The organism is Staphylococcus sp. MI 10-1553 (genome assembly GCF_010365305.1).
Classification (GTDB): Bacteria; Bacillota; Bacilli; order Staphylococcales; family Staphylococcaceae; genus Staphylococcus.
The window spans coordinates 634,385-692,055 of the sequence record NZ_CP048279.1; the positions used below are offsets into that span (position 1 = coordinate 634,385).

Annotated in this window: 48 protein-coding genes (2 of these 48 running past the window's edge); 38 read left to right on the forward strand and 10 right to left on the reverse strand. The window is 37.9% G+C overall.

The window, feature by feature from the left end; all coding sequences use genetic code 11:
- The 12 genes from opp4A (GZH82_RS02740) to GZH82_RS02795 form a co-directional block, all read left to right on the forward strand.
- Nucleotides 1-1,268 carry the 3' portion of an oligopeptide ABC transporter substrate-binding protein gene (gene opp4A, locus GZH82_RS02740; protein WP_162681203.1) on the forward strand. It extends 457 nt beyond the left edge of the window, so 1,268 of the gene's 1,725 nt are visible here — the last part of the coding sequence; its start codon lies beyond the left edge, outside the window; it ends in the stop codon at nt 1,266-1,268.
- A gap of 122 nt (nt 1,269-1,390) precedes the next feature.
- Nucleotides 1,391-2,398 carry an ABC transporter ATP-binding protein gene (locus GZH82_RS02745; RefSeq protein ID WP_162681204.1) on the forward strand — a complete coding sequence of 336 codons (1,008 nt, stop codon included), beginning with the start codon at nt 1,391-1,393 and terminating at the stop codon, nt 2,396-2,398.
- Complete coding sequence (locus GZH82_RS02750; RefSeq protein ID WP_162681205.1) at nt 2,395-3,384, forward strand: ABC transporter ATP-binding protein; 990 nt, start codon at nt 2,395-2,397, stop codon at nt 3,382-3,384. The genes GZH82_RS02745 and GZH82_RS02750 overlap by 4 nt, the downstream gene beginning before the upstream one ends.
- On the forward strand, nt 3,381-4,343 hold the full coding sequence (gene opp4B / locus GZH82_RS02755) for an oligopeptide ABC transporter permease (protein WP_162681206.1): 963 nt from the start codon (nt 3,381-3,383) through the stop codon (nt 4,341-4,343). The genes GZH82_RS02750 and opp4B (GZH82_RS02755) overlap by 4 nt, the downstream gene beginning before the upstream one ends.
- 11 nt (nt 4,344-4,354) lie before the next feature.
- A complete protein-coding gene (gene opp4C, locus GZH82_RS02760) occupies nt 4,355-5,248 on the forward strand; it encodes an oligopeptide ABC transporter permease (RefSeq protein ID WP_162681207.1) in 894 nt (297 codons plus the stop codon).
- A gap of 235 nt (nt 5,249-5,483) precedes the next feature.
- Nucleotides 5,484-7,202 (forward strand): oligopeptide ABC transporter substrate-binding protein, encoded by a 1,719-nt coding sequence (gene opp4A / locus GZH82_RS02765; RefSeq protein WP_162681208.1) that lies wholly within the window; start codon nt 5,484-5,486, stop codon nt 7,200-7,202.
- Nucleotides 7,203-7,324: 122 nt separating this feature from the next.
- Entirely contained in the window at nt 7,325-8,335 is a 1,011-nt protein-coding gene (locus GZH82_RS02770) for an ABC transporter ATP-binding protein (protein WP_162681209.1), read from the forward strand.
- Nucleotides 8,328-9,314 carry an ABC transporter ATP-binding protein gene (locus GZH82_RS02775; RefSeq protein ID WP_162681210.1) on the forward strand — a complete coding sequence of 329 codons (987 nt, stop codon included), beginning with the start codon at nt 8,328-8,330 and terminating at the stop codon, nt 9,312-9,314. The genes GZH82_RS02770 and GZH82_RS02775 overlap by 8 nt, the downstream gene beginning before the upstream one ends.
- Complete coding sequence (gene opp4B / locus GZH82_RS02780; protein ID WP_162681211.1) at nt 9,311-10,273, forward strand: oligopeptide ABC transporter permease; 963 nt, start codon at nt 9,311-9,313, stop codon at nt 10,271-10,273. The genes GZH82_RS02775 and opp4B (GZH82_RS02780) overlap by 4 nt, the downstream gene beginning before the upstream one ends.
- 11 nt (nt 10,274-10,284) lie before the next feature.
- The gene (gene opp4C, locus GZH82_RS02785; protein WP_162681212.1) at nt 10,285-11,178 is read left to right on the forward strand and encodes an oligopeptide ABC transporter permease; all 894 of its coding nucleotides are present in this window, start codon (nt 10,285-10,287) and stop codon (nt 11,176-11,178) included.
- 117 nt (nt 11,179-11,295) lie between these two features.
- Nucleotides 11,296-12,462, forward strand: coding sequence for a hypothetical protein (locus GZH82_RS02790; protein WP_162681213.1), 1,167 nt, complete (start codon nt 11,296-11,298; stop codon nt 12,460-12,462).
- 79 nt (nt 12,463-12,541) lie between these two features.
- Complete coding sequence (locus GZH82_RS02795; RefSeq protein WP_162681214.1) at nt 12,542-12,799, forward strand: hypothetical protein; 258 nt, start codon at nt 12,542-12,544, stop codon at nt 12,797-12,799.
- Nucleotides 12,800-13,143: 344 nt separating this feature from the next.
- On the opposite strand, the gene sdaAA is transcribed toward GZH82_RS02795, so the two are convergent.
- Genes sdaAA through GZH82_RS02810 form a run of 3 tightly spaced genes read right to left on the reverse strand, consistent with a single transcriptional unit; the run spans nt 13,144 to nt 15,782 of the window.
- Nucleotides 13,144-14,043 carry an L-serine ammonia-lyase, iron-sulfur-dependent, subunit alpha gene (gene sdaAA / locus GZH82_RS02800; protein ID WP_162681215.1) on the reverse strand — a complete coding sequence of 300 codons (900 nt, stop codon included), beginning with the start codon at nt 14,041-14,043 and terminating at the stop codon, nt 13,144-13,146.
- Between the two features lie 15 nt (nt 14,044-14,058).
- Complete coding sequence (gene sdaAB / locus GZH82_RS02805; RefSeq protein ID WP_162681216.1) at nt 14,059-14,736, reverse strand: L-serine ammonia-lyase, iron-sulfur-dependent subunit beta; 678 nt, start codon at nt 14,734-14,736, stop codon at nt 14,059-14,061.
- Nucleotides 14,737-14,750: 14 nt separating this feature from the next.
- Complete coding sequence (locus GZH82_RS02810) at nt 14,751-15,782, reverse strand: PTS sugar transporter subunit IIC (RefSeq protein WP_162681217.1); 1,032 nt, start codon at nt 15,780-15,782, stop codon at nt 14,751-14,753.
- Between the two features lie 559 nt (nt 15,783-16,341).
- Here GZH82_RS02810 and GZH82_RS02815 point away from each other — a divergent pair.
- From GZH82_RS02815 to GZH82_RS02880, 14 genes are all read left to right on the forward strand, one after another.
- Nucleotides 16,342-16,521 carry a hypothetical protein gene (locus tag GZH82_RS02815; RefSeq protein WP_162681218.1) on the forward strand — a complete coding sequence of 60 codons (180 nt, stop codon included), beginning with the start codon at nt 16,342-16,344 and terminating at the stop codon, nt 16,519-16,521.
- A gap of 470 nt (nt 16,522-16,991) precedes the next feature.
- A complete protein-coding gene (locus GZH82_RS02820; protein WP_162681219.1) occupies nt 16,992-17,156 on the forward strand; it encodes a hypothetical protein in 165 nt (54 codons plus the stop codon).
- Nucleotides 17,157-17,444: 288 nt separating this feature from the next.
- Nucleotides 17,445-18,266, forward strand: coding sequence for a metallophosphoesterase (locus tag GZH82_RS02825; protein ID WP_162681220.1), 822 nt, complete (start codon nt 17,445-17,447; stop codon nt 18,264-18,266).
- 778 nt (nt 18,267-19,044) lie between these two features.
- Nucleotides 19,045-20,535: an aldehyde dehydrogenase family protein gene (locus GZH82_RS02830; RefSeq protein WP_162681221.1), complete on the forward strand. Its 1,491-nt coding sequence runs from the start codon at nt 19,045-19,047 to the stop codon at nt 20,533-20,535.
- A gap of 744 nt (nt 20,536-21,279) precedes the next feature.
- A complete protein-coding gene (locus GZH82_RS02835; protein WP_162681222.1) occupies nt 21,280-22,287 on the forward strand; it encodes a PTS sugar transporter subunit IIC in 1,008 nt (335 codons plus the stop codon).
- A gap of 97 nt (nt 22,288-22,384) precedes the next feature.
- Nucleotides 22,385-23,917 carry an SLC13 family permease gene (locus tag GZH82_RS02840; RefSeq protein WP_162681223.1) on the forward strand — a complete coding sequence of 511 codons (1,533 nt, stop codon included), beginning with the start codon at nt 22,385-22,387 and terminating at the stop codon, nt 23,915-23,917.
- A gap of 228 nt (nt 23,918-24,145) precedes the next feature.
- The gene (locus tag GZH82_RS02845) at nt 24,146-24,970 is read left to right on the forward strand and encodes a formate/nitrite transporter family protein (protein WP_162681224.1); all 825 of its coding nucleotides are present in this window, start codon (nt 24,146-24,148) and stop codon (nt 24,968-24,970) included.
- Between the two features lie 239 nt (nt 24,971-25,209).
- The gene (locus GZH82_RS02850) at nt 25,210-25,794 is read left to right on the forward strand and encodes a GNAT family N-acetyltransferase (RefSeq protein ID WP_162681225.1); all 585 of its coding nucleotides are present in this window, start codon (nt 25,210-25,212) and stop codon (nt 25,792-25,794) included.
- 140 nt (nt 25,795-25,934) lie between these two features.
- The gene (locus GZH82_RS02855) at nt 25,935-26,678 is read left to right on the forward strand and encodes a sirohydrochlorin chelatase (RefSeq protein WP_238989625.1); all 744 of its coding nucleotides are present in this window, start codon (nt 25,935-25,937) and stop codon (nt 26,676-26,678) included.
- Complete coding sequence (locus GZH82_RS02860; RefSeq protein WP_162681227.1) at nt 26,660-27,121, forward strand: precorrin-2 dehydrogenase/sirohydrochlorin ferrochelatase family protein; 462 nt, start codon at nt 26,660-26,662, stop codon at nt 27,119-27,121. Before GZH82_RS02855 ends, GZH82_RS02860 begins: the two co-directional genes overlap by 19 nt.
- On the forward strand, nt 27,114-29,519 hold the full coding sequence (nirB, locus tag GZH82_RS02865; protein ID WP_162681228.1) for a nitrite reductase large subunit NirB: 2,406 nt from the start codon (nt 27,114-27,116) through the stop codon (nt 29,517-29,519). Before GZH82_RS02860 ends, nirB begins: the two co-directional genes overlap by 8 nt.
- Nucleotides 29,520-29,523: 4 nt before the next feature.
- Nucleotides 29,524-29,838, forward strand: coding sequence for a nitrite reductase small subunit NirD (gene nirD, locus GZH82_RS02870; protein WP_162681229.1), 315 nt, complete (start codon nt 29,524-29,526; stop codon nt 29,836-29,838).
- Nucleotides 29,826-30,773, forward strand: coding sequence for a uroporphyrinogen-III C-methyltransferase (gene cobA / locus GZH82_RS02875; protein WP_162681230.1), 948 nt, complete (start codon nt 29,826-29,828; stop codon nt 30,771-30,773). The genes nirD and cobA overlap by 13 nt, the downstream gene beginning before the upstream one ends.
- Nucleotides 30,774-30,996: 223 nt before the next feature.
- On the forward strand, nt 30,997-33,339 hold the full coding sequence (locus GZH82_RS02880) for a 5'-nucleotidase C-terminal domain-containing protein (protein WP_162681231.1): 2,343 nt from the start codon (nt 30,997-30,999) through the stop codon (nt 33,337-33,339).
- Between the two features lie 210 nt (nt 33,340-33,549).
- On the opposite strand, the gene GZH82_RS02885 is transcribed toward GZH82_RS02880, so the two are convergent.
- The 5 genes from GZH82_RS02885 to GZH82_RS02905 all read right to left on the reverse strand — a co-directional run bounded on the left by GZH82_RS02885 (nt 33,550) and on the right by GZH82_RS02905 (nt 39,871).
- On the reverse strand, nt 33,550-35,226 hold the full coding sequence (locus tag GZH82_RS02885) for an IS1182 family transposase (RefSeq protein WP_457853095.1): 1,677 nt from the start codon (nt 35,224-35,226) through the stop codon (nt 33,550-33,552).
- Nucleotides 35,227-35,405: 179 nt separating this feature from the next.
- Nucleotides 35,406-36,851, reverse strand: coding sequence for a YcaO-like family protein (locus GZH82_RS02890; RefSeq protein ID WP_162681232.1), 1,446 nt, complete (start codon nt 36,849-36,851; stop codon nt 35,406-35,408).
- 4 nt (nt 36,852-36,855) lie between these two features.
- On the reverse strand, nt 36,856-37,725 hold the full coding sequence (locus GZH82_RS02895) for a nitroreductase family protein (RefSeq protein WP_162681233.1): 870 nt from the start codon (nt 37,723-37,725) through the stop codon (nt 36,856-36,858).
- Between the two features lie 5 nt (nt 37,726-37,730).
- Nucleotides 37,731-38,798 carry a SagB/ThcOx family dehydrogenase gene (locus GZH82_RS02900; protein ID WP_162681234.1) on the reverse strand — a complete coding sequence of 356 codons (1,068 nt, stop codon included), beginning with the start codon at nt 38,796-38,798 and terminating at the stop codon, nt 37,731-37,733.
- A 17-nt stretch (nt 38,799-38,815) separates the two neighbouring features.
- Nucleotides 38,816-39,871, reverse strand: a complete 1,056-nt coding sequence (locus tag GZH82_RS02905; RefSeq protein WP_162681235.1) for a SagB/ThcOx family dehydrogenase — start codon at nt 39,869-39,871, stop codon at nt 38,816-38,818.
- A 301-nt stretch (nt 39,872-40,172) separates the two neighbouring features.
- Between GZH82_RS02905 and argS the strand changes: the two genes are divergently transcribed.
- The 11 genes from argS to GZH82_RS02960 all read left to right on the forward strand — a co-directional run bounded on the left by argS (nt 40,173) and on the right by GZH82_RS02960 (nt 54,487).
- Nucleotides 40,173-41,837: an arginine--tRNA ligase gene (gene argS, locus GZH82_RS02910; RefSeq protein ID WP_162681236.1), complete on the forward strand. Its 1,665-nt coding sequence runs from the start codon at nt 40,173-40,175 to the stop codon at nt 41,835-41,837.
- A 231-nt stretch (nt 41,838-42,068) separates the two neighbouring features.
- Nucleotides 42,069-42,194, forward strand: a complete 126-nt coding sequence (locus GZH82_RS02915; protein ID WP_238989688.1) for an ADP-ribosyltransferase — start codon at nt 42,069-42,071, stop codon at nt 42,192-42,194.
- 662 nt (nt 42,195-42,856) lie between these two features.
- Nucleotides 42,857-46,528 carry a nitrate reductase subunit alpha gene (locus tag GZH82_RS02920; RefSeq protein WP_162681238.1) on the forward strand — a complete coding sequence of 1,224 codons (3,672 nt, stop codon included), beginning with the start codon at nt 42,857-42,859 and terminating at the stop codon, nt 46,526-46,528.
- Entirely contained in the window at nt 46,518-48,074 is a 1,557-nt protein-coding gene (narH, locus tag GZH82_RS02925; RefSeq protein ID WP_162681239.1) for a nitrate reductase subunit beta, read from the forward strand. The genes GZH82_RS02920 and narH overlap by 11 nt, the downstream gene beginning before the upstream one ends.
- Nucleotides 48,067-48,642 (forward strand): nitrate reductase molybdenum cofactor assembly chaperone, encoded by a 576-nt coding sequence (narJ, locus tag GZH82_RS02930; RefSeq protein ID WP_162681240.1) that lies wholly within the window; start codon nt 48,067-48,069, stop codon nt 48,640-48,642. Before narH ends, narJ begins: the two co-directional genes overlap by 8 nt.
- Entirely contained in the window at nt 48,635-49,312 is a 678-nt protein-coding gene (narI, locus tag GZH82_RS02935; protein WP_162681241.1) for a respiratory nitrate reductase subunit gamma, read from the forward strand. The genes narJ and narI overlap by 8 nt, the downstream gene beginning before the upstream one ends.
- A 15-nt stretch (nt 49,313-49,327) precedes the next feature.
- The gene (nreA, locus tag GZH82_RS02940; protein ID WP_162681242.1) at nt 49,328-49,789 is read left to right on the forward strand and encodes a nitrate respiration regulation accessory nitrate sensor NreA; all 462 of its coding nucleotides are present in this window, start codon (nt 49,328-49,330) and stop codon (nt 49,787-49,789) included.
- On the forward strand, nt 49,789-50,829 hold the full coding sequence (locus GZH82_RS02945; RefSeq protein WP_162681243.1) for a sensor histidine kinase: 1,041 nt from the start codon (nt 49,789-49,791) through the stop codon (nt 50,827-50,829). Before nreA ends, GZH82_RS02945 begins: the two co-directional genes overlap by 1 nt.
- A 12-nt stretch (nt 50,830-50,841) precedes the next feature.
- Nucleotides 50,842-51,492 (forward strand): nitrate respiration regulation response regulator NreC, encoded by a 651-nt coding sequence (gene nreC, locus GZH82_RS02950; RefSeq protein ID WP_014613059.1) that lies wholly within the window; start codon nt 50,842-50,844, stop codon nt 51,490-51,492.
- A 603-nt stretch (nt 51,493-52,095) separates the two neighbouring features.
- On the forward strand, nt 52,096-52,413 hold the full coding sequence (locus GZH82_RS14580) for a zeta toxin family protein (protein ID WP_238989689.1): 318 nt from the start codon (nt 52,096-52,098) through the stop codon (nt 52,411-52,413).
- 895 nt (nt 52,414-53,308) lie between these two features.
- Nucleotides 53,309-54,487, forward strand: coding sequence for a nitrate/nitrite transporter (locus GZH82_RS02960; protein WP_162681244.1), 1,179 nt, complete (start codon nt 53,309-53,311; stop codon nt 54,485-54,487).
- A gap of 124 nt (nt 54,488-54,611) precedes the next feature.
- On the opposite strand, the gene GZH82_RS02965 is transcribed toward GZH82_RS02960, so the two are convergent.
- Nucleotides 54,612-56,207, reverse strand: coding sequence for a M20 family metallopeptidase (locus GZH82_RS02965; protein ID WP_162681245.1), 1,596 nt, complete (start codon nt 56,205-56,207; stop codon nt 54,612-54,614).
- A 182-nt stretch (nt 56,208-56,389) separates the two neighbouring features.
- On the opposite strand from GZH82_RS02965, the gene GZH82_RS02970 reads away from it, so the two are divergent.
- Nucleotides 56,390-56,746: a DUF3139 domain-containing protein gene (locus tag GZH82_RS02970; protein ID WP_162681246.1), complete on the forward strand. Its 357-nt coding sequence runs from the start codon at nt 56,390-56,392 to the stop codon at nt 56,744-56,746.
- A 526-nt stretch (nt 56,747-57,272) separates the two neighbouring features.
- Here GZH82_RS02970 and GZH82_RS02975 read toward each other — a convergent pair.
- Nucleotides 57,273-57,671, reverse strand: partial view of a lactate/malate family dehydrogenase gene (locus GZH82_RS02975; protein ID WP_162681247.1) — the final stretch only. 549 nt of this gene lie beyond the right edge of the window; the window shows 399 of its 948 coding nt (coding positions 550-948); its start codon lies off the right edge, out of view; it ends in the stop codon at nt 57,273-57,275.

The window sequence follows — 57,671 nt, forward strand, 5'->3', positions numbered from 1 at the left end:
CAGAAGAAAAACATAAAGGTGAAGCGAAAACAATTAGTGGTCTTAAAAAGATTGATGATTATACAGCTGAATTGACTTTTAAAGAAGAGAAAGCGAACAACTTAATGGTGTTATGGACGTCATCAGTCGTGAGTGAAAAAATCTTCAAAGACATTCCAGTGAAAGATATGGCAAAATCTGATGCGGTACGTAAACATCCGATCGGTATCGGACCATTTATCGTGAAAAACATTGTCGATGGTGAATCTGTAGAGCTTGTGAAAAACAAAGACTACTGGCAAGGTGAACCAAACATCGATAAAGTGAATTTACGTGTGATTGAACAAACAGCATTAGCACAAGCGCTTGAAAAAGGTGAAGTCGATATAGCTGATGTTACTGGAGCAATTGCTAAAGAGATTAAAGACGATAAAGCTGAAAATGTGAAAATTTTAGAAGCACCATCAACAGTTTATGGAATTATTGGTTTCATATTAAATGATTACGATAAAAAAGCTGAAAAAATTGGTGCACCACGTCCTAAATATCAAGACAAACGCTTACGTCAAGCGATGGCATACGCAATCAACCGTAAAGAATGGATTGACGCTTTCTTCTATGGTTATGCGAAACCACTGTACGGTTTAATTCCTTCTGAACATTGGAGCGGTGCGAAAAAAGGTGAAGTAAAAGAATATGACTATAATGTCGAAAAAGCGAAAAAGTTATTAGACGAAGCAGGTTATAAAGATAAAGACGGCGATGGTTTCCGTGAAGACCCGAAAGGTAAACCATTTGTAGTAACATTAAAACATTATTCAGGTACGAATCCAACATTCGAACCACGTACAGCAGCACTTAAAGGTTATTGGGAAAAAGTCGGTCTTAAAACGAAAGTTGAAATGGAAGAGTTCGGAAAATATGGAGAAGATTTAGAAAATGCGTCGAAAGATATTGAAGTTTACTTCCGTAGTTGGCAACAAGGTTCAGACCCTGATCCATCAGATTTATACAGATCTACAGCATTATGGAATGAATCACGTTACAACAATCCGAAAGCTGACAAATTGTTAGACGAAGCCGTAGATAGCAAAATTGTAGGCGATGATAACGATAAACGCCGTAAGAAATATATTGAATGGCAAAAAATTATGGCTGATGATGTACCGGTAATACCGATATTTGAATCAATTAGCACGATAGCTGTTAGCAACAAAGTGAAAAACTATGAAGTATCATTGAAAGGTGCAAACCCAATTTATCAATGGTCAGTTGAAGATAAAAAATAATAGCACATATAATGGAGAAAGGGAATGATGACGCACTGTCTCTTCCCTTTTTCTTAATTTACATATAAAAGTGTAAGGTAAGTGGAGATCCAGAACGGGTGAACTTGAAGAGGGGGGCGCTTATGAAAACGAGCAAATTATTAGAAATCAATCATTTAACAACAACGTTTGATATTGAAGGACAGCATTACGCAGCGATTTCCAATGTTGATTTAACGGTGAATAAAGGTGAAGTGATGGGCATTGTAGGTGAGTCAGGGTCAGGGAAATCCGTACTCAGCCTGTCGATATTAAAATTATTGCCAGAAAAAATTTCAAATATTGCATCTGGCGAAGTGATTTACGAAGGCAAACGTATTGATCAGTACGACGTAGAACAAATGAATCAAATGAGAGGAAAAGAGATTGGAATGATTTTCCAAGAGCCAATGACATCGCTCAATCCAGTGTTTACGATTGGTAATCAACTGATGGAAATGTTGATGCTTCATTTGAAATTGTCAAAAGGTGACGCAAAAGCGAAAGCAATCTCTCTATTAAAACAAGTCGGTATTCCACGAGCTGAAAAAGTGGTTGACGAATATCCACATCAATTGTCAGGTGGAATGCGCCAACGTGTCATGATAGCGATGGCGATTTCATGTTCACCTCAATTGTTGATTGCTGACGAACCAACGACTGCACTTGATGTCACTGTTCAAGCACAAATTCTCGACTTGTTGAAACGGATTCAAGAAGATACCCAAATGAGCGTCATTTTTATTTCACACGATTTAGGAGTGATTTCCGAAATTTGTGACCATGTCGCTGTTATGTATGCGGGTGAAGTGGTTGAGACTGCAAGTGTTGAAGATATTTTCAGTCAACCGAAGCATCCTTACACACAATTACTGTTAAAAGCCATTCCACGCCTTGATGTGAAACAAGAGAAATTAGAGACGATTCGTGGTTCAGTACCGAGTTTAGATGAGCTGCCGAAAGTCGGCTGTCGTTTTGCGAATCGCTGTCCACATGCGATGACGATTTGTACGTTGAAAGATATTGAACCTTATCAATTCGAGCGGGAACATGAAGTGAAATGCCATTTATACACACAAGATACGGCATTGAAGGAGGCGAACGAGTCATGAGTGAATCATATGTGTTAGAAGTGAAAAATTTAAAACAATATTATCCGATTAAGGCAGGGGTCTTCCAAAGAAAAGTAGGCGAAGTGAAAGCGGTGGATAATATTTCCTTTAAAATCAAAAAAGGACAAACAGTTGGCCTTGTAGGTGAATCAGGTTGTGGCAAATCCTCAGCAGGACGTACAATTTTATGCTTACAAAAAGCGACAGAGGGCGAGATTTTATTTTGTGGGCAAGATTTAACGAAATTAAAAGGCAAAGCGTTACGAGAAGCACGTAAAGGTTTTCAAATGGTGTTCCAAGATCCGTATGCGTCACTTAACCCAATGCAAATGATTGGTGACATAGTCGGAGAGCCGATTCGTAATTATTACAACAAAAAGCAAAAAGACATTGAAGATGAAGTGAAAGACTTATTGAAGCGTGTCGGTTTGAACGAACGCGATTACTATAAATATGCGCATGAGTTTTCAGGTGGTCAACGTCAACGTGTTGGGATTGCGCGTGCATTAGCGCTCAAACCGAAACTCATCATTGCGGATGAACCGGTCAGTGCGTTAGATGTATCCGTCCAATCACAAGTGTTGAATATTATGGACGAGTTACAAGAAGAAATGGGGTTAAGTTACTTATTTATTGCGCATGATTTGAGCGTTGTGAAACATGTGAGTGACTATATTTGTGTGATGTATTTGGGGCACATTTTAGAACAAGGGCCTGCTGATGCGATTTATGAAAATCCACAACATCCGTATACACAATCACTTATTTCAGCGATTCCAGATATTAATCCGACACAGCGCAAGAAACGAATTTTATTGGAGGGCGACTTGCCATCTCCGAGTAACCCACCAGTGGGGTGTCCATTCCATACGCGTTGTCCGGTCGCTGAGGCGCGCTGTGCACAACAAAAACCACAAGCGATTGAGGTTGGCAAAGAACATTATGCATCATGCTTATTACTTGAAGAGGGAGAGGTGAAACTATGATCACATTAATCATTCGTCGTTTTTTACTGATGATACCGATGTTGTTATTAATGTCTGTCGTGATTTTTACGATTGCGAAATTGCAACCTGGTGATGCTTTTACAGGCAATATGGACCCAAAACTTGGGGCAAAATATTATGAAGAGCAACGTGAAAAACTCGGTTTGAACGATCCGATTCCAATGCAGTATATGAAGTGGGGCGGTCGTGTGCTTCACGGTGAGTTAGGAGAATCCATCCGTTATAAACGTCCAGTGATGGATTTGATTGAAGAACGGATGCCGAACACGGTTTTATTAGGTACAGTGAGCTTGATTATTACGTATTTACTCGCTTTTCCACTTGGGATTCTCGCGGGGAGAAAGCCGTATAGTTTGTATGATTATAGTATTCAGCTGCTCAATTATTTAATGCTAGCGATTCCGTCGTTCGTTGCGGGTGTATTTGCGATTTACGTCTTTGCTTTCCAATTTGGCATTTTCCCGTTTTCAGGCTCAGTGGAAATAGGGCTTGAACCGGGTACATTTGAATATTATGTCAGCAAATTGTATCACGTGATTTTACCTGGTACGGTGCTAGGCTTACTTTCGACAGCAGGTTATATTCAATTTTTACGTAACGATATTATCGAAAATGCGCGTAAAGATTACATTCGTACAGCACGTGCTAAAGGATTATCTGAATCTAAAATTTATAATAAGCACATTTTACGAAATTCTATCATTCCAATCGTGACTTTTTTCGGTGCAGACGTATTATCGGTATTCGGCGGTGCAGTCATTACAGAAAGCATTTTTTCATTCCCTGGTATCGGTAAGCTACTCATTGATTCCATTATGGGTAAGGACTATCCGTTAATGATGGCATTACTACTCTTCTTTTCATTCTTAGGGTTACTCGCGAATCTCATTTCGGATATTACGTACAGTATTGTAGACCCAAGAATTAAGAGTAACTAGGAGGGGCCATTATGGAAAATACACAATTTAAAAAGAGTAAATCACCGTTACAAATTGCGCGCAAGAAATTTATGAAAAACAAATCCGCAATGGCTGCGACAATCGTACTCGGCGTGATTGTGATCATTTCGTTTTTGGCACCATTCATTGCGCCTCATGATCCAAACGTTCAAAATTTAGTGTTAATCAAGGGCGATATGTCACCTGAACATTGGTTAGGGACAGACTCGGGCGGTCGCGATATTTTCAGTCGTATATTATATTCTGGTCGCGTGTCACTCACATTTGGATTGTTCACGTCGATTGGCTTAATGTTGATTGGTATCGTCGTCGGCATGATTTCAGGCTATTATGGCGGATTAGTCGATACAATCTTAATGCGTATTACGGAATTCGTTATGTTGTTCCCGTTTATTCCATTTGCAGTCGTATTAAATGCAACATTCAGTCACGATATTGAAAGTCAATACGGCTCAGCGATTGTTTTAGGTACGGTGCTCGTCTTACTGTCATGGGTCGGCATCGCGCGTATCGTCCGAGGTAAGGTCATGCAGGAAAAAGAAAATGAATACTTTTTAGCCGCACAATCGATTGGGACACCGGTATATAAAATATTATTGAAACATTTATTGCCAAATATTTTAAGTGTCATTATTGTACAAGCGACACTCGTATTCGCAGTTCAAATCGTTGCCGAAGCGGGTCTCAGTTTCCTTGGATTTGGGATTAGTAAAGAAGTCCCAACTTGGGGGAACATGTTAACAGATGCACAAGAAGGCGACATTTTAAGAAGCAAGCCGTGGATCTGGATGCCACCAGCGCTCATTATTACGATTACGATTTTAAGTATTAACTTTATCGGTGAAGGATTGAAAGACGCACTCAATCCAAAATCGAAACGTTAAGTCATGATAACTAAAAATTAAGAGTTCAAATGTGTTTTTAACATATTTGGGCTCTTATTTTTTTGTTTAATGTGATGATTCATCTTATCTCCGTCAGGTATTCGATTGAAATTTTTCAATATAAAATGTTTGAAAATTTTAGATTTTTGAAAAATTTTATTGACAAAAAATTTGAAAAAATACAATAATAGGAGAAAGGAGTTTTTAAACATTTAACAATTAGGGAGGAAATGGGATGAAAAAAGCTTATCGGTATTTATGGTTTTTATCATTAATTGTTGTCGTTGTACTTTCAGCATGTGGAAAAAATGGAAATGAGGAATCGAATACGTCGAATAAAACCGGCAAAAGCGATGCGAAAGGCGGCACCTTAACAGTGGGGATAGCTGAACCGCCTGAGGGGAACTTCCAATCTATTTTTTCAGGGAGTACAGGCGACTCTAGTGTGATTGATTTTTTTAATGACTCACTCATTGATGTAGGTGATGATTTGAAAGTGAAACCTAAAATTTTGTCATGGGAAAAAGACAAAAATGATGACTTGAAATATACGTTTAAAGTTAAAAAAGGGATTAAATGGCAAGACGGCAATCCATTTACAATCAATGACTGGATTTTTACATTGGAAACGTTAGCTGATCCTGATTATGATGGTCCGCGTTATAGTGGTGTCGCGGTCATTCAAGGTGCGGAAGAAAAACGTAACGGTGAAGCGGACAGTATTAGTGGTATCAAGAAAATTGATGATTATACTGCAGAAATCACATTTAAAGCGCATAAAGCGAATAATTTATTAGAATTGTGGACATCTGCGCCAATTAGCGAAAAAGTATTTAAAGATATTCCAGTTAAAGATATGGCGAAATCAGACGCTGTACGTAAAAATCCAATTGGTATTGGACCATACAAAGTGAAGCGTATTGTTGATGGCGAATCGGTTGAACTTGTTAAAAACAAAGATTACTGGCGCGGCGAACCGAATATCAACAATATCAATTTACGTGTTGTGGAACAAACATCGATGACACAAGCGCTAGAAAACGGCGATATTGATATGGCAACAATCACAGCACCAATCGCGAAAGAAATTAAAGACAGTGGCAGTAAAAACTTGAAATTATTACAAGCACCGTCAACATCTTACGCCATCGTCGGATTTGTCTTAAATGATTACGATAAAAAGGCACAAAAAATTGGTAAAGAAAGACCGAAATATCAAGATAAAAAGTTACGTCAAGCCATGGCCTATGCAATTAATCGAAAAGAATGGATCGACGCATTTTATTATGGTTACGGTAAGCCGCTTAACGGTTTAATTCCTTCTGCACATTGGAGTGGTGCGAAAGAAGGAGACGTTAAAGAATACACTTATGATGTTGATAAAGCGAAAAAACTATTGGATGAAGCAGGTTATAAAGATAAAGACGGTGATGGTTTCCGTGAAGATCCTCAAGGTAAACCATTTGTAGTAAATCTTAAGCATTATGCAGGCTCTAACCCAACATTTGAACCACGTACAGCAGCACTCAAAGGTTACTGGGAAAAAGTGGGACTCAAAACGAAAGTTGAAATGGAAGAATTCGGTAAGTATAGCAGTGATTTAGAAAAGGCTTCTAAAGATATGGAAGTGTATTTCAGAACGTGGCAACAAGGGTCAGACCCTGATCCGTCAGAATTGTACAAATCTACGGCACTTTGGAATGAATCACGTTACAACAATCCAAAAGCAGACAAGATTTTAGAAGAAGCGGTTGATACAAAAGTAGTGGGCGACGACAATGAAAAACGTAAAGAAAAATATTTAGAATGGCAAAAAATCATGGCTGAAGATGTGCCGGTCATTCCAATTGTAGAGTTAGAAGATGTGACTGCAGTGAACAGTAGAGTGAAAAACTTTGAAGTGTCACTGAAAGGTACTAACCCAATTTATGAATGGTCAGTAGAAGACAAGTAATGACAAATTGTGAAGAAAAGGGATACGTGGCGGAGAACGTCCGTCCCCTTTTCTTATATTTAAACGAAAATAAAAGAGGATAACGCAGTTTTTATTTTTGATATGGTCATAGGGGTGAAACAATGAATGAGAGCAAATTGTTAGAAGTCAAAAATTTATCTACCGCATTTGAGATAGAGGGACAACAGTACGATGCGATTTCTGATATTCATTTAGACATTAGAGAAGGAGAAATATTAGGTATTGTAGGAGAATCGGGCTCTGGCAAATCTGTATTAAGTTTATCCATTTTAAATTTATTACCTGAAAAAATTGCGACGATTCGTTCAGGTGAAGTGCACTATAAAGGTCAACGTATCGATAACATGTCGCATGAAGCATTCAACAAAGTACGGGGGAACGAGGTAGCAATGATTTTCCAAGAACCGATGACCTCGCTCAATCCTGTTTTTACAATCGGCAATCAGTTGATGGAAATGATTATGTTGCATTTAAAAATTTCGAAAAATGAAGCACGGGCTAAGGCGATTCAATTGCTTCAAGATGTTGGAATTCCGCGTGCGAATAAAGTCATTGATGAATATCCCCATCAATTATCAGGTGGGATGCGTCAACGGGTGATGATTGCGATGGCGATTTCATGTGCACCTCAACTGCTCATTGCTGACGAACCTACGACCGCACTCGATGTGACGGTACAAGCGCAAATATTAGCACTGTTAAAACGCATACAAGCCGAAACACATATGGGTGTCATCTTTATTTCACATGATTTAGGCGTGATTTCAGAGGTGTGTGATCGTGTAGCAGTCATGTATGCGGGAAAAATTGTAGAACTCGCACCTGTAGAAGAAATTTTTACGCACCCTAAACATCCCTATACACAGTTGCTTTTAAAAGCGATACCTCGATTGGATGTACAACAAGAGACGCTTGAGACGATTCAAGGTTCTGTGCCGAGCTTAGTCGAGTTGCCACAACAAGGTTGTCGTTTCGTCAATCGATGTCCACATGCGATGGAAATGTGTCAAATACAAGATGTGAGTGGCATTCAAGTGGCAGATGAACATCAAGTGTTTTGTCATTTATATCGAAGTGAAACACAACTGAAGGGGGTCGGACAGCATGAGTGAAAACATTTTAGAAGTGAATGATTTAAAGCAGTACTATCCGATTAAAGGGGGCATATTTCAGCGTCAGATTGGTGAAGTGAAAGCGGTGGATGGCATTTCTTTTGCCATTAAAGCAGGTCAGACAGTCGGGTTAGTGGGTGAGTCAGGCTGTGGTAAATCATCAGCAGGGCGTACGATTTTACGATTACAACAAGCCCACTCAGGTGAGGTTAAATTTTGCGGTCAAGATATTACGAAACTTAGAGGACGCGCATTAAGAGAAGCACGTAAAGGCTTTCAAATGGTGTTCCAAGATCCGTATGCGTCACTGAATCCGATGCAAATGGTGGGAGATATTGTCGGTGAGCCGATTCGTAATTATTACCATAAAAAACAAAAAGACATTGAAGATGAAGTGAAAGACTTGTTGAAGCGTGTCGGACTCAATGAAGCGGATTATTACAAATATGCACATGAATTTTCAGGTGGACAACGACAACGTGTAGGGATTGCGCGTGCATTAGCGCTTAAGCCGAAGTTGATTATCGCCGATGAACCGGTCAGTGCGTTAGACGTTTCTGTTCAGTCTCAAGTGTTGAATATTATGGCAGAATTACAAGAAGAATTTGGACTTAGCTATTTGTTTATTGCGCATGATTTAAGTGTTGTCAAACATGTGAGTGACTATATTTGTGTGATGTATTTAGGCCATATTTTAGAACAAGGTCCTGCTGAAGCGATCTATGAAAATCCGAGCCATCCTTATACGAAAGCACTCATTTCGGCCATACCTGAAATTGATCCTCGTAAGCGAAAAGAAAGAATTTTGCTAGAGGGCGATTTGCCGTCACCGAGTGATCCGCCATCAGGTTGTCCATTTCATACGAGATGCCCAGTGGCTGAAGCGAGATGTGCTGAAATCAAGCCGCCATCAGTGGAAGTCAGTGACAAACATTATGCAGCGTGTGTCTTATTAGAAAATGGGGGTGCGGCCAAATGACAACATTGATTATTAGACGTATTTTATTAATGATTCCAATGCTCATTTTAATGTCGGTTGTTATTTTTACAATTTCTAAATTACAACCAGGTGATGCGTTTTCAGGCAATATGGATCCAAAAGCTGGTGCAAAATATTATGAACAAGAACGTGAACGATTAGGGTTAAACGATCCGCTTCCAGTGCAATACATGAAGTGGGGCGAACGTGTACTGCATGGTGATTTTGGAGATTCCATTCGCTACAAACGTCCGGTCATGGATTTAGTGAAGGAGCGTATGCCGAATACGATTTTGTTAGGCGTCACAAGTTTAGTTATTACATATCTTATTGCTTTTCCACTCGGGATACTATCAGGACGAAAGCCGTACAGTCTTTCTGATTACAGTATTCAATTTTTAAACTATTTAATGCTGGCTATCCCTTCTTTTGTTGCAGGGGTGTTCGCCATTTATATTTTCGCGTTTCAACTTGGACTCTTTCCTTTTTCAGGTTCCGTAGCGCTCGGGGTTGAACCTGGCTCAGCAGCATATTATATTAGCAAAATTTATCATACGATTTTGCCAGGAACAGTGCTCGGCTTATTATCAACAGCAAGCTATGTACAATTTTTACGTAACGATATTATCGAAAACGCGCGTAAAGATTATATTCGTACCGCACGAGCGAAAGGTTTATCAGAGTCTACCGTTTATAATAAACATATTTTAAGAAACTCTATTATTCCGATTGTGACGTTTTTTGGTGCAGATGTATTATCCGTTTTTGGTGGTGCAGTCATTACAGAAACGATTTTCTCATATCCAGGTATCGGGAAGCTCCTCATTGATGCAATTAGTGGTAAAGATTACCCATTGATGATGGCACTCTTACTATTCTTCTCATTTTTAGGATTATTGGCTAACTTAATTTCAGATATTACGTATAGCATAGTCGATCCGAGAATTAAGAGTAATTAGGGGGGATATTGATGGATAAATTAAAAAAAGCAAAAAGTAAATCACCACTGACGATTGCCCGTAAGAAATTTCTTAAAAACAAACCGGCTATGGTTGCTACAATCGTTCTCGGATGTATTGCGGTCATTTCGTTTTTAGCACCACTCCTTGCCCCTTATGATCCGAACTTACAAAATTTAGTATTGATTAAAGGGGATATGTCAGCGGAACATTGGCTCGGTACAGATTCTGGTGGACGTGATATTTTAAGCCGACTGTTGTATGCGGGCCGCGTATCGCTATTATTTGGACTTTTTACTTCTATTGGTTTGATGACAATAGGCGTATTGATTGGGATGATTTCGGGTTATTACGGTGGTTGGGTCGATACAGTGCTCATGCGTTTTACAGAGTTTGTTATGCTATTCCCATTCATTCCTTTTGCGGTCGTGTTGAATGCGACGTTCAGTGGTAAAATCGAAAATCAATACGGTTCAGCGATTGTTTTAGGTTTAGTACTCATCACCTTATCTTGGGTTGGTATCGCGAGGATCGTCCGCGGTAAAGTCATGCAAGAAAAAGAGAATGAATATTTCTTGGCCGCACAATCAATCGGAACGCCTGTGTATAAAATTTTATTTAAGCATTTATTACCGAACATTTTAAGTGTGATTATTGTACAAGCGACACTCGTATTTGCCGTACAAATCGTTGCCGAAGCGGGACTCAGTTTCCTCGGGTTTGGGATTAGTAAAAGTGTGCCGACATGGGGGAACATGTTAACAGATGCACAAGAAGGCGACATTTTAAGAAGCAAGCCGTGGATCTGGATGCCACCTGCACTCATTATTACAGTCACAATTTTATGTATTAACTTTATCGGTGAAGGACTAAAAGATGCCCTTAATCCAAAATCAAAAAGGTAAAAATTTGGAATGTATAGAAAAGAACACAAATCATATAAGTCATGATAAGAAATAATTTCACAATTCATGTATTTACGGATACAATAATGATAACCAAAATGACATGAGTAGGTGAAAATGATGAGATATAGTGATGAAGAATTTGAAGCGTTTTTTTCTAACTTAACTGAAGACGAACAAGACGAATTACTCCATGAAGTGATAGCGTTGACATTAGGAGAAGAGGATGAAGAAAGAAGTATTGTTGCGCTATTAGATCATTACACTGTTGAAGACATTAAGACGTTATGTAAGCAGCATGGTATCACAGGGTACTCTGGCATGAATAAATCAGAGTTACTTATTCATTTTATTACACATTTAGTAACACCTGAGCATATTCGAGAATGTGCTGAACACATGAGTCGGGCGCATCAACTACTACTCGTATTGACACAGCAAATGATTGAAGCAGGCATTCCTTTCGAAACAACGCTGGATGTCCCTCAGTCATTTTTGATGTATAAACCGATGAAGATGGTTGATGACACGGGCGAAATTTTAATTCCTCATGAGATTGATACGAAAATGAAAGAAGCGGTTCAAACAGATGAAACTTTGAAAGAACTGTCTGACAGGTATCGTTTATTGATTGCAAGTGTAGAATTATACGGTTCACTCCCGTTTGAGCAGCTCCAAGTGGTTTACCAAAAATATATGGACCAATCGTTAACATTGGACGCATTGAAAGACTGGCTTGGATTAGTAGAAGAAGTGAATCCTGATTTCAAAAACTATGAAGTTAAAGATGGTACCATCACACATATAGATTTTCAGTTCGATCGGACACATATGCTAGAAATTGCGAAAGAGGTGACATATTATTTACCTGAAACAAAAGAAGAGATGCTGACATATAGCAAGCGAATTTATGGGATTGACCCTGAGCAATGTGATCGTATCATTGAATGGGTAAAAGACCATTTTATTGAGAATGAATACATGGATTTTATCGAACGCAACATAGAGGCTGAAGAACTTGGAACAGAATTACTATTACTGTTAAAGCATATCAGTGAGCCTCATGATTTTATACCAGTGTTTGAAGCATGGATTGAAGACGATGTATTAGATGAAGATGCCTTCTCAACTGGTTTGGTCCTCTTTGATGAGATGTTGAATCATATGAGAAGTTGGTTGTATTTAGGTCATACATCAAAAGAATTTGAGAATATTTTAAATCATTCAAGCGAAAAGTATGAAAATGTGATAGACTTTCATCAATATCAACAACGTAAAAAGTAACTGTCGATTCAGTGTTCATGTCATGAGTAGCGTGTAAAGAGATATCTAGCGACTGTCGCGACCAAAGGGGATGAGTTCGATGCTAAAAAAATTAATGGTATTGTTTTTTGGAATGGTCATCTCGACAACGATTGCAGAAACGTATTTGATTGCTGGCACATGGCAATATTTGTTCATGCAATCGATATCGCTCGCATTGATATTGTTCTTTATTTATCATTTTGTCGTTTTCCACTTGCAAGAAAGGCGGCAAGAAGACCGTCATCAAGAACGTCAATTTGTCGTTAAAGAAGAACCAGAAGATGAAAGTGGAAAGAAACGGTTAGTTCGTAAATAAATTGAATTATAAAATGGTTGATGGGACATAAAGATTATTAATGCTATTGATGCAGTATTTTGTGTAACTTGACCTTTTCCTACGAATTGTGGTTTTGATTGCCATCATGGCTTCGCGTTCCTAGGGGCGCCTAGGAACGCGAGCCCAAGATAGTAATCCATTGTGTAAACTAAGAAAAGTGATACACAAGTTCAAAAAATGAAATGTGATATGCAAGTGTATTAACCCGAAATGTCATGTGCACAACAACCTGAAATATTCACTAACATCATTGACTATTCACATCAAAAAACTCGAAGTTAAGACAACAGTTGTCATCTCACTTCGAGCTTTTTTATACCATATTAAGAGAACACTTCGGATCGTTCCGAATCGCCAAAGATTTTAGCTTTAATTGCTTCACCTGTTGGCGTACCAGCGAGACCACCTAAACCTGTTTCGCGTAATGATGCAGGAAGGTTACGACCTACTTTATCCATAGCCTCAATGACTTCATCTACTGGAATGCGACTTTCAACACCGGCAAGTGCGAGGTCAGCTGAAATCAGACCATTACCTGAACCAATCGCATTACGCATCACACAAGGAATTTCTACTAAACCTGCGACAGGGTCACAAACTAAACCAAGTAAGTTACTAATACTAATCGCAAGTGCATGTCCGGCTTGTTCTGGCGTACCACCGAATGTTTGTACAGCAGCAGCGGCAGCCATTGCAGACGCTGAACCGACTTCTGCTTGACAGCCACCTGTAGCACCAGCGACCGAAGCATTATTGGCGATGATCATACCGCACATCGAGGCAGCAAATAGAAATTCGATCATTTGGTCATTTGTTAAGTCGTGTGATTGTTCTAGTTTAAACAGTATCCCTGGAATAGTCCCTGAAGAACCGGCAGTCGGTGTCGCACAAATAATGCCCATTGCTGCGTTAACTTCATTAGTAGCTACCGCACCTTCAACAGCTGACATCATATCATATCCAGAAAGGGCTTTATTGTTTTGGTTATATTTGTGGACTTTAATCGCATCCTGACCAGTATAACCTGTCACACTTTTAACCCCTTCACCTGTCGTACCTTTTTGAACAGCTTCACGCATAGTGTCAAGGTTTTGCTGCATCATGTCCATGACTTCTTCGCGCGTCATACCACGTGTTTCCATTTCATGTTTAATCATAATTTCTGAAAAAGTTGTGTTATTTTCAGTCGCATAGTCGATTAATTCTTTCATCGTATCAAACATGGGAGTCCCTCCAATTTATTCTATATATGAAAAGTTTAAAAACGCATATTTTTCTTTGATTGATTCAAGTAGTTCACTTTTCATCGGTTTATTCAAATGTAAGGCAAGTAAGCAATGGCCTTTTGTCATCGTTTTAATCTCTTCATTGATGTCGACTTCATGGTCGATTAAATCGTTAATTAAATGATTGACTTCTGCAATTTTGCATTCCCCATCAATGACAAGAATAGGGGGTGTATGCGCCATCAAAATACACATTTGGTTAACGTGAATACTTTTCACTTTGAATGCACCACCGCCAATTGAAATACCATTCAACTCGACATGACGGTCACCGTGATCGATTTCGATGACTGCACAGTTTGGATGTTCACCTAAACTTGAACCTGATTTTTCGATAAAGTCAAAGTCAATGCCTTCACTTCTTGCAATTTTTGTCGATGTTTTAATACGAGAATCGAATGTACTAAAACCTAATAAGCCACCGATAATCGCTAAATCTGTGCCGTGACCTTTATGTGTTTCTGCAAAGGATTCGTAATAGTTCACAACGATTTTCTCAGGTGTATCACCAAGGACAGCACGAGCGGCCTGACCAATTTTCACTGCACCTGCCGTATGTGAACTCGATGGCCCCATCATGACTGGGCCGATAATATCAAACGCACTTTGGTAATCTTTTGTACGTGCCATAACTCATCCGCTCCTTAATTTGTTTGTTGATTAACATGAGGCACTTTAATGTCAAGAGTTGGTCGTTTCTTACTGATGAATGTGCCGATGAAAAAGCTCATAATAATACTAATGATCGCTACGACTACAATCGTAATCACGGTAGGTACGACTTCATTAAAGCCTAACGCTACAATCGGACCGGCAATAGGTGTAGCCATTCCTGGTTGGTTCACAACGATACCCATGTATGTGATAAATAAGCCATTGACCATCCCTACGACCGCATTCGTACCATACAGCTGGATTGGATATTTTGCGATAGTGTCGATTTGAGTTAATGGTTCGACAGCAACTGCAAAGGCTTTTCCTGCATTGCCGATTCTAAGTTTTCTAAACATCATAAAGTTGACAAATGAGCTACCCATACAACCGAGCGCACCAATAGCCATTGGAATACCAGTGAGTCCTAATAAACTTGTAAAAACCATTGAACTTAAAGGTGTCATACCTACAACGGGTACAATCGCACCGATAACAAGTGCAAGGGCATATGGATTATGATCACCTACAGCTGTGATCGCAGTACCGATTTGTTTCAATACGGCAGTGACACTAGGTGACACGATAGACGCAATACCGTATGCAATGGCAGGAGACAATAAGATAACCACGATCAGGTCTAACCCTTCAGGCACATATTTTTCAAGCGCTTTAATCCCGAAAGCAACGAAATATGCTGCAATAAAAGCAGGCAATAGTTTAAAATCAAATAGAACGAGTCCTGTTAAAACAGCGAACACAGGATTAATACCGAACTTTAAACAAGTGAGAATCCCCACTGCAACACCGCTTAAACTTCCAGCAACATCCCCTAACTTAATAAAATATTCTGAGTGAAACACGCCACCGATTGCGTATTTTAAGAATGCTTCCGGTAAAAATGAAGCACAAGCAGCGCCGGATAAAGCTTGTAAACTGACTTTACCATTCGGGGCAAATTTTAAGAATAAAGTCATTGCAAGTAAAACAACGAGTAATGTCCCGATTCCCAAAATAAAATCCATGTTAGTTCCTTCTCTCTTTTATTTTTATGTTTTTAATTTAGATAGCTATTCCAAACAACCACCATTCTAAGGGCTTCGTTTCGCTTATGCAAGCCCTTACATGGAAGTGAAATATGCATCATTGCGTGAAAATAATTATTTGAAAACAAAAATATATAGATTGTGAAAATATAGTGTATATAAAAGAACTGGTATAAAAGAGATTTTTAGTTCTATTTCACTTTAAAATATTAAAGTATCTGAGTAAATTTTCTAATATGGCATATTTGTGAAAGATTTAAAGTTTAAATTTTATCAATTTTCAAACATAGATAAAGTGTAAAATAATAATTGTGTAAAATTATATATGTATATGTGCGTAATGAAGGTGATTAAAGAGCAAGAGAATTGAGGTTTTATCGTTATTTGTGAACAGTATCAAGTTTGAATTTCAGGTGTAATACGTGTCGATACGCAATTGTGATGATTATGTGAAAAACATCACAAAAGTGTGGTGATTTTGCGAATAAGGGGTATAATGAAAGTAAGGAAGAAGTAATGATTAAAGGATGTGTTAAACATGAGAGAATCTATATTAAGATTAATCCGTTCTAACCAAACTTGCTACGATATTTACATTCACACAGGTGTCAGTCAGGGTGTGATTTCTGATTTGAGATCAGGTTATCGTACGCTTGATGATGTGTCTTTAAAAGATGCAGAACGTTTATATGATTATGCCAAAAGTGTTGCGGCATAAAAGGATGCAGAAGCGAGGATTTGAGGAGACTTTAATAGATGATTGCGCTTTTTGTAAAGTTCGAATGATAAAGCATCAGGCAACGTTTGTTGTTTGGTGCTTTTGTGTATTGATTCATGTAGATTGTTGAGTCTCCCCTCGCAAGAATGAGTAGAATTCTCAAAAGTCTCGGGTTACTCTTTCAATCAAAAGACATTGAAAGGCAGAAGTTAAAATGTTCATACTCTATATATTTGAGGACGATTTTTACAGCTGAATCCCCTTTTTTCGTGTTATCATATGGATAAGTGGTTTACACTAAGTTCGTTTAAGCTTATGCACAATGACTATTCAAAAGCTTAATATTTCCTGTTTTTGCAAATGAACACCCAACTAAATAAAAATTGGAAAATTGTTTAAAAATATTCTAACTTTGTACGACTCAATTTTGGTGTATTATATATTTCATTATAGTAAGAGGGTGTATTTAAATGGCAAAAATAGCATGGATGATACCATCTCAGGGGGTATTTAATAATCATCAAGGAGGCTTAGTCATTGAAAGCCCATTATCCTTTATTGAATTAGAGGCTCTACCAAATAATTTTTCTTTTAATATATTGAAAGAAAAATCAATTAAAGACGGACTAATATGATAAAAACCTTAAATCGTTATAATTCGAATTATAGGCTATAAGAATATATACGGCTAATAAATTAACTTTACAACTACAGCAAGGGATTTTATCACTACATACTTTCGTTTATATAAGAGAAAAAATACCTACTTATATGATTTCTTTAAGGCTGATATGGCATGGTTATTTTCAAAACACACGCATGTTTAGCTACGTAGACGACTATATTGAAATCAAGTTGTAAAGCATTCGACTACACAGGTTATCGTTTCTTTTGAGATAATGGGAAAGATAGGAGGACGACTGATGAGAATAGGAACGATAGCAGATTTGCATTTTGATCGACATCAACAGTTAACGATGCAAGATTATCTTGAAGCGGTAGTGCGTCTCACTGATCAAGAAGCATTGAACATGCTCATCATTGCGGGTGATATTTCTAACCATCATTCGACGACATTTGAATTTATAACACAACTGACAACACAGGTGGCGATTCCGATTTACTTTGTACCGGGGAATCATGATTTATGGCGACAACCCGATGAACATTTGACGACAGCAGAGATATTGCGATTGTATCAAGACCACCCGCAATGTTTGATGGGGACGCCTGTGGAAGTCGGCGATTATGTGGTTGCAGGACATATTGGCTGGTATGATTATAGTTTTGCCGCTGATCGATTTACGTATGACAAGTTAGCAAAAGGGAAGCATTATGGTGCGACTTGGCAAGATAAAGTGCATACTTTTTTTGGTGTGTCTGATCCACAGCTTTCTCAATATTTTGCCGCTGAAGTATGGCAAGATTTGGCGGCTTATGCTGACCTTCAAGTGATTTTAGTGACACATGTCGTGACCCATCCGAAGTTTACTGTTCCTACACCGCATCGTATTTTTGACTTCTTTAACGGCTTTATAGGGACAAGCGACTTTAAACCGTTGTATCAGCATTTTAATATTCCGTATAGTGTGATGGGGCATGTGCATTTTAGAAAGCAGTTAGTAGACGGTAACACGACATTTCTTTGTCCATGTCTTGGGTACCCTCGAGAATGGCGAACGGCTGACCTTGCTACAGAATTAAAGCACGCCTTACAAGTCATTCAACTACCCGAAAGTTCGTAAATATCCATTGTTCATAGCACGAATAAAACGACACGACGTACTTAAAACAAAAATAAAGCCGATGCGCGGGGTACACATCGACTTTGCTCAACTTTCGTTTTATTATCTTAAAAGGAGGTTTAGGATATACTTGATCTAGCGTTTGTCTATTGGGGTTTCAAGTATGTCTATCTGGATGAAGTCGAACAGTCGACCATTAAATATTATGTCTTAACTGTTCTGAATTCATTGTATCGCTAAAAAGGTGATTGCACATCGTACGTTAGGAGGGACATTTTCTCAGACTTAAGCACGATTGGATATAAATCGTAATATTTCCTATTTACAACTAGAACATAATCGTTTATACTCTAGTTAGATGCTTCAACATATAGCTTATATTGATGAAGTTTCTTAAAAGCTTTTTTAAGGTTGTTTAGTTGAATTAACCATATTTTACTAAACTAAGGTGTCAGTCATTTTCTAACATGAGTCTTCCATTAGTCTCATGACAATAACGTTTGGAAGTATGAGCCGTAAAGGCCAACTTCTTTTTCCCCAGTAGACAAGTCTTCTTCATTGAAGGCTTGTTTTTTTGCTTTTTTAAGTGGGTAAATACGAAGTTGAAGATACTTTTTTCTATATAAGTCAAAGTACTTTACCTTTTTATGAGAGCGCTTTACAATACAGTTAGAGTTATATTGAATACGACATCATTAAATGCAATGAATAGTAATGTTGCAATGATTGTTTTATCTGAATATTTAAAATGGTGTCGAAATATAAGGAGGCAATATACATGAGTGTAAATGTTAGAGATTATATTGATGCGCAGTATAACTTATTTATTAACGGTGAATTTGTTCCAGCAGAATCAGGGGAATATTTAGATGTATATAATCCGGCAAACGGTGAAAAATTGTCACAAGTCGCTAAAGCAAGTGGAAAAGATGTAGACAAAGCAGTAGAAGCAGCAACGAAAGCTTTCCCAGATTGGAGTCGTCGTTCGAAAGCTGAACGTGCGAATATGTTACGTCAAGTACATGACAAAATTATGGAGAAAAAAGATCATTTTGCATATGTAGAAAGTTTAAACGCGGGGAAAGCAATCCGTGAATCAAGCAGTATCGACGTGCCATATACGGCGAAACATTATCAATATTTCGGTAGTGTGTTAGATACAGATGAAGGCACAATCAACAATATGGAAGATAACATTATGAGCATCATTCAACATGAACCCATCGGCGTTGTTGGTGCAGTTGTCGCTTGGAACTTCCCAATGTTACTTTCTTCATGGAAATTGGCACCCGCACTTGCTGCAGGGAATACAGTAGTGATCCAACCTTCGTCATCAACACCATTAAGTTTGATTGAATTAGCGAAAATTTTCCAAGAAGTGTTACCAGCAGGTGTGGTCAACATTGTTACAGGTAAAGGTTCTGAATCAGGTAACGCCATCTTTAATCATGAAGGTGTCGACAAATTATCATTTACAGGTTCAACTGCTGTCGGTTATCAAGTAGCTGAAGCAGGTGCCAAACGTCTTGTTCCTGCAACGTTAGAACTCGGTGGTAAAAGTGCCAACATTATTTTAGATGATGCAAACCTTGACTTAGCTTTAGAAGGTTCACAATTAGGTATTTTATTTAATCAAGGTGAAGTATGTAGTGCAGGCTCTCGATTAATCGTTCATGAAAACGTGTATGATGAATTCATTCCGCGTTTGGTTGACGCATTCAAAAAAGTGAAAGTGGGCGACCCGTTAGATATGGAAACGCAAATGGGTTCTCAAACAGGTCAAGCACAAATCGATAAAATACAAAGTTATATTGACTATGCGAACGAATCTGACGGAGCGAAAATTCTTGTAGGGGGTCACCGTATTACAGACAACGGTTTAGACAAAGGTTACTTCTTTGAGCCGACAATTATCGAAGTGGACGATGCTGACGATAAATTAGCACAAGAAGAAATTTTCGGACCTGTGTTAGTAGTTATTAAAGTAAAAGATGACCAAGAAGCGATTGATGTTGCCAATAATTCTGATTACGGCTTAGCGGGTGGTGTCTTCTCAACAAATATCAACCGTGCATTAAATGTGGCGAAAAATGTGCGTACAGGCCGTGTATGGGTTAATACGTACAACCAAGTTCCTGAAGGTGCTGCATTTGGCGGTTACAAAAAATCAGGTATCGGTCGTGAAACGTATAAAGCAGCAATCGAAAACTATCAACAAGTTAAAAATATTTATATTGATATTAGCAACGAAACAAAAGGCTTATATTAATAGGCATGAACATATGGGACGTATATTAATTTGATTGTCTTAGATGATATATTTTAATCAAATAGCCCTCATTGATAATCATTAAAAATTCTACAATTGCCTTTATGGGCTTGCTTTCCTAGGGGCTGACCCTTCAACTAATCAACGCTTTCATTTTACTGTTATATTTGTAGATGAAGCGTTGATAGATTTTGGGAGCAGTACAGAAATCTCATGTGCAACAAAGATTTCGTGGTACTGCCCCCGCAAGGCTGACTAGACTTCTCAAAAGCGGATGCATTGAGAAGTCAGACAGCTACTGCGTTAAACAGTAGCCACTATTAAACAGCAGAAATCATATTGAGTTGTTAATTTTATCCCTCAGGAGTCTCGCCCATTTTTGCAATTTGTTATTAAAGACAGTGACTCAATGAGGGATAACTTATGAATGAAGAACATGACAAGTATCAAAAATTTCAAGTCCCGTATGTTTATATTCATTGTATTTTTCAATATTATATCTTTCATTTATGATGGGAGAGGGTTGGGAAAGATAATTGTCTGTCGGCTTTTTTCTATTAATTTTGATAAAGGGGTCTGAGATGTTTAAGTCTCGGGCTTCTTTTTTTGTCCTAAAACTTGAAAGTAAACTGGATTTTAAAATGCCATATGTCAAAATGCAAATTCAAAGCAAAAATATTCCAATGTTATGTTAATATGAAATTTATCAAAACAAAATAACAAAGATTGGAAGTGTTCAATTCAGTGAAAAAATTACTCTATCGTTGGTTCATTGATGGTCTCAGTTATATGACACTTGGGCTTTTCAGTTCACTCATTATCGGATTAATTATGCAAACGATTGGTAAGCAAACGTTATTCCCAAATCTCCACTTAGAATTTTTAGTAGAAGTTGGAAAGGTTGCGCAAAGTTTAACAGGGGCAGCGATTGGTGCGGCGATTGCGTATGGTTTGAAAGGGAAACCGCTTGTTATTTTCGCAGCTGTCATTGTCGGCATGCTCGGATATGAGACATTTTCGGGTGGTGCAGTAGGGGCATTTTTTGCGGTGCTTATCGCTGTAGAATTAAGTCAGTTTTATGCGGCTAAGACGAAAATCGATATCATTGTCACACCCCTACTGACATTAATGATAGGTGGTTTAGTTGCGAAATTTTTAGGGCCTGTCTTAAGTCAACTGATGTTAGAAATTGGAAAAGTGATTATGATTTCTACCGATCAACAGCCTTTTGTGATGGGCATTCTTGTGGCAGTCATCTTTGGATTATGTTTAACGGCGCCGATTTCAAGTGCAGCATTAGCACTCATGTTAGATTTATCAGGATTAGCAGCCGGTGCAGCGACGATAGGTTGTGCATGCCAAATGATTGGCTTTGCGGTAACGAGTTATAAAGAAAATGGTGTGAGCGGGATCATTTCAATTGGTCTCGGGACAAGTATGTTGCAAGTGCCGAATATATTATTAAAACCACTCATTATCGTACCACCTACATTAGCGAGTGCCATTATCGCCCCAATCATGACCGTTCTCTTCCCAATGACGAATAATGCTGCGGGGGCAGGTATGGGGACGAGTGGCTTAGTCGGTCAAATTATGACGGTGAATACGATGGGCGCAAGTTTGGATACATGGCTACTCATCATCATGTTTCACTTTGTCTTACCTGCATTCGTAACATTTGTCATTTATCGTTTTATGATTAAACGTCAATGGCTTCATGTCGGGGAGCAGAAAATACAATTGAATCAATAGTTATTAATTTTTTGTGAAAATTTGAACATTAGTATCTTTTTAAAGCGCTTTCTTGATACAATGTAAGTAAAGAAATTCACAAAAGGGGGAGCCAAAGATGGCAACTACTTCAGCTTCAAAGAAAAAAGAAGGAGCAACATTTAAGCCGTTATGGTTTATTTTAAGCTTTGTTGCACTCATTGCGGTGTTAGTCATGCCTACACCTGCAAGTTTACCTTTTATGGGGAAAGCAGCATTAGCAATTTTGGCATTTGCAGTCATTTTATGGGTGACTGAAGCGGTTACTTATCCGGTATCTGCAACGATTATTGTCGGTCTCATCATACTCTTACTCGGATTTAGTCCAGTTCAAAATTTAACGCAAGCATTAGGCAATCCTCAAAGTGGCGGTGCTGTGTTAAAAGGAGACGACCTTTTCGGTACTGGGAATGCATTGAAATTAGCCTTTAGTGGTTTTTCAACGAGTGCCGTCGCGTTAGTTGCTGCAGCATTGTTCTTAGCAACCGCGATGCAGGTGACGAACTTACATAAACGTTTAGCACTATTAGTATTATCGTTTGTCGGAAATAAAACGAAAAATATTGTTATCGGGGCGATTCTTGTATCTATTATTTTAGCGTTTTTCGTACCGTCCGCTACAGCACGTGCAGGCGCCGTTGTACCGATTTTATTAGGTATGATTGCGGCGTTTGGTGCAGCGAAAAATAGTAAATTAGCTGCGTTACTCATCATTACGGCCGTTCAAGCGGTATCGATTTGGAATATCGGGATTAAAACTGCTGCTGCTCAAAATATCGTAGCGATTAACTTTATTAATGATCAACTCGGTCATGACGTTTCATGGGGTGAATGGTTCTTATATGCTGCACCGTGGTCGATCATTATGTCTATCGTGCTTTACTTCGTCATGTTAAAAGTCATTCCACCTGAACAAGATGCCATTGAAGGTGGTACAGAGCTCGTTAAACAGCAACTGGCGGAACTTGGTCCAGTTAAACCGACAGAGTGGCGTTTAATTATCATCTCATTATTATTACTCGTGTCTTGGTCAACTGAAAAAGTGTTACATCCAATTGATTCGTCATCGATTACTTTAATTGCATTGGCGATTATGTTAACGCCTAAAATTGGTGTCATGAATTGGAAAGAAGTCGAAAACCGTATTCCTTGGGGCACCATCATTGTATTTGGTGTAGGGATTTCGTTAGGTAACGTCTTGTTAAAAACGACAGCAGCACAATGGTTAAGTGACCAAACGTTCGGCTTAATGGGCTTAAAAGGCATGCCGGTTGTAGCAACGATTGCATTAATTTCACTGTTTAACATTTTAATTCATTTAGGATTTGCAAGTGCAACAAGTTTAGCATCTGCATTAATTCCAGTCTTTATTTCATTAACATCAACATTAAGCCTAGGTGACAATGCCATTGGTTTCGTATTAATCCAACAATTTGTCATCAGTTTTGGATTCTTACTACCGGTGAGTTCGCCGCAAAGTATGCTCGCTTATGGTACAGAAACATTTACTGTTAAAGACTTCTTAAAAGCGGGGATTCCAATTACAATCGTCGGTTACATTCTCGTTGTAATTATGAGTATGACGTATTGGAAATGGTTAGGCTTACTATAAGAAAAGCAACATATGACAGCAGCCAAGTATTGGATAACTCGACACTTGGCTGTTTTTATTTGATGTAGTCGTTTAAACATGGCTGTAAATAAAAAAATGATTTAAAATTACAAAGAATTTGCACTTATTTTCACAAACTTTATGACAATGACGGATAGATTCATGTAAAATGTAAGTGACATTTCATGAACAATCAACAAGGTTGAATATCAAATTGGAGGTTGAACTATGGGGATTCAAAAACCAACGAAAACAGTTGCGGATACGTATGCATCACGAGAAACGGTACAAAGCATTATCCATTCCGTTGCGATGAAAGAAGTAATGCTGGATAAGGCGATGCCACGTTACATACTTAAATCGATGTTGTCAGGGTTTTTATTAACCATTGTCACAGTCTTTATGCTCGCGATGAAGACACAAATGGCTGGGGCGCTTCCTGGTGTTGTAAATTTAATGGGGGCGACGGCATTCAGTATTGCCTTAGTGTTCATCGTCTTAACACAAGCCGAACTATTGACGAGTAACTTTATGTATATGACAGTGGGGCTCTACTATCGTACAGTATCATTCGGCAAAACGATGTGGTTATTTACAATTTGTTTTATCGGTAATATTTTAGGTGCATTTGTGCTCTTTATTTTAATGTATTTCACTAAAGTCATGACACCTGAAATGATTGCAGCATTAACATCTACAGTCGATGCCAAAACAGTTGAAACGACATGGCAAGCGATATTAGTCAAAGCCATCTTCGCGAACTTCTTTATCAATATTGGGATTTATGCCTCTATGCAATTTAAAGAAGGCTTGTCAAAAACGTTTTTCATTGCGATTGGTGTGATTATTTTCGTGTTTATGGGTTATGAACATGTCGTTTATAATGCAGGCTTATTCGTAGGGATGATTTTTTATAACTTTGATGCAGTTTCTTGGTTAGGCGTTCTGAAAAATATCGTCTTCGCATTTATCGGTAACTATATCGGAGGAGGCATATTTGTAGGTCTGTTATTTGCATATTTCAACGGCTCACGTCGCATTGAACAAAAATAAATAGACAACATCAATGAAAGAGTTGGGGCTATCATTAAACCTCAGCTCTTTTTTTATGTGACGTTTGATATGATTACGAAAAGACATTCTTGTAATAAATTATGTTTAGACAAAATAGTAAGAGAAGCATCGAATGGCATACTTATCAACATAGAACAAGGTGAGTAAAGCGTATTAATTTCTATACAATATAAATTTTGATAATCTAACCACATATGAATGAAAAGGGAGGCGACACTATGTCTCAAGTCAATATTAGAATGGCCACATTAGATGATGCAGAGGCACTGCATGAACTGATGCATCGCGCATTTACACCTTTAAGAGATGTCGGCATTGATTGGCCATCCGTTAATGCGACATTAGAAATGATACAAGACAATATTCAAAACAATGCAGCTTATGTGCTCGAAGTAGAGGGGAAAATTGTTTCAACCTTGTCGATACGCTTTCCATGGGAGCCGAGTCATCCGGTTTCTAAATATCCATTTGTTTGGTGGTTTGCGACAGACCCGGATTATGGTGGTGCAGGATATGGCAATCAAATGATGACGTATGTGGAAGAAACGATTTTACGTGATACATTAAAAGCGCCTGCTGTTGTATTAGGGACTTCAGCGCGCAAAATGAGTTGGTTAAAAGATGTCTATGAACGCCGTGGTTATGAAACGTTCTTTTCATTTGAAGATGAAACAGGCGATGAAGGTGCAATGATGGTGAAAGTTTTAATTCCAGAACGTTATAATAAAGATTTACTCGCACCACCACCATGGGCTCAAGTCGAATCATCTCATTGTTGTAAAACTAAGATGATGGGCCGATAGATTCAACTGTAACAATGATGCTACGGAATAGGGAATTCCCTCAAGATACAAGAGAGGGGATTCCCTACTTTTTTATTTTTATGTGAATTTTATCACATTGAAGGTGGTTTTTCGTTTACAATACAACTGTAGGGGGTGATGTGTTGCGTAAAGTGATTTTCGTTGTCCACGGGATGAGAAAGGGACAACTGAACGAAACATTGACACAATTTGTTGCACAGTTATTTGAAGCGGAACAGATAGATTACGAGATTGCATTTTTGGAAAGTGAAACGGCGAGTTTGCCAACAGTGATTGAAGAGCAAGTGAATCAGGGGGCGATAGAACTTTACTTAGTGCCATTGTTACTCTTTTCGGCATCACACTATTATGAAGACATTGTCGAAAGTTTGGAAGATTGGCGTCGAATGTATCCTCAAACGACATTTCAGTTGACACAGCCACTCGGCACACATCCAAAAATGAAAAATTGGGTGGTAGCGCAAATTGCACGTTACCTTGATGATACAGCGAAAGATACAGCTGTTGTCGTGTTGGCGCATGGCAGTGCACGTTTTAATGAACCTGATAGCGCATTAGAAACAATCGCTAACGAACTGTCAACGACGACACGACGGTGCTATCCGTGTATGGTCTACGGGAAGTTAAATTATGAAAAAATCTTAGCTGAACTTGCCCAACAATGGCCGAAGTTACTGATTATTCCGTATTTCTTTTATGATGGCTATTTAGTCCAGCGTACGAAGCAACGTATAGGCGCACTCGATTTACCGTGTGACGTCACTTTTACGACAGCAATTAATTTTCACCCGGTATTAAAAGAAGTGATTGTACATCGACTTGAGGTAAGTGGAGGCGTGACACCATGTATCCTATCCAGTTAAATCTGACACGTAAAACAGTCGTTATTGTTGGTGGTGGAAATATTGCATGGCGAAAATTCACAAAATTAAAAGATGAAGCTGGACAAGTCAAAGTCGTGAGCCCTACTTTTAATGATGCTTTTTTGAATGAGACGTGGGGGACACATATTCAGCTCATTCAAAAACGTTATGAACGAGGCGACCTGGATGGTGCTGACCTCATCATCATTGCGACAGATGATGCAGCAGTGAATCAACAAGTCCGTGATGATGTGGCGCCAACGCAATGGGTGAATCATACAGGAGATCGAACGCAATCTGATTTTTATAACAATCTGGATATTGAACATCAAGGCATGAAAATCAGTATTAGTTCAGAGGGACAGTCACTTCAACATACAAAAGCTTATGCGGCGAAAATAAAGGCGTTTTTGGCGACGCTTGAGGAGGATAATGATGAGTAAAACGAAATTATTAATGGTCGGCAACGGAATGGCGGGAGTACGTACGATTGAAGAAATTTTAGACCGCGATCCAGACCGTTTTGATATTACGATTATCGGTAAAGAACCGTATCCAAACTATAACCGAATTATGTTATCGAACATCTTACAAAATAAAATGACGGTAGAAGAAACGATTATGAACCCATATGAATGGTATACAGAGCGTCACATTCGTCTCATTACAGGAGATAAAGTTGTCAAAATTGATCGTGAAGCACAACAAGTTCAAACAGAACAAGGACAAGTCGTCGATTACGATCAAATGATTATCGCAACAGGTTCTGACGCGTTCATTTTACCAATTGATGGCTCACGTTTAGAAGGTGTCGTTGGTTTCAGAACGATTGATGATACTGAAAAAATGTTAGAAGTAGCGAAAACGAAAAAGAAAGCGATTGTCATCGGTGGGGGCTTATTAGGACTTGAATGTGCGCGAGGCTTAGTCGAACAAGGTATGGACGTGACGGTCGTACATTTAGCAGAATGGTTGATGGAAGTGCAATTGGACCGTCGTGCAGGCGAATTGTTGAAAAAGGACCTAGAAAAACAAGGATTACGCTTTGAACTTCAAGCGAATACGCAAGAAATTATAGGCGACAAGCAAGTAGAAGGCATTCGTTTATCGGATGGCCGTGTGCTCGATGCAGATATGGTGGTCATGGCTGTCGGTATCCGTCCTGTTACGAAAGAAGCACGTGCAGCAGGATTAGACATTGGTCGTGGTATTATTGTGGACGACTTTATGCAAACGAGTGATTCGAAAATTTATGCTGTTGGTGAATGTGCGGAACATCGCTCAAAAGTATACGGTCTTGTTGCGCCTTTATACGAACAAGGCAAAGTGTTGGCAGATCATATTACGGGACGCCCAACTGAAGGGTATCAAGGTTCGACCACATTTACATCTTTAAAAGTATCTGGCTGTGACTTGTTTAGTGCGGGTCGCATTACTGAAAATGACGATGTGCGAGGCATTGAAATGTTTAACGGTGTCGACAACATTTATAAAAAAGTATTCGTTCAAGATAGTACAATTGTCGGTGCGGTGCTTTATGGTGATACAGAAGAGGGCAACCGTTTCTACAATATGATGAAAAAAGGCGAAACGATTGATGATTATACGCTCGTGTCAATTTTGCATAAAGCAGGAGAAGTCGATGCGATGAACGTCGCAGAAATGGACGATGATGAAACGATTTGTGGTTGTAACGGTGTCTCAAAAGGCAAAATTGTGAGTGCCATTCAAGAACAAGGCTTAACATCAGTTGCAGACGTGACACGTGTCACAAAAGCAGGGAACTCTTGTGGTAAATGTAAAGGCCAAATTGCAGAGTTACTTGAACATACATTAGGTGATGACTTTGTCGCAAACGCACCGACTGGCATTTGTGCATGTACAGACTTATCACGCGACCAAATCGTGACACAAATTCGCGCAAAAGGACTCAAAACATCAAAAGAAGTCCGTCATGTGTTGGATTTCAAAAACAAAGGCGGTTGTCCAAAATGTCGCCCTGCCTTGAACTACTATTTAAATATGGTGTATCCAACTGAACACGAAGATGAAAAAGCATCACGTTTTGCGAATGAACGCTACCATGCCAACATTCAAAAAGACGGTACATTCTCAGTCATTCCACAAATGCGTGGGGGTGTGACAGATGCAGATCAATTGATTCGCCTCGGTGAAGTCGCGAAACAATATGATGTACCATTAGTGAAAGTCACTGGTTCTCAACGTATTGGCTTGTATGGGGTGAATAAAGAAGACTTACCAGCAGTTTGGGAAGCGCTCGGTATGCGTTCAGCGTCAGCTTATGCGAAGAAAACACGTTCAGTGAAGAGCTGTGTCGGTAAAGAGTTTTGTCGTTTTGGTACGCAATATACAACACGTTTAGGTATTCGTTTGGAAGCGACATTTGAATATATTGATACGCCACATAAATTTAAAATGGGTGTATCGGGTTGTCCACGTAGCTGTGTTGAATCAGGTGTGAAAGATTTCGGTGTTATCGGTGTAGAAAACGGCTTTCAAATTTACGTCGGTGGAAATGGTGGTACAACTGTTGAAGTAGCTGAACATTTAACGACAGTACCAACAGAAGATGATGTTATTAAATTATGCGGTGCGTACATGCAATATTACCGTGAAACAGCGAACTATGCAGAACGTACAGCCCCATGGTTGAGACGTTTAGGATTTGAACAAGTTAAAGCGGTTGTCCTTGACCCTGAAAAACAACAAGAATTATACGACCGCGTCATGATTGCGAAAGCTGCCGTCGAACAAGAACCATGGCATGACATTGTTGAAAATGAACGTAAACAAAAAATATTTGAAGTTGAGAAGGTGTAAGGCGATGTTACAACAAAAAGTAAAAGTGGCGAAGTTAACAGATTTAGAACCATTAATCGGTAAAAAAGTATATGTCGGTGAGACGCCTATCGCATTATTTTTAACAGAAGATGGCGACATTAAAGCGATTCATAACGTGTGTCCCCATCAACAAGGTCCTTTATCAGAAGGAACAGTGAGCGAGCATTATGTATTTTGTCCATTGCACGACCAAAAGATTGATTTGAATACAGGAGAAGTGCAAGAGCCAGATGAAGGTTGTGTAGCGACATATGCCGTTGAAGTCGTGAATGGAGATATTTATATATGTCTACCTTAACGGAAGTAGCGACAAAGGTGTACTTAGTCGGTGCAGGTCCGGGTAATCCATGTTTGCTGACGAAAAAAGCTGAGCGTTGTATCCAACAAGCAGATGTGATTTTATATGATCAACTCGTGAATCCTTTTTTACTTCAATTATCCCGACCTGATGCAGAATGGATTCATGTCGGTAAAACACCTTATACACGTACAACGAAGCAAGAGCGCATTAATGCATTGTTAGTGGAAAAAGCACAAACTGCACAAGTGGTCGTTCGCTTGAAAGGGGGCGACCCTGCAATATTTGGGCGCGTAACAGAAGAGGTCGATACGTTACGTGCACACCAAATTCCATTTGAAATCGTGCCCGGTGTGACTGCGGCGAGTGCAGCGATGAGTCAGTTGGGCCGTGGATTAACAGAACGCGGCGTTTCAACACATATTACCTTTACGACAGGACATTTTAAAAATAATGAAGAAAACGATATTGATTTGACGACACTTGCAAATGATGGCACACTCGCAATCTATATGGGCATTAAACGATTGCCAGAACTTATGCAAGCAATTCAACAACAAATTGGGGTTGATTTTCCAGTTGCGATTATTTTTAATGCGACACGTTCGGATCAACATGTTGTGAGTGGGACAGTGACGACGATTGTGGAACGTATTGCGGTATTGCCTGAGCGTATGGGACCGGGCATTACAATTGTAGGTCATGTCGTGAGAGATTTAGATGAAGCGGTATTAAAGCCAGATGCTGATTTTGACACGGTGTTGATTAAAGGTGAGAGACAGTGTGCAATTGAAGCGGCGTATGAATGGGCAGAAGCAGGGCATGCGATTTTGATTGATGATCGTGAATGGAGCGATTTACATCCGACACAAGCAGAGACGATAGCGCGTTGGATAGACGAGATGGTGTTTACACGTGAGATTTCTTTAACATAATATCTCTAGAGCGGGATTATCAAGGTTTAACCTCACTTCAATAATCAACGCTACTGAATAAAGTGGTGTTGCTTTTTATTATATTCAATGAATGTATCGGATGTATCACTTTTGATAAAGGGTTAGGTATTTCTATATTTATCTGCAAATTAACAAAAATTTTAAACTATTGGATGAGGCTTTGTGCTAGGATAAGGTTGTAATGACAATAAGGAGGTTTTATATGAAAAGGACAGGGCTCAAAAGTTTCATCCTTGTGGTGATGTTGATGCTTGCTATTTTCACATTGAATAGTGTTTCAAGTGATGCAGCTGAACAAGCATCGCAACATGCAGCACCGGCGACCAAAGTGGAAGCGAATGCTGAAACGACTACAACTCAAGCGAGTCAACCGGATGTGACATCACAACAACAAGCAACAACAGAAGAAACAGCACAAAAGATGTCGGAAAGTGTGACAGCTGTGAAACAGGAAAGGACACCTACTGTAACGACAGCTGCGACTGAAGATGAAACAGTTCAATCTAACGCACCAACGTTAACAGAGAATGTTGCTCAAGCGAAAAATGATACACCAACGATGCAAACATTGGCAGTAACTAAAACACAACCAGAAGCGACGTCAACCGACCGTGCAAGTAACGAAACGGAGACAACGACGCATACGATTTTACATACGAACGATATTCACGGCCGCATGGTGGAAGAAAAAGACCGTGTGCTTGGTATGGCGAAGTTGAAGACATTAAAAGAACAACAAAATCCGGATTTACTTGTCGATGCGGGCGATGCATTTCAAGGTTTGCCATTATCTAACCAATCTAAAGGGGAAGAAATGGCGAAAGCAATGAATGCAGTCGGTTACGATGCGATGACAGCAGGGAACCATGAATTCGATTTTGGCTATGACCAATTGAAAAAACTGGAAGGCATGCTCAACTTTCCAATTGTGAGTTCCAACGTATACAAAGATGGCAAATTGGCATTTAAACCATCAGTCGTGATTCAAAAAAATGGTGTCCGATACGGTGTGATTGGGGTCACAACTCCGGAGACGAAAACAAAGACAAGTCCAACAGGTATTGTCGGTGTGACATTTGCGGATCCTTTATCAAATGTGACGCGTGAAATGAACCGCTTAAATGGACAAGTCGATGTGTTTGTCGTGTTGTCCCATTTAGGAATTGACCCGACAACAAAAGAACAATGGCGTGGGGACTATTTAACACGTCAACTCAGTCAAAACAAACAGTATCATCATCCGATTTTTGTCATTGATGGCCATTCGCATACAGTGATTGAACATGGTCAAAAGTTTGATCAAGACGTATTAGCACAAACAGGTACGGCACTCGCGAATGTCGGCAAATTGACGTTCAAACAGACTGGTCATCAGTTTTCAGATGCGGAGGCAAGCTTATTAAATGTCAAAAGTTTAGTAAATTTACAACCGGATGCTGCTGTGAAAGCACAAGTCGACAAAGCAAACGAAGCATTTCTTAAGGCAACTTCAGAAGTGATCATTCCGAATAACACAGTTGATTTTCAAGGTGAACGTGACGATGTAAGAACGCATGAAACAAACTTGGGGAATGCAATTACTGATGCAATGGAAGCTTATGGTCAAAAAGGCTTCAGTCGTCCATCTGATTTTGCGGTGACGAACAGTGGTGGTATTCGTGCGTCGATTGCGAAAGGAAAAGTGACGTTAAATGATGTCATTACGGTTTTACCATTCGGCAATACGATCGCTCAAATTTCGGTCAAAGGTAGCGATGTGTGGAAGGCTTTCGAACATAGTTTAAGTGCACCGACGATGAGAACTGACGGTCAAACGCAATTATCTGCAAATGGTGGTCTGTTACAAGTGTCAAAATCGATTCAAATTTATTTCGACATGAACAAAGCACCTGGCGAACGTATTAACGCGATTCGAGTGTTCAACAAGCAAACAGGTCAATTTGAAGATTTAGATATGAGTCGTACATATGCAGTAGCGATGAACGACTTTACAGCATCAGGTGGAGACGGTTTTGACATGTTTGGAGGACCTCGTGAAGAAGGGATTTCACTCGAACAGGTCTTTGCGAACTATTTGAAAACAGCTGATTTATCACAATATACGACAACAGAACCACAACGTATTATCAATGGTAAGCCTGTTGATAATAGTGGAGTATCAAAGACAACACCCGCGTCATCAAAAGGTGATAATATTATTCCATTCCCACAAACAACACCATCAAAAGAGGTGCCGATGACAAAAGTGCCAACAGCAAATGGACAGTCACAACAAACAGCTATGAACGTAGCGTCTGAACATCGCGGCACTGCTCAATCAATGGCACCAGCAGTGAGCATGATATCTACACATGAGACAGAAAAGACGGGTCAAGCGAATATGGCGATGACACAAAATGTTTCAGCAATAGGTCATTATGCAGCGAAGAATGGCGCACAACAGTTACCAAACACAGGTGCGACAGAACAAGCACCAATCGTGGGCGGCTTATTCATGTTAGGTGCAGGTTTAGTGATCATGCGACGTCAAAAACACCGTGCATAAATGAGTATCCCCCTAAAGTTGAGTTTTAAGGTTCAACTTTAGGGGGACACTTCATTCACACGGGTGGTTTTGATTAGACAGTCTCACGCTCGATGTTATGAGAGGGTGAATAGTAAATTAATGGTTATTCTCCTACTCGATTATTCACATATAAACACTCAAGAAACCATTAAAATTTGATTTCTAAAACTACAGAAATTGTTGTAGTTATTAAGGGGCTGGGACATAGACCTTCAGCTCCTTTAAGAAAAAGCCGTTAAAATTCATTTTTTTAGAATTTGACGGCTTTTTTCTTATTAACGAACGAAAACGAGCACTTATTTTAGCTAGTTTTCGTATATTTACTGCCATGAGTGCGATGCCAAGTTCACACTCAACCTTTGATTTTGTGCGAACCGATAATCTTTGGAAACCCAAATTAGCCTTCAGATTTCCAAAAGTTGATTCAACATCTATCTTTCTCTTTTGATAAATGTGTTTCGTCTTTGGATCTGAAAGCTGTTGATTTGTGAAGGCTTTAAAATAGTCCCAAGTTAAATTTCTAAATAAGCGTTTATTTGTGTTGGGGTTCGTACTTTGCTTCATACATTGACTTCGTAATGGACAGCCCACACACGCTTCACATGCATATAATTTAAAATCTCTTTGAATACCGTATCCATCTCTTTTCTTTCTGTAACTTTGGAAATGTAATTCCTTTTTGTTAGGACATATATAGTAATCATCTATCTCACGGTATTCCCAGTTAGCAGTAATCAATGGATTGTTTTTATATTTGCGCTGCTTCTCTTTGAGATACATACTATAAGTGATTAAAGGTGTTTTCTCAAATTCATCGAGTATCATGGTATAGTTGTATTCACTTCCGTAACCCGCATCTGCCACAATATACTCTGGAATGTCACCATATAAATTGTGGATGGATTTTAAAAATGGTTCGAGCGTTCTTGTATCACCTGGATAACTGTAAACACCAAAAGCTAAAACGAATTGATTATGGGTTGCGATTTGTAGGTTATAACCCGGTTTCAATTGGCCGTTTCTCATATGATCATCTTTCATTCTCATGAAGGTCGCATCGTGGTCGGTCTTTGAATAACTTTTTCTGTCACCATAAATTTCCATTTGCTTGTCATATTTGATTTTACGGTCTTTAAAATCTTGGATGGCTTTCTTACTTTGTCTCACCTTACTTCTTTCTTTTCTAAGGGTTTTTCTTGTCTCTACATCTTGAGTCGTTTCAATTTCAGACGTGAGCGCATCATTTTTATGACCTAAATGCGTCTCTATTTGATTCAGTTCTTCACTTGTTAATTCATGCCCAGATTCACGTTTGATTTCAGGAATAATCTCTTCAGAAACGAGTTGCTCATATAAAGCCGTTGATTTTTCAATGACAGACTGACTAAAACGCTTCGTATTAGCCAGCCACTGGAATGTGTATTGATTCGCATTTGCTTCTATTTTTGTGCCATCAATATAAATGACGTCCTCTGTAATGAGTTTATCTTCTAATAACTGGGCTCTTAAACCGACAAATAAAATATGTAGAAATTCCATCATATGGGGGTTCACTCTAAAGCGATTGATGGTTCTATAAGTTGGCGTTTGACCTTGCGCAAGCCACATCATTCGGCAACTATCTTTTAAAAGGTGCTCGATTCTTCGCCCTGAAAAAACAGAATGGGCATAACTATAAAGTATGATTTTTAACATCATTTTTGGATGGTATGATGAAGGACCTCTTTGGCTATAATATGGATTAAAAGCTTCTTGGGGGATAGATTCTACAAGTTTGTTAATAATAAATACAATATCATTTTCTGGAAAAGATATCTCAGTTTCTATTGGAAGTGTAAGTTGAAACATGTTATAATTTTTATACATATAAAGCACCCCTGTCTATTATTTTTGTCGTTATTAATAATTATACAGGAAGTGCTTTATTTTTTTAACGAACTAGGGGGATCAATTATGTCCCAGCCCCTTAGCACTATTTATTTAGAGATTAATGTGCCAAACTCTTATACGAAACAGTTCACTGTTCTTAAAATTCATATTACCACCTAAGGAAATGGATGAGGTTTATTATTAAGGATTCTAATTTCTTTATCGTCGAAGTACATCTCACACCATTCCCTTTCAAATCCTTTAAAAAATATGGGGTAGAAGTTTGATTGTGAAGCTTTAACAATAGATACATTATTAAACTCCCTATCATTAATAGCATAATTAAAAAATTCTGTTTTCTTTAAATCAGTAGTGTTTGCATCTATAACTATGTCACTCCAATCTACGCTATTTTCAATGGTTAATAATGATTCCATGTTTTTCAATTTTTGTTCACTATCTCTATGGGACCTATAATAGTTTAGATGAAAATCAGATCCTTGAGTAGATGTTTTTGAAGGAAATTTATAATCAAAAAAGATACCTATTAGCAGTTCTCCAAAAGCCTTATTCAAAGCTTCACTTTTACTGCTGTCATGACTCCCAATTCCAGACTTGATAAATGGTTCATTTTGCATATTTATAGTAATGATTAAAAAACAATAAATATTTTTATGTTTGTCTAACTGATAGATATAAGTACTATATTCTTTCAGCTCCAACTCAACAATATAATTTTGAAAAAAGGTTGGGAGAGTGTTATTATCAATCTTTCTAATGTTCTTATTATAAATCCAAGAAGTCATTAAAGAATCTCTTTCCAGTAGTTCGTTTAGAGCATTATTTTTAGCCATTTCTATATTAGGAGAAGCAGCAAAACCATTTGAGGAAGACTTATGGAAAGTTCTTTTATTCTCTTTTATTAGACAAAAAGCATTATTATCTATTTCTTCAATTCCTGTATAGTATTGAGGAAGAAAAATAGCATATCTTTCTATAGATTCCATTACAGATTTAATTTTAGCTATACTTCTTTTAGGAGCTATCCCTATTCCTAAATCAGTTTCATGATAATATTCATTTAAAACAGAAAGAGGATTGTAAAAGTATGTAAAATATACATAATTATTCTTAAAATATGAGTGTTTCAAATAATGGAGGATTTCACTATTCATTATTTCAATAGCCTTTATAATCGCATAATCTCCTACGTGCTTATCGAAATTCACATTCTTATAAGTATCGCAAGGACACATAAAATGATGATATGTGTTTAGATGAGAAATTTTTTTCGTTTTTTTGGTATTCAAGTCTACTATTAGTATAGTTTTGTTATCATCAATTTTTTTTATATTTTCCTTAATTAATTTTTGCTTTGACTTGGAAAATAGATTTTTAAAAAGAAACAGTTTTGTATCATTAGAAGGATTTAGTGTCTTTTTTATTAAGTTGTATGTTTTATAATCTAAATTGTACAAAAAAATACAATTAGGACAAAAGTTACAATTACTTTTCTTAGAAATCAATACTAAATTATAAAATTTGTATATGATAAAATCTCCAAAATTACTGCGAGAAATCTCTAATTTCACGTTACTATTAATACGTTTGATTTGAATCATATTATTAGACCTTTCCAAATCCTATGCAATGAATAACCCATTCATTTATAAAAAGATTTTCTTCAAAATTATGTTCAATGTAAGAGCCTAAATTAACCATCCCCATGGAATCATGAAGTAAAAAATTATTAAATTGTTGAGAAAACATACCTGCCTCTAATAAAGCAAATCTATAACCTCTATCTCCATACTTTTTTTGATTTCTCTCAGGAGAATATGTAATGACAACATAGAAAGGTACTTTATCATAATCGATATCTTTACCGACAAAAAACTCATTAATTGTAAGTACAGAACAATATTCATCAAATGAATGATTACTTGAGTCAAATAACAAAACTCTATAATAAAATTTCGAATTAACAACTAAGTATATATTTAGAGGATACATATTCCCAGCTGATGGTATACCTCTGTGCCCATCGAAGTAATTACAACCATAACACTTACAAATCATTTTCTTTATAGAACTCATTTGTGTTTCTAAATACTCAAAATTCTGTGAAAAGTATCTTTCAGATTTTCTAATTTCATTGTTATTTTCTATAGATATTTCACTATCAAATTTAAAAGTACGATCTATTTTCCAAGGGAAGTAATTTTTCCCCATACTTGTATTATCATGATATACTTTAGAGAAATTAGGCTTATAATCTTCTAAAAACACCCCAATGCTGACCAAGAATCGAAAATTATCATATCCTACTTTGGAAATAATTATATTTTCGTGCACTGGGTTAGGATCAAAAATCATGCATTTAAGAAAATTCAGAATATTTTTCTCTAACTTTATTTTAAGTAATCTACTTTCTATATATGCGTCATTCTCCAAGTTAAATATTTTATAATCTTGATTTATTTTATAATTACTCAAGGTTATCAATTTCCTATCGCAACTAGGTATCGTATATCTTCTATATACTCTTCTAAATCGAAAAGTTTAACCAATTCACTATCTCTTAAAGCGGGGGTCAAAAATGTTTTCTTTTGAAGATTAGTCGCTGCCAAAAGAAAACTTTGTGCTAATTGTGCAACATCAATTAATAAATTTCTATAAGCTCTCTCGTGATTATATCTCCACATATACTTATGATAATTAGCTGAGATAAAAATAATACAATTAGCATTTTCGATTTCTGGTTGACCGTAGCAATAATAACCTGCTGATTTGTCGGGTAGATTATTTAAATGGTTTAATCCGTGGCTTTTCATATCATAGTGATAGATACCGGGAGGAATATTAGAAACATTATTGATATATAAATATATTTCGTTACATGTGAAAACTGAATTTGTATACAAATTAGGATTTTGAACAATATTTTCAGATACTTTCTTTCTTATCACCCTTGCATCCTGAGTAGCCATATAAAGTATTTCACTAAACTCATTGATATCTAACGAAACTTCGCCGAATTCTCTATGTGTTTTTCTATTCATAAGGACTTTATAAAAATCTTTAGTTGTCTTAAACTCACTTTTTGGTAAAGATATAAATGAACTATTAATATAATTCTTATACAAATCGGGGGCCTTTTTCTCCCTTATCAATTTTTTATAGTGGTTACTTGCAATTTCTTTATCTTCATCAGACCCTATGTCTTGAAATTCTATATTTCTTGAAGTTACATAATGTAATAAAGATGGACTCCAATTTCTTTCGATCCATTCTAATTTATTTTTATATAGATCATCATCTTTTGATTCTTCAATAAAAATATTTCTTTCTAATATTGTTTTAAATATATCTTCACTCATCTCTTTTTCGCAGTCAAAGATTGAAGTAATACTATTGACAGCTTCTTCATACGTAAAACGAGATTCTAAAGCTGATAGGAGCCTCAATATAGCTTCATCATTCAATTCATATAGTCTATTATCCAAAAGTTCCTCTAATTCATAATTTTGATATAGTTTAATATTTAAAGTAGGATTAATCATATACATTAAAATTGCTCCTTTAATTAGATTGCTGTAAAGTAAATTATTCCTTCATTGTAACCATCTATATCTAGCAAACGCTCTACATTATCGTCGTTAAGACCAGAACCTATTGTATAGCTTGCAAGTCCCAAAAGGCGCGTTATTAATTTAAAATTGTATAGAATATGACCGAAATCATAATAAATAACTTTGTATGTTTTAGGCTCTCTATATCTAAACCAGTTCCTTGGAAAAATAGAAGTATGAAGAAAGACAATTTCAGCTTCTTTTTCAAATTGATTTAGTCCGTAACAAGATTCATACAAGTATTTTTTGAAATCCCCTTCTTTTATAAGCTCTAGACAATGGTTTTTAACAGAATAATGATAAATTCCTTTCTTTAATAACGCGGAATTTAAGATTGCTATATAACATTCTGAGGGATGCCTAGCCCCTCCCGAAGGACTAGTCCTTCTAATTAGTTTCTGAGTCACAGGAAATTTCAAACTGCTAATTTGTCCGTAAGTGTAGAAAAGAATGTCACTCAATAATTGTAAATCAAGTTCTGTATTTAGTTGTCTCTCAACATCAAATATTTCATAAAAGTTTTTACTACTATGCGTCCTCACTTTTGGTAAGTTAACTTTTTCTCCTGTAACTTCTTTGTAGATAGACGGTTCATCTTCTTGATTTATAAATTTTTTCATAGTCTTTTGATCGCGAACATAAGAGGCTGGTGTTGAATAATCAAGAACTGGATAGTCATACGTATAAGTATGATAAATAAGACTATTAATCCAGCCATAACTTTTCCATAATTCATAATATTTTTCTATCTTGTCACCTTCTTTAATTAAAAATTTATTTTTTATCAAGTAATTAAAAATTTCTTCTAGGTTGTATTTCTCAATTTTAAGGTTTTCACAAACAAACTTTTCAATTTCATTATAACTTTTAGCTTCTTTCATATGTAAAATTAATTCAAGAAGTTTATTATCTATCCTTATTGTTTTTTTCGATTTTGAATTCGTTAATTCCATTCCATCGTTTTCGAATGTAAAGTAGGATAGAGGACTTATTTTATATTTATTATTCATTTTTTTCTCCTATAAAAGTATTAGAGAAGGCTTCTATGAAAATCCAATAGCAGCCTGCCTCAATTCCTCAGTACTAAATATTAGGCTTCTTTAGTTCCGCCCCCGCCCGGTCCAGTTACACAACCTTGACGCATTGCTGCTTCATTTCGTTTAACTTCTTTGATTTCGATGTTAACTTTACTCATACATACACCCCCTTTGTGTATAAATGTAACTTAATAATAACAAAACAATTAAAATATTCAAACTATTGTGTTAAAAAAGAGTTGATGGTATATTACTAAGAAAGAAGGTGAAGTTTATGTTTAAGAAGTCGATTGCAAAAGATCTATCAGAAATTTTAAAAGGTCAGATGACTTTTGAAGAAATATATAATATTCTCGAACACCCAACTAATGAGAATTATGGTGAATATTCGTTTCCGACTTTTCAACTTGCTAAAATTTATAAAAAATCTCCAAATTTGATTGCTAACAGTATCAAAGGGAAGTTTGATAATGAATATATTCATAAAGCAGAGGTTGTAAATGGTTTTCTTAATTTTTTTTTAGACAGACAATCCAGTTCACAAAAGATAATTGAGTGTTTCAACGAAAATGCTTTAAAAAATAATAAACTATTAAGTGCAGAGAAAATAGTCATAGATTATTCAAGCCCTAATATAGCGAAACCTTTTTCTATGGGTCATTTGAGAGCTACGGTTATTGGAGATAGTATCGCTAAAATACTTGAAGCAAATGGAGCTAAAGTTATTAGAATAAATCATTTGGGAGATTGGGGAACCCAATTCGGCAAGTTAATAGTTGCTTATAAAAAATGGGGGGAACAAAAAAGAGTTGAAAATAACCCTATACTTGAGCTTTTTCATTTGTATACAAAGTTTCATGAAATTAGTAAAGATAATCCACATATTGATTTAGAAGCCAGAGAAGCTTTCAAACTTTTAGAAAGCGGACATAGTGAATACGAACATTTATGGTCATGGTTTCGCAATGTTTCTATGGAATCTTTTAATGCTTTATACAAGCTTTTGGATATCAACTTTGATTATATTCAAGGAGAATCTTTTTATAATGAAAGATTAAAAGAAACTATAAAATTATTAGAAGAAAGAGAATTATTAACTCGAGATGATGGTGCTTATATTGTAGATTTAGACGATTTACCACCTGCACTGATTAAAAAAAGAGATGGGGCATCTCTATATATCACGAGAGATTTATCAGCTGTTTTGTATCGTATCGAAACCTTTAATCCTACACGTATACTATATGTAGTAGGCCAAGAACAATCTATTCATTTCAAGCAACTAGACAAACTTACTAGATTATTGGAATTAACGCCAGTCATAGAGCATATTCCTTTTGGTTTGATTTTAAAAGATGGTAAAAAAATGTCCACAAGACAGGGCAAGGTACTACTACTTGAAGACATTATTGCAGAAGTAGAGGAAGCCGTTCTAAGGACTTTAGAAAAGAAAAAGTCGAACTTAAGGAATAAAAAAGAAATTGCCAAAGAAATTGCTATTGCTTCTATCAAGTTTCACGATCTGAAAAATGATCGCCTTAGTAGCTACGATTTGAAAATTGATGAGATGTTGGCTTTTGAAGGGGACACTGCATTGTACATAATGTATACTTATGCAAGGATTCAATCTATCTTAGGAAGAACCAAATACTCTGATGATTTTAAGGGGGATTTTCAGTTTGAGGAAAGTATGTGGCCTATTTTAAAACATTTAAAATCCTATAATGAAGTTTTGGAATTATCTGCTATAAACTATACTCCATCTTCAATATGTAGATATTCTTTACAGTTATGTCGTCTTTTTAATAGGTATTATAATATTGAAAGAATATTAGAAAGTACAAACGAAAAGTCAAAAATAACTTTATTAAAAATAGTTTCCAAAAACATTGAAGATTCCATGGAGTTACTAGGTATAAATTTAGTGAAAGAAATATAGATATATTAATTTAAAATATAATTACATTAATATTATCGGTCAAGAATTTTACGGGTTCTTTGACAAATGTGATTGATGAGCAAAAACATAGAGATTAAGTGACATAAAGTTGCTTAATCTCTTTTTTTAGAAGTGCTATAAAAATATTCCTACATAAAATGATATGACTACATAAATGATCAAAATTTTTATAAACAAAAAAATTCGATGTATAAGTATCACCATAATTTTATGAGCACATCGTTGGCAAGAGATCCTCATCAATCTTTTGGAGGAAGAAAAGCAATATTGTTAAAAATAAATGCACCTAAAGGAACAAAAGTTTTGAATGTTTTAGTATGTAAATGGCGGTTATAAAATGTAGGAAAATGGCAGAATGAAAATATTGTTTTTTCTACATTTTTTATTGTGGTGCGCCTGGCATGGGTAACATCTAGACGGTGAAAGTCCGTTACAGGCTTGGTAGTAGGAACTGTTAGCGAAAGACAAGGGTGTCCATTGCGAAGTGGAATCTGAAGGTTTTGACTTTATCATCAATAGCTAAGTTATGTATAGCGTATGATAGTTCGATATTTTCTCTAATAGTTAAATATTCTTGACCTTCCCCATATTTGTAAGAAAAAAATATTTATTTTTTCTTTATGCTAAGAGGCTATCATAACTTCCAATTTAAAAGATTAAATATGCCTAACTGATGGATAATCGTTCCTAACTATTTATTAAAAATTTTAATTCTGATCAAATTATTATATTATATACTAATTGTAAACTTTAAAAGCCATAACTATCAAAATGTTTGAAATACAGAAAATCTTTGCTCATAAATATTTACTTCACTATTACCCTATTTTTTCATTTCCGTCTACACAAACTGTATTCAACATCTTTAACCGTTTTCACGCGCACAACAAAGCTAGGGAATCCTACTAGTGAATTAGGCATTTCCCTAATATCTTCCATATGTGAATAAATGTACAATCAGTGTGATAGGGCGTGCTATGCGAAAAAGGAGGATATCTATGGCTAAATTTGGAATGCAATTTTTTAAACCGACTGAAAAATTTAATGGCAATTGGTCAGTATTAGAACATAAAAGCCGTGAATGGGAAAAGATGTATCGTGAAAGATGGAGTCATGACAAAGTGGTTCGTACGACACATGGCGTCAACTGTACGGGGTCATGCTCATGGAAAGTATTTGTGAAAAACGGTGTCATTACTTGGGAAAATCAACAAATCGACTATCCGAGTTGTGGGCCGGATATGCCGGAGTTTGAACCGCGTGGCTGTCCGCGTGGGGCGTCGTTTTCTTGGTATGAATATAGCCCGTTACGCATTAAATACCCATATGTCAGAGGTAAACTTTGGGATTTATGGACGGCAGCTTTAGAGGAACATCAGGATCCTATTAAAGCATGGGCGTCTATTGTAGAAGATGAAGAAAAAGCAAAAATTTATAAATCTGCACGTGGTAAAGGGGGACATGTCCGTACAAATTGGAAAGATGTGTCTCAACTCATCTCAGCACAGCTCATTTATACGATTAAAAAAGATGGTCCAGACCGTATTGCTGGTTTCACGCCAATTCCAGCGATGTCGATGATCAGTTATGCTGCGGGTGCGCGTTTTATTTCGTTGCTCGGTGGGGAGATGTTGAGTTTCTATGATTGGTATGCGGATTTACCACCAGCGTCGCCACAAATTTGGGGTGAACAAACAGACGTGCCGGAATCAAGTGACTGGTACAATTCGTCTTATATTATGATGTGGGGCTCAAACGTACCGCTCACACGTACACCGGATGCACACTTTATGACGGAAGTACGTTATAAAGGTGCAAAAGTTGTGTCTGTTGCGCCGGATTACGCTGAAAATGTGAAGTTTGCGGACAATTGGTTGGCACCAAATCCAGGTACAGATGCGGCGATTGCACAAGCGATGACACACGTCATTTTACAAAAGTTTTATGAAGATGAGCCGTCAGAAATGTTCATCAATTATGCGAAACAATATTCAGATATGCCATTTATCCTGCGTCTCGATCAAGATGACAATGGCTTTAAAGCAGGTCGCTTCTTACGTTCAAGTGATTTAGGACAAACATCTGAAAACAGCGAATGGAAGCCGATGATCATCGACCGTTTAACAGATTCGCTACAAGTGCCAAACGGAACAATGGGTCAACGTTGGGAAGAAGGCAAACAGTGGAATTTGAAGTTGGAAAATGAAGCGGGCGAGAAGATTGATCCAGCGATGACTGTGGTTGACGGTGACTATGAATTGGTTACGATGCAGTTCCCTTACTTTGATAATGATGGCAATGGTGTCTTCAAACGTGTCATTCCAGTGCGTCACGTGACATTGGCAGATGGTGAAACGGCCTACGTAACGACAGTGTATGACTTGATGGCGAGCCAATACGGTGTGAAACGTTTCAATCATGAATTAGAAGCAAAAGGTTTTGATGATGCAACGTCGTTCTACACACCAGCGTGGCAAGAAAAGATTACAGGTGTGAAAGCGAGCACTGTGACGCAAGTCGCGATGGAATTTGCACAAAATGCGATAGATACAGGTGGTCGCTCAATGATTATTATGGGTGCGGGTATCAATCACTGGTTCAACTCTGATACGATTTATCGCTCTATCCTAAATTTAGTCATTTTATGCGGATGTCAAGGTGTGAATGGCGGGGGCTGGGCGCACTATGTCGGACAAGAGAAATGTCGACCAATTGAAGGTTGGAGTACGATTGCCTTTGCGAAAGATTGGCAAGGTCCACCACGTTTACAAAACGGGACAAGTTGGTTCTATTTTGCGACAGATCAATGGAAATATGAAGAGTCTGGTGTCGACCGATTAGCGTCTCCATTAGCTGAAAACATTCAATTACAACACCCTGCAGATTATAACGTGTTAGCGGCGCGTAATGGTTGGTTACCATCATATCCACAATTTGATCGCAACAGTTTACTTTGGGGTGAAGAAGCACGTGATGCTGGTGAGTTTACGAATGAAGCCATTTTGAACCGTGCGGTTGACGATGTGAAATCACGCCGTACACGTTTTGCGGTTGAAAATCCAGACTTACGTAAAAACCATCCGAAGTCACTTTTCGTATGGCGTTCGAATTTGATTTCAAGTTCTGCTAAAGGTCAAGAGTATTTTATGAAGCATTTACTCGGTACGAAATCGGCACTTATGGCGGAACCGAATGAAACAGACAAGCCATCAGAAATTGAGTGGGGTGAAGATACAGTCGGAAAACTCGACTTACTCGTGTCATTAGATTTCCGTATGACAGCGACACCACTTTATTCGGATATCGTATTACCGGCAGCAACATGGTATGAAAAACATGACATTTCATCAACGGATATGCATCCATTCGTTCATCCGTTCAACCCAGCGATTGACCCGTTATGGGAATCACGTTCAGACTGGGATATTTTCAAAACGTTGAGCCGTACTTTTTCAGATATGGCACGCGTGCACTTAACAGGGACTTATAAAGACGTTGTGACTGCACCACTTGCGCACGATTCAAAACAAGAAATTTCACTCGCATATGGTGAAGTGAAAGACTGGACAAAAGGTGAAGTCGAAGCTGTACCAGGAAAAACAATGCCAGCATTTGCCATCGTTGATCGTACGTATACAGATGTGTATGACAAGTTCATCTCAGTTGGCCCATTACTTGAAAACGGTAAAGTAGGTGCGCATGGTGTCAGCTTCTCTGTCAAAGACCAATACGATGAATTGCGCAGTATGGTCGGGACTTGGGAAGATGATACGGTAAAAAATAATAAACCGCGTATTGATACCGCACGTAAAGTGGCAGATGTTATTTTGAACGTGTCTTCTGCTACAAACGGTCGCGTATCTCAAAAGTCATATGAAGATTTGGAAGCACAAACAGGTATGCCGTTGAAAGACATTTCTTCTGAGCGTGCATCGGAAAAAATCTCGTTCTTGAACATTACATCTCAACCGCGTGAAGTCATACCGACAGCGGTGTTCCCAGGTTCAAACAAACAAGGCCGTCGCTATTCACCATTTACGACAAATATTGAACGACTTGTGCCATTTAGAACGTTAACGGGACGCCAAAGTTTCTACATCGATCATGAAGTGTTCCAACAATTTGGTGAAGCACTGCCAGTTTATAAACCGACATTACCACCAATGGTCTTCGGTACAAAAGATAAACCTGTGAAAGGTGGCGTGGATGCACTTGTATTACGCTATTTAACACCACACGGAAAATGGAATATCCACTCCACATACCAAGATAACCAACATATGTTGACGTTATTCCGTGGTGGGCCAACTGTATGGATTTCAAATGAAGATGCAGCAGCACACGATATCCAAGACAATGATTGGTTAGAAGTATACAACCGTAATGGTGTCGTGACTGCACGTGCTGTCGTGTCGCATCGTATGCCACGAGGAACGATGTTTATGTATCACGCGCAAGATAAACATATCGAAACACCTGGATCAGATATTTCAGGTACACGTGGTGGCTCTCATAATGCGCCGACTCGAATTCATTTAAAACCGACACAATTGATGGGCGGTTATGCACAAATCAGTTATTCATTTAATTACTATGGACCAATTGGAAATCAGCGTGATGTGTATGTCGCTGTAAGAAAGATGAAAGAGGTGGATTGGCTTGAAGATTAAAGCACAAGTCGCAATGGTATTGAATTTAGATAAATGTATCGGCTGTCATACATGTAGTGTGACATGTAAAAGTACTTGGACCAATCGACCAGGCGCTGAATATATGTGGTTCAATAACGTCGAAACGAAACCAGGTATTGGTTATCCAAAACGTTGGGAAGACCAAGAAACATATAAAGGCGGATGGGTGTTAAACAAAAAAGGGAAATTAGAGCTGAAATCAGGGACACGTTTAAACAAAATTGCATTAGGTAAAATTTTCTACAACCCGGATATGCCGGTCATTCAAGATTATTATGAGCCTTGGACATACAACTACGAACATCTGACAAAAGCGAAACCAAGCAAACATACACCTGTAGCCAAAGCACATTCGGTGATGACAGGCCAACGTATGGATTTGGATTGGGGGCCAAACTGGGAAGACGACTTAGCGGGCGGTCATATGACTGGCCCGCAAGACCCTAACATTCAAAAAATTGAAGAAGAGATTAAATTCAACTTTGACCAAACATTTATGATGTATTTGCCACGTCTTTGTGAACACTGTTTAAATCCAAGTTGTGTGGCATCATGTCCGTCTGGCGCAATGTACAAACGTGACGAAGATGGTATCGTCCTTGTTGACCAAGAAGCATGTCGTGGTTGGCGTTACTGTATGACAGGTTGTCCGTACAAAAAAGTATACTTCAACTGGAAAACGAATAAAGCGGAAAAATGTACGTTCTGTTTCCCACGTGTTGAAGCGGGGATTCCGACAGTATGTTCAGAGACATGTACAGGCCGTATGCGTTATTTAGGTGTGTTACTTTATGATGCAGATCGTGTGCAAGAAGCTGCATCAGCTGAAAACGAACAAGACTTGTATGAAAAGCAACTCGACTTGTTTTTAAATCCATTTGACGAAGCTGTCATTGAACAAGCAGAAAAAGACGGTATATCTCAAGAATGGATCGAAGCAGCGCAAAATTCACCGATTTATAAATTAGCGATTGAGTATAAACTTGCATTCCCACTGCATCCAGAATATCGTACGATGCCAATGGTATGGTATTGTCCACCGTTAAGTCCGATTATGAACTACTTTGAAGGACAAAACGCAGGTCACAATCCAGATGCGATATTCCCAGCAATTGAAGAGATGCGTTTACCGATTCAATATTTAGCAGAACTCTTTACAGCTGGAGATACTGTGGTAGTGAAAGGCTCACTTCAACGTATGGCGATGATGAGAAGTTACATGCGTGCACAAAATACAGGCCGAGAATTTGATATGTCTCGTTTAGCGCGTGTAGGTCTAACTGAACGACAAGCGAAAGATATGTATCGTTTACTTGCCATTGCAAAACATGAAGATCGTTTTGTCATTCCGACATCGCATAAAGAGCAATATATGGATACGTACACAGCGCAAGGTAGTCAAGGTTATGGTGGTGAACATTTCGGTGCAAACTGTGACGGTTGCGGTGTGCCAGTCGGTACGGGTGGAAAAACAGGTCAAGAAATGTATAACGAGCGTTTCTATGGAGGGATTTTCCGTGATTGATCTACACATGTTGAATACGTATAAAGATACATTCGGTTATATGAGTCAGCAGTTGAGCTTTCCTGAAAAATTGACTTTCCACCCTCAAACATTTGAAGAAGTGTTTGATGAGACCCATCCGGCTTACCCGCATGTCGTGGCGTATCGAGAGGCAATGTATGAAAAGAGTTTGTCAGAAATACAAGCTTTCTACACAGATACGTTTGATTTTAATGAAAAAACGACTTTGTATATGACTTACAATCAACTGGATACACAAAAAGAACGGGGTCAAATGTTGGCGAAGTTAAAAGTGCTTTATGAAATGTTTGGTCTCGAGATGCCAGCGTCAGAGTTGTCGGATTACTTGCCGCTCATGTTGGAATTTTTATATGCGGCGTGCTTTGATGGAGATACACGTGCTCAAGACAATGTGCAACTCGTGATCATGATTATTGAAGATGGTACGTACACGATGATGAAACATTTGGAAAGCGAGCACAATCCATACGCACATTTAATTCGTGGTCTTCGTGAAACGTTCAAGCGTTGTATCGTAGAAGATAAAGAGGTGACACATCATGTTTAATCAGTTTTTATGGGTGATATTTCCGTACCTCTGTCTTGCAGTTTTTGTTATCGGGCATATCGTACGTTATCGTTATGACCAATTTTCATGGACTGCAAAATCGAGTGAGTTTATTGAGAAGAAGCAATTAAAGTGGGGCAGTTTGTTGTTTCATCTTGGCGTCATTCCTGTGTTTTTCGGACATGTCGTTGGGTTACTTATCCCTGCAAATTGGTTAGAAGCGGTCGGCGTGAATAACCACATCTATCATATCGGTGCAGTGTATATTGGGAGCGTTTTTGGTATAATAACGTTAATTGGTATGTTTTTGTTAACTGCGCGTCGTATTACGAAACAAAATGTACGTCGTTTAAGTTCGGCGTCAGATATTTTCGTTAACTTTTTATTATTACTTATCGTATTTGTCGGATGTTATGCCACATTAGTGACGAATGCGACAACGCCAGAATTTGATTACCGCCAAACGATTTCTATTTGGTTTAGAGCACTGTTTACACTCAGTCCAGATGCTCATTTGATGACAGGGGTGCCACTTGTATTTCAATTACATGTCCTTTTAGGCTTTACAATTATGGCGTGCTGGCCGTTTACGCGTCTCGTTCACGTGTGGAGTGTGCCAGTGACTTATGCAAGTCGTAGTTATATTATTTATCGCAAACATAAAATTTAATGGAAGGTGATGACCGTGAACCAGATTGATTTTTCGCAACATGATTATCAAGATGAAATAGATAGATTGCGTCATGAATACCAGTTTGACTTTGCAGGTATTGCTTTGCCATCAGAAGATCATGCAGGGATGAAAATCAAATGGCGTTACGTGTCAGGCAACTTGAATGAGCGATATCGTCGCATCGTATTACGTAATGGGCATGGCATTGCAGGGAATGTGATGAAAACAGGCAAGCCGATGAGTATTCCCGATACAACAGATGATGAAATTCAAAACGCATTGTTTGATTATCCTATATTGATGAGTGAGCAATTGACGGCTTTGATTGCGATTCCACTTTGGCACAACCATCGTGTGAAAGGTGTCCTTTTACTCGGACAGCGTAACCAAAAACCATTGCCACATCTAGCGAAAGATATTTCCTCCATTAAAGGCATTGGTAGTTTGACAAGTGAAGATAAGGTGATGCAATAATGCCGCAACAACAGACCGAATTATTAAATTTTTTACAAGCTTACTATCATCAAACGTCAGAAATGATTATTTTTATCGATGCACAAGGTCAAGTGATTGATATGAATGAAGCGGCAAAACGTGTCATTTCACCGGATAATGATATGAGTGGGATTTCGACGACAATTTGTGGTCGCTGTGAAGGCTATACGAATGAACACGCTTTACGCACATGTCAAAATTGTTTTCTCCAGTCTTCAGAAATTGGTGATACGACATTTCAAGTCTTTATGAAAACGACAGATAATAAGGTCGAGCCATTTACAGCAACTTATCAAACGATTGATGAAGAACGACAAATTAAAGCTTTTACACTGCAAAATGTCACAGCGCAATTGCAGCGACAAGAAAAGCTGTATCAACGTAATATGATTCAAAAAACGATTGCAGCACAAGAAAACGAACGTAAGCGTATTTCTCGTGAATTACATGACGGGGTCGTTCAAGAACTGATTAATGTTAATGTAGAAATGCGTTTATTGAAATATCAAAGCGATATGGATGTGATTCTATCCAATGCCAAAAACATTGAAGGCTTAATGACAAAATTGATTGATGACTTGCGCAATTTATCATCAGAACTGCGCCCAGCTTCATTAGATGATTTGGGATTAGATGCAGCATTTAAAACATATTTCAAGCAGATGGAAAACAACTATGGTTTAGCGATTAATTATCATTTTGATATTGACTCAGAGCGCTTTGATACGGAAATCGAAACCGTCGTCTACCGTATCGTGCAAGAAGCGGTTTTCAATGCGATGAAGTATGCGGGTGTCGATGATGTTGATGTCATTATTCGCAAAGATGATAACTACCTTTATGCAGAAGTTTCAGATCAAGGGAGAGGATTTGAACCGAGTGATTCGCCTAAAGGAACGGGTTTAGGGCTTTATGGCATGTACGAACGTGCTGAACTGGTGAATGGAAAGCTCAATATTGAAACGCAAAAAGGAAAGGGCACGATTGTGTCACTCGAAGTACCAATCAGCCAAAAGTGAGGGGAATGTAGCATGAGAATCGTGATAGCAGATGATCACGCTGTTGTACGTACGGGTTTTTCGATGATTTTAAACTTTCAAGAAGATATGGAAGTGGTGGGTACAGCTGCAGATGGTGTTGAAGCGTATCAAAAAGTGATGGAGCACGCACCAGACGTATTGATTATGGATTTAAGTATGCCACCAGGAGAATCAGGTTTAATTGCGACGAGTAAAATTTTAGATAGTTTCCCAAATACAAAAATTCTCATACTCACGATGTATGATGATGAAGAATATTTATTTCATGTATTGCGAAGTGGCGCGAGTGGCTATATTTTGAAAAATGCGCCGGATGAACAATTATTGTTAGCGATTCGTACAGTTTACCAAGGGGAGACGTATATCGATCCGAAAATGACGACTTCTTTGGTGAAAGAGTTTGTGCATTCGTCTAATGACGGAGAGTATTCGAATGATCCGTTTAAAGTGTTGTCGAAGCGAGAGTTGGAGATTTTACCGTTGATTGCGAAAGGTTATGGGAATAAGGATATTGCTGAGAAATTGTTTGTGTCGGTGAAGACGGTTGAGGCGCATAAAACGCGTATTATGGATAAGTTGAATTTGAAATCGAAGCCGGAGTTAGTGGAGTATGCGTTGAAGAAGAAGTTGTTGGATTTTTAGTGTTTTCATAGAATGGTTGTGTTAAAAGTTGGGGAAGCGTGAGGTTGTTGTACACGCCTTACTACAAAGGCGATGGTGAAAAACATTTTCTGTTACAGGCGTATGTTACAGTGTTTGCTACCTTGGGCTCGCGTTCCTAGGGGCTGACCCTTCAACAAAATTCTGCATAATTGAAGTGGACACTTGAAGGAAGCCGAGTTGGATTTTCGGGAGCAGTACAGAAATCTCATATGAAATAAAGATTTCGTAGTACTGCCCCCGCAAAGCTGACTAGACTTCTCAAAAGCGGATGCATTGAGAAGTCAGATAGCTACTGCGTTAAGCAGCAACCAATATTATAATTAAAAGGTATTTGCTATTAGCATGCACTTAACCCCTCAGGAGTCTCGCTCAGATTAGCAAGCGACGGTGTTTTAATACATTTCGAGTTGAGGATGGTACACGATATTTAGTGCCACCCTCAACTTTTAATTTGAAGTGGGTTATTGATACACTTTCACCCACTACTTTTGGCACCACTACTTCCTGCAACTTATCGTTTTTAGTAAGAGGGAGATAGAGAGCATATAGGGTTGGTGAACTATACAACATTATCATCTGCTCATTGAGGGGACATTAAGAACTGTCGAGGTACCGAGACGAACAGCAGTATCTTTAAAATCCAAGGGCTATCAAGTTGAATTATCACTTATAGCAACAAAACCTTATTTATCATATTTGAGTACTTTGTTGAGATACGAACAAAATTACACTATCTTCCCTAAATCAGCACGTGCTTCCCCTAAAGAATATCATGATAATATAGTAAACAATTTGGTGAGAAACCTAAATATTTTAGAAAATGAAAAATTTTTGATAGAATACAAATATTTAAGCGAGATAAAAGCTGTGTATATGATTCTTATGAAAATGGTCATTTAATGGCTTCAGAAAAATGACATGAGTTATGATATGGTGTTTGGGATTTGACAGAAAAAGAAATGTTGAATTATTGTGAAAAGCAATTGAAAATGTTAAGAGAAGCAAAGAGAAAATAGTTTATATATTGCATAGCTTGTTGTTCGTGTAGAATAGCAAGTTTTTATCGATTATAGAATTGGAAATCAATCTCTGTAACAGTCCATCTGAACCACAATTCCCCCCAACAAATGTTAAGAAAAAAGCTTATGCCCTTCTCAATATATAGAGGACATAGGCTTTAGATTTATTAGTTGTTTAGAAAACTCATCAAATAACGCATCTTGTTCTTCTACTGCCTTTACTTCATATATCGCTAATCCTTTTTTACATCAACTTCTTACTAAATCGGGTATGAATTGTATTTCTGATTGAATGAATAATACTGCAACGCCATCGATATCGATAAAAAGTATAGCTACGATGTTGAGGTAAAAAAGGTTTTGTTAATTTTTCGATGACTTTAATTCCTTTTTTGCGTATTTGATAATAGTCTAATGCGCCGATATTGAAATAAACATTTGTTGTTCATCAGAATAGATTGGTAGTTTATCATTTCTAAATACCTCGTTTTGAGTTGTTTCGACCAAATAAAAAGTTTAAAAATCCAATAAATGCTCACAATTCATGGTATAGCATTCCAGTTACTATGTTTGATAAATGGAGCATCAATCATATTTGTAAGCGGGCACTATCACTTTCGATTGTTAGGGGATACGCTATGCAAGAATAGGGGAACTCCTTATGTTATAAATTTCACAATACCATTAAACTAGAGGTGAAATCTAATCACGCATCGCATTTTGAACTGAAGCTAACGTTCAAGTTGATGCATCTAGTAAAGAAAGGTGAATGAGAAATGAATCAATCGAAAGGTGGCGTACAACTTGCGCTCCAAACACTCAGCCTTGTTGCAGGGTTTATGGCGTGGAGTATCATTGCACCATTAATTCCATTTATTTCACAAGATATTAAAATTTCAAGCGGTCAACTCTCTATTATTTTGGCCATTCCAGTCATTCTAGGCTCTGTCCTTCGTGTGCCATTTGGTTATTTAACTAATATTGTAGGCGCGAAATGGGTATTTTTTACGAGCTTTATTGTTTTGCTCGTACCGATATTTTTACTAAGTCAAGCTGGATCTCCTGGCGCATTAATGTTTGCAGGATTTTTCCTTGGGGTCGGGGGCGCAATTTTCTCAGTCGGTGTAACAGCACTTCCGAAATATTTTTCTAAAGATAAAGTCGGCCTCGCAAACGGTATTTATGGTATGGGGAACTTAGGGACAGCGGTATCTTCATTTTTAGCACCACCCATTGCAGGTATAATCGGATGGCAAAATACTGTACGTAGTTATTTAATCGTAATGGCAATATTTGCAATCATTATGTTCTTTTTAGGGGATAACAAAGAACCTAAAGTGAAAGTACCACTTGTAGAACAAACACGCATTTTAATGAAAAACTATAAACTGTATTATTTAAGCTTATGGTACTTTATTACATTTGGCTCATTTGTCGCATTTGGTCTATTTTTACCGAACTTCCTCGTACAAAATTTCGGTATTGATAAAGTCGATGCAGGGATTCGTACAGGTGTGTTTATCGCATTAGCGACATGTTTGAGACCTCTTGGCGGTATTTTAGGGGATAAATTTAATGCGGTGACGATGTTGAAATTTTTCTTTTCTATTATGATTGCAGGTGCTTTTGTCTTAGGTGTTTCAAGTCAAATTTCATTATTTACAATCGGCTGTTTAACAGTGAGTGTTTGTGCCGGTATTGGTAATGGACTTGTGTTTAAACTCGTACCGCATTATTTCACAAAAGAAGCTGGTGTCGCGAACGGTATTGTTTCTATGATGGGGGGGCTTGGCGGATTCTTCCCACCACTTGTCATTTCGGCTGTGACATCTATCACAGGTACGAGTCATTTCGCATTCATCTTGTTATGTGTATTCGGTTTAATTGCACTTGTGACGATGTTTAACTTATCTAAACGTGAAAAAGCAGCAGCAAATAAAGCGACTGTGTCGTAATACCAACAAGCTATTCAAAGTTGTATCATTAGATAGCATTTATATGAATCAAATGGACCGAGAGACGTCATGTTTCTCAGTCCTTTTTTCATGTCGTGATTCAGTAATACTATCCTATAAATTATCATAAGAAATGTGTTTTGATTACGGCTTCCAAAATAACAGGTAATTCTTCAAAGGCACTTTGTTGATGCACGCGCTCGGTCACTTTATGGGCATCTTTGCCGATAGGACCACAGTTCAGAAATGGTGCTTGAATTCGTTCAATCGCTTCAAATGGAATATGATACGTCTGGCCAAATACAGGTGTGTGATCGCGAAATGCGTCAAATCCTGAACCATTTGGAGACGGAGTAACGTAACTTAAATCACTAATGCCATTAAAATAGTGAATGCGCTCCGACAAACGATTGAATTGTTGTTTTGCGGTGTCTGTAATCGTTTGTTTGATTGCTTCAACTAAAGGGTGAAACGATGCATTCGTCGCAGGATAATAAGGTGGCGCATAGAATGTAATCACGGCAGGTCCAAGTGATTTACAAAGGCGAATGAGCGCATCGATAATCAAAATAGACTGTTCGTGCGGCTCTTGTTCGTTTTGAATGGCTCGGTCAACAAGTTCTTGAACCGTACTGCTGCCATGATGTTGACATGCATATTGATACAACTCTTGATAAGTCATCAACTGCAACTGTGGAAGTGGTGCGACGTCTTCATCTTTCATTCGCTGTTGGTAAGCCGCCCAAGCTTTATTCATACCTTCTTTGACCGCATCATTAAATTGTTGGAAAACATCATTTGCGTTCTGTTTGAATAAAAAAAGATTAAATAAAGCGACTGTACGAAATGGCGTTTGGACATCGTAATGGTGCTTAATATCATTCATTTTTAATGTGACAGGAAAAGGAGTGACCTCACCTTCAAATGTTTCTTTAAAACGAGCGTTATATTCAATTTCTTGAAGCATATAACTCATCACAAAATTCGAACTTAAACCGAGTGCAGGCGTACCGACATGTGTTTCACGACCATTAACAAAAATTCCCGGCATAATTTTGCCAATCGAGCCGCTATAAAAATAATGGATGTCATTGCCTTGTTGTTGAAACGTCGGCTCACTATTTAAATGTAAGGCGATGTCGAGCTGATGTTGCTGACAAAGTTCATCTAAGTACGCCACTGCGGCATGCATTCCTTTTGAAGTGACTTCTTCGTCTGGCACTGTCATCAAAATTAAATTCATATCCCATGCTTCTAATATGGCTTTTTCAATCAAAGACATATGTAACATTAAACCTGGTTTCATGTCCATGCTGCCACGGCCAAATAAATATTGACCGGACTGAATATCTGCTTGGACTTCTTTATCAAAATCCTCAACATGCGCTTGAAAAGTTGCTGTGAGGTTATCCATATCAAAAGCTTCAGATTGGTATAAACCAAAATCTTCAATGCCCACTGTATCAAAATGACTGATACATGTGACGGCTTTGTGAGATGTTGCTCCTTGATATAAAGCGACTACCGCATGTCGACCATCGTCAGTCGGCACGAGATAGATCTGTTTAGGGTGTGTTTTGAAATAATCGAGAGACATCAATTTGTCTTTCACTAAATAAGGAAACGATTGTTCACATTCTGAATGTGTCACACTTTGATGTGCTACGAGTTGTTTTAAAAGTAATGCTCTTCCTGCTGCTGTTTGCCATTGTGGTTTCATATGATCTCTCCTTTGTGTACCGTCTCCAGCATACCTCTCATTGTAAAGGTTTTCATAAAATTTGCCAATTCAACAGTATGAGATTATGACGTTTATGTGACGACGAAAGTTCTCTTAGATGTCCCAAACTGATTTGTGATAATATAGTAAAATAAGATTGTATAAAAATGGGGGCATATGACATGTTAAAAAAAATAATCGGTATTATTTTGTCACTCATCATTTTATTTATCATTGTTGCCGGTGCATTTTTTGCGTTTAAAGGGTACCAGAAAAGCCAAAATTTAAAGATGATTGATCAATATTTAACTGAAAACCAATTGAAAGATAAAGTCATTAAGGAAAAAGATGAGTACGATCCGAGAAAAGGGATTTTTTATAAAGAGTTAACAATCAAAGGCGATGAAAAAAATACATACATCGCACAACCGATCCATATGAAACGCGGATTTTTCTTACAAGGCTTTAATACAGAAACGAAAAAGCATGATAAAAAGGCGAAATATAGTTTCTTTGATGAAGATTATAAGTTGAAATAGCTGTTCTTCTTAATTGCTGAATTGTGTTAAACATACAACTTGGAGATTTTACGATTGCGGACATGCCCTCGCGTTCCCAAGGGGTGTGACTTGCCTCAACTCAATTCGGCTTGATTGAAGCATACACCTGATAGAAGCCGAATTGGATTCTGGGAGCAGTACAGAAATCTGATGTGCAACAAAGATTTCGTCGTACTGCCCTCGCGAGGCTGACTAGACTTCTCAAAAGTAAAAAATTGAGAAGTCAGACAGCTACTGCGTTAAACAGTAGCCACTATAAAAGTTAAAGGTCATGATTTTGCTTTTAATTATCGGCCTCGGGAGTCTCGGGGAGTCCTAGCAATCGTAATCAATGTTTTGAATTCACATGTCATAAAGAAGTTAAATTACATCTTTATAGCTTATTTCAATCTTCACTTTCATTTAAAGGTGAGATTCAGAGGCTCGGACGATTTAATGTTCCGAGCCTTTTTTATGCAAAGGCAAAAATACGGTGCTTTACCTTATATTAAGTCCTATTCTCACGCTACTTCACAGATTCGGCTGTTGCGATCGCTTGTTGAATATAAGCCACAGAATGATCGAGTGCTGATTTTTCTTCCTTATCTAACTGAATAGGAAAGACTTCGTGATGGCCTTCAAGATTCACACGTGTCGGCAAGCTGAAGGCCACATTCGTATAATCATATACATTTTGATGAACAGTTGAAATCGGTAAAATGCGATTTTCATCATAAAAAATAGCTTCTGCTAAATCGACAGCAACGCGTGAAATGGCTGAATTCGTCCAACCTTTTTTACGCATCACATCAAAAGAAACTTTATCGATTTGATCACGAATACCTTGTTTAGAAATCGGTGTCACGACGCTCAGTTGTTCATACTCTTCTAATGGCATACCGGCAATACGGACACGACTCCATAC

What these genes read in the sequence shown, in the direction of transcription:
- GZH82_RS02745 (WP_162681204.1), top strand. Translation starts at nt 1,391, where the DNA reads ATGAAAACGAGCAAATTATTAGAAATCAATCATTTAACAACAACGTTT.
- GZH82_RS02750 (WP_162681205.1), top strand. Translation starts at nt 2,395, where the DNA reads ATGAGTGAATCATATGTGTTAGAAGTGAAAAATTTAAAACAATATTAT.
- opp4B (WP_162681206.1), top strand. Translation starts at nt 3,381, where the DNA reads ATGATCACATTAATCATTCGTCGTTTTTTACTGATGATACCGATGTTG.
- opp4C (WP_162681207.1), top strand. Translation starts at nt 4,355, where the DNA reads ATGGAAAATACACAATTTAAAAAGAGTAAATCACCGTTACAAATTGCG.
- opp4A (WP_162681208.1), top strand. Translation starts at nt 5,484, where the DNA reads ATGAAAAAAGCTTATCGGTATTTATGGTTTTTATCATTAATTGTTGTC.
- GZH82_RS02770 (WP_162681209.1), top strand. Translation starts at nt 7,325, where the DNA reads ATGAATGAGAGCAAATTGTTAGAAGTCAAAAATTTATCTACCGCATTT.
- GZH82_RS02775 (WP_162681210.1), top strand. Translation starts at nt 8,328, where the DNA reads ATGAGTGAAAACATTTTAGAAGTGAATGATTTAAAGCAGTACTATCCG.
- opp4B (WP_162681211.1), top strand. Translation starts at nt 9,311, where the DNA reads ATGACAACATTGATTATTAGACGTATTTTATTAATGATTCCAATGCTC.
- opp4C (WP_162681212.1), top strand. Translation starts at nt 10,285, where the DNA reads ATGGATAAATTAAAAAAAGCAAAAAGTAAATCACCACTGACGATTGCC.
- GZH82_RS02790 (WP_162681213.1), top strand. Translation starts at nt 11,296, where the DNA reads ATGATGAGATATAGTGATGAAGAATTTGAAGCGTTTTTTTCTAACTTA.
- GZH82_RS02795 (WP_162681214.1), top strand. Translation starts at nt 12,542, where the DNA reads ATGCTAAAAAAATTAATGGTATTGTTTTTTGGAATGGTCATCTCGACA.
- sdaAA (WP_162681215.1), bottom strand. Translation starts at nt 14,043, where the DNA reads ATGTTTGATACGATGAAAGAATTAATCGACTATGCGACTGAAAATAAC.
- sdaAB (WP_162681216.1), bottom strand. Translation starts at nt 14,736, where the DNA reads ATGGCACGTACAAAAGATTACCAAAGTGCGTTTGATATTATCGGCCCA.
- GZH82_RS02810 (WP_162681217.1), bottom strand. Translation starts at nt 15,782, where the DNA reads ATGGATTTTATTTTGGGAATCGGGACATTACTCGTTGTTTTACTTGCA.
- GZH82_RS02815 (WP_162681218.1), top strand. Translation starts at nt 16,342, where the DNA reads ATGAGAGAATCTATATTAAGATTAATCCGTTCTAACCAAACTTGCTAC.
- GZH82_RS02820 (WP_162681219.1), top strand. Translation starts at nt 16,992, where the DNA reads ATGGCAAAAATAGCATGGATGATACCATCTCAGGGGGTATTTAATAAT.
- GZH82_RS02825 (WP_162681220.1), top strand. Translation starts at nt 17,445, where the DNA reads ATGAGAATAGGAACGATAGCAGATTTGCATTTTGATCGACATCAACAG.
- GZH82_RS02830 (WP_162681221.1), top strand. Translation starts at nt 19,045, where the DNA reads ATGAGTGTAAATGTTAGAGATTATATTGATGCGCAGTATAACTTATTT.
- GZH82_RS02840 (WP_162681223.1), top strand. Translation starts at nt 22,385, where the DNA reads ATGGCAACTACTTCAGCTTCAAAGAAAAAAGAAGGAGCAACATTTAAG.
- GZH82_RS02845 (WP_162681224.1), top strand. Translation starts at nt 24,146, where the DNA reads ATGGGGATTCAAAAACCAACGAAAACAGTTGCGGATACGTATGCATCA.
- GZH82_RS02850 (WP_162681225.1), top strand. Translation starts at nt 25,210, where the DNA reads ATGTCTCAAGTCAATATTAGAATGGCCACATTAGATGATGCAGAGGCA.
- GZH82_RS02860 (WP_162681227.1), top strand. Translation starts at nt 26,660, where the DNA reads ATGTATCCTATCCAGTTAAATCTGACACGTAAAACAGTCGTTATTGTT.
- nirB (WP_162681228.1), top strand. Translation starts at nt 27,114, where the DNA reads ATGAGTAAAACGAAATTATTAATGGTCGGCAACGGAATGGCGGGAGTA.
- nirD (WP_162681229.1), top strand. Translation starts at nt 29,524, where the DNA reads ATGTTACAACAAAAAGTAAAAGTGGCGAAGTTAACAGATTTAGAACCA.
- cobA (WP_162681230.1), top strand. Translation starts at nt 29,826, where the DNA reads ATGTCTACCTTAACGGAAGTAGCGACAAAGGTGTACTTAGTCGGTGCA.
- GZH82_RS02880 (WP_162681231.1), top strand. Translation starts at nt 30,997, where the DNA reads ATGAAAAGGACAGGGCTCAAAAGTTTCATCCTTGTGGTGATGTTGATG.
- GZH82_RS02885 (WP_457853095.1), bottom strand. Translation starts at nt 35,226, where the DNA reads ATGTATAAAAATTATAACATGTTTCAACTTACACTTCCAATAGAAACT.
- GZH82_RS02890 (WP_162681232.1), bottom strand. Translation starts at nt 36,851, where the DNA reads ATGATTCAAATCAAACGTATTAATAGTAACGTGAAATTAGAGATTTCT.
- GZH82_RS02900 (WP_162681234.1), bottom strand. Translation starts at nt 38,798, where the DNA reads ATGTATATGATTAATCCTACTTTAAATATTAAACTATATCAAAATTAT.
- GZH82_RS02905 (WP_162681235.1), bottom strand. Translation starts at nt 39,871, where the DNA reads ATGAATAATAAATATAAAATAAGTCCTCTATCCTACTTTACATTCGAA.
- argS (WP_162681236.1), top strand. Translation starts at nt 40,173, where the DNA reads ATGTTTAAGAAGTCGATTGCAAAAGATCTATCAGAAATTTTAAAAGGT.
- GZH82_RS02915 (WP_238989688.1), top strand. Translation starts at nt 42,069, where the DNA reads ATGAGCACATCGTTGGCAAGAGATCCTCATCAATCTTTTGGAGGAAGA.
- GZH82_RS02920 (WP_162681238.1), top strand. Translation starts at nt 42,857, where the DNA reads ATGGCTAAATTTGGAATGCAATTTTTTAAACCGACTGAAAAATTTAAT.
- narI (WP_162681241.1), top strand. Translation starts at nt 48,635, where the DNA reads ATGTTTAATCAGTTTTTATGGGTGATATTTCCGTACCTCTGTCTTGCA.
- GZH82_RS02945 (WP_162681243.1), top strand. Translation starts at nt 49,789, where the DNA reads ATGCCGCAACAACAGACCGAATTATTAAATTTTTTACAAGCTTACTAT.
- nreC (WP_014613059.1), top strand. Translation starts at nt 50,842, where the DNA reads ATGAGAATCGTGATAGCAGATGATCACGCTGTTGTACGTACGGGTTTT.
- GZH82_RS02960 (WP_162681244.1), top strand. Translation starts at nt 53,309, where the DNA reads ATGAATCAATCGAAAGGTGGCGTACAACTTGCGCTCCAAACACTCAGC.
- GZH82_RS02965 (WP_162681245.1), bottom strand. Translation starts at nt 56,207, where the DNA reads ATGAAACCACAATGGCAAACAGCAGCAGGAAGAGCATTACTTTTAAAA.
- GZH82_RS02970 (WP_162681246.1), top strand. Translation starts at nt 56,390, where the DNA reads ATGTTAAAAAAAATAATCGGTATTATTTTGTCACTCATCATTTTATTT.